The following is a 57,479-nucleotide window of genomic DNA, read 5'->3' as shown; positions in this document are numbered from 1 at the left end:
GTCCTCGCGGCCTCGCGCCCGCTGCCGGTGCTCGGGCTGCGCGCCGCCGCCTCCCAGGCGTACGGCTTCGCGTACTTCGCCGCCAAGGTCCACCCGGACGTCCGCCTGCTCGACGAGGGCGGCACGATGATCCAGGACCGCGTCGACGCCGCCGTCCGCGCGGGCGCCAGCGCCCTGCTGTGCTTCGCGCTGCCCCGGCATCCGCGCGAGGTGGTCGACACCCTCGCCTACGCCAAGGACGTGGGCCTGACCGTCGTCACCGTCGCGGACTCCGCCTTCGCGCCCGTCGCCAAGTACTCGGACCTGCTGCTGCCCGCCGCCGTCGGCACCGGTCTCGCCTTCGACACCGCGTGCGCGCCCATGCTGCTGGGCCGGGTGCTGCTGGAGGCGGTCTGCGACGACCTGCCGGACGCGCAGGCCCGTCTGGAGGAGTTCGACGCGAAGGCCGCCGCGCGGGGTCTCTTCGTGGAGTGAACCCGGTCCTCTCAGGTTCGTCTCACGTTCTCCCGTTAGAGTCCCCGCCGGACAGACACCGCTGGGGACTCGTGACACGGGAGGCTGACGTGGCGCGCGCGGGACGCAGAGAAGACGGCGAACGCGGAGTACGCGGAGTACGCGGAGTACGCGGAGGACACGGACTGGCCCGGGTGGCCGTCGTCGTACGGGCGGGGGCCGCCCCGCTGTGGTGGTTCGGGGTGGTGGCCGCCGGAGTCGGCGCCGTGCCCGAGGGACTGACGGGGCGCCGGATCGGGGTGCTCGCCGGGGTCGCGCTCTTCGTCGTCGGCGCGGCGGTGGTCGCGTCGGCGCGCCGGCGCCGGTACGACGCGCTCGCCCGGGGCGTCGTCCGCGCGGGCAGGCACGACGTGCTCCAGGACCGCGCGGTGACCGTGCGCGCCTGGCGCCGCGGGCACCGCTGGTGGCTCGTGTCGGCCTGGGTCGTCGCGATCGGCTCGGCCTTCGTGGTGCCGGTCGCGGGCGGGCTGCTGCTGGCCGGGTGCGGCGCCGGGCTGTGGTGGAAGGCGGCGTGGCTCGGGCGGCGCGAACGGGCCCTGGAGACCCTGCTCTGGGTGCGCGTCGACTGGCTCGACCGGCGGGGCGGCCGCCCGGCGGGCAAGGCGGTCAGGGGCCTGCGCGGTACGGGTGTCGCGGCCGGCGACGCGGCCCCGGGCGGGGCGCGCCGCCGTACCGCGGCCCTCGTCTGACCGGGCGGTCCTAGACCTCCAGGTCCTCCTCGATCCGCTTCAGCTGGTGGCGGGCCATCGCCAGGTTGGCGCGGGTGGAGTCCAGGACCAGGTAGAGGAACAGGCCGTTGCCGCCGCGCCCCTGGAGGAGGCGGATCAGGTGGTACTGGTCGGAGAGCGTGATGAGGATGTCCTCGATCTCGCTCTTGAGGCCCAGCATCTCCATCGTGCGCATCTTGGCGCGGATCACATCGGTGTTGCCGGCGGCGGCCACGTTCAGGTCGAAGGTCTTGCTGCCGCCCATCGTGCCCAGCGCCATCCCGCTGGTGTAGTCGACGAGCGCGACGCCGGTGGCGCCCTCGATCGAGGTCAGCGCCTCTTTGAGGGCGGTCTCGGTGTTGGCCATGTCGGGTCCTCTCAACTGTCGGTCGTGGTGCGTGCGGTGGTCGTGCGCGGCGTCCGGGTGCTCCGGGCGCGCGCGGGAGCGGAGGTCTGGCGTGCGGAGGCGTCGCGGGCGGCGGCCGCGGCCTCGGCGGCGTCCAGGAGTTCGCCGATCCGGGCGCCGGAGCGGCGGCCCTCCAGATGCAGCCGGCCGACGTTGACCCGGTCCTGCGCGAGCAGGGTCAGTACGGCGCTGCGGCCGGCCGCGTAGGTGGCGACGTAGCCGCGCTCGCCGCGCACCAGCAGTTCGCGCAGGCCGCCGTTGCCGGTGGCGTCGGCGACCCGTACGGCGACGCCGAGCGCGGCCGCGGTCAGCGCCGCGAGCCCCTCGGGGTCGACGCCGGGCGTGTCATGGGCGACGACGAGTCCGTCGACGCCGGCCGTGAGCGCGCCGGTGAGCTGCGGCACCCGGGTGCGCAGCCGGTGCAGCTCCTCCAGGACGGTCCGGAGGTCGTCCTCGGACACCATCAGCTCTCTCCTCTCGGCGGGGCGTGGCCGTTCAAAGCGCCTCCAGCGCATCCCTGAGCCTCTTCAGCAGCGCGATGTCGGGGTCGGTGACCGGGGGCAGGGGCGGGGGAGGGTTCCGGGCCCGTTCCGGTGCGGTCGTGGGGGTCGTGGGTGCGGGCGGCCGCGGGGCCGCGGGCCTCAGGTGCCCGGCCGCGGCCAGCCTGCGGACGTCGACCAGCGTGTGGAACGCCTGCCGGCCCAGCTCCCGGGCGATGTCCGCGGCGGTACGGGTGCCGTCCACGAGGTCCAGGACCGCGCGTTGGCGGGGGGTGACGGAGGTGGGGCGGGCGCGGCGGCCCGTCGCCCGCCCGCCGGGTCCGGGCGCTCGGCCCGCGGCCGGGGCCGGCCGGACCGGCCGGGCGGCGCCCGCGGCCGGGTGGACCGGCGGGGCGGTGCCCGCGGCCGGGTGGACCGGCGGGGCGGTGCCCCGGGCCGGGCCCTGCGGGCCCACCGGAGCCGTTCCCGAGGCCGGGTCACCGTGGGGCGCCGGGGCGGTCGCGGTGGCCGGGTCACCGTGGGGCGCCGGGGCGGTCGCGGTGGCCTGGTCACCGTGGGGCGCCGGGGCGGTCGCGGCGGCCTGGTCACCGTGGGGCGCCGGGGCGGTCGCGGCGGCCGGGTCACCGTGGGGCGGCCGGGCCGCCGCCGCGGCCGGGTGCGCGCGGACCAAGGGGGCGGTGTCCGCGGCCGGGTCGGGCCACAGCCGGTGCAGTTGCAGCCGGCGGCGCAGGGTCTCGCGTTCGAGCGCGACCACCGGGACCGAGGGCAGCGGCCCGGTGCGGGGCGCGCCGTCGTAGTGGAACCGGCCCGGGGTGCTGCTCGGCGCGAGGGCGAAGTACCCGGCGTCGTACAGCGCGTCCAGATGGCACAGCTCCAGGGCGCCCGCCGGTAACAGCCCGGACTCCAGGAGGAGTTCGGCCGCGCGCAACGGACCCTCGCTCGCGGCCGCGGCCCGCTGCCAGGCGGCGGTCGCCAGGGTGCCGTGGGCCGTGAGGAGCACGTCGAGGCCCGGGGCGAGGGGACTCTCGGCGTGCACCACCCGGCCCTCGGCGAGGTACAGGGTGCCGTGCTCGCGGACCAGGACGCCGGTGGCCCGTTCCTCGGCCAGCCGGGTCAGCATCGGGGACAGCGCGCGGGTGGCGGACCTGTCCCGCACCGGCAGCGGCGGCGGCGTACGGACCACGGTCATCCCAGCACCAGGCGGGCGGCCATCTCGCCGAGCCGTATGCGGGCGAGCGCGAGGTTGCCCTCCTCGCGGCCCAGCCACAGGTGCAGGAACACGCTGCTGTCGAAGGACGTGTCCACGAACCGCAGCAGGTGGTAGCTGTCCGCGTTGGTCACGATCACGTCCTCCACCGGCGGGCGGTCCGCCCCCCGGGCCGTGAACGTGCCGTGCTCCGCGGCCAGCCGGGCCAGCTCGGCGGCCTCGGCGGCGGCCGTCTCGTGATCGCCGCCGGGGGCCTCCCCGACCGTGCCGAGCGCGAGGCCGCTCGTCCAGTCCACCAGCGCGGCACCCCGGGCACCGGGCAATCGCATCGCTTCCAGCAGGCACTCGTCGATTCCGGGCACCGCGTGGCTCCCCTCCCGCCTGGGACTCCGGATGAGTGACCCCGACACTACGCAACGTGCGGGAGAGGGGTGAGCTGTTCGGCATTTTCCAGTGGAACATGCTTACGGCGTACTAGTGTTGCCCAACTGGCCTGTGAGCCACCGGAGTTGATCCATTTGTCCGAGTGAACCGGGGGCGCGTCAACGGCTCCCGGGTGTACACAGGGCGGTGAGCGCCGACGCGTGCGCGCCCCCGGACTCCGCCACCACCTCCGCGACCGTCTGGGGCTCCCGTACCGTGGCGAAGGCGACGCCTCCCGCGCCGTCCGGCCCGAAGCCGTGGATCCCGGGGCGGGCGAGGGAGTTGTAGGCGTAGTGGTGCGCGAAGTAGTACGCGCCCGTGTCCAGCGCCGCCGCGTAGTCCCCCTGCTCCAGTGCGGGCAGCGCCCGCCCCTCGGCGAGCAGGTCGCCCGAGAAGCAGGCGGGGCCCGCCACGTCCTGCACCACCTCGGGACCCGGCTTGGGCCGCCCCTCCCCGTCGTACGCGGCGATCCGCAGCGGCCACGCCCCCGGCGCGTACACGGTCCGCGTCGCCACCTGCACCCCCGCGTGCGTCACCGCGATCCGCCGCCCGCCCGAGCGCTTGGCGTACTCCACCCGCGCCACCACCGTGCCGTGCTTCGCCAGCAGCGACCGTCCGAACTCGGTCACCAGCCCGTACCGCCCCGCGCGCAGCCCCGGCACCTGCTCGGCCAGCAGCCGCGCGTACCGCGCGTAGGTCGGCGCCGTCGCCTCCCCCGCGAAGTTCACCGGCAGCCCGCCGCCGATGTCGAGCGTGTCGACCTGCCGCCGCCCCACCCGCGCGTTGATCTCCTCCGCCAGCGCGAACGTCTCCGCCACGCCCCGTGCCAGCAGCGGCAGCGGAATGCCCTGCGAGCCGGTGTGCGCGTGCAGCCGGGTCAGCCACGGCCGCTCCGTGTACGCCCGTACGACCCACTCGCGGGCCCCCTCGTCGCGCAGCGCCACCCCGAACTTCGAGGTCTCGGTCGCCGTCGACGTCGCCCCGATGCTGCCGGCGCCGATCTGCGGGTTGACCCGGATGCCGAGCGGGGACCGGAGGGGCGCGGCGGTCGCGCCCCCCGCGCCGCGGGCGGGGACCAGGGCGTCCAGGCGGTCCAGCTCCTGCGGGTTGTCGGCGTTCACGGCGATGCCCAGTGCCAGCGCCTCGCGCAGCTCCGCCGGGGTCTTGGCGGGCGAGTCCAGCACGGTCCGCGCCGCCGGCACGCCGGCCGCGCGCGCCAGTGCCAGCTCGCCGGGGCTCGCCACCTCGGCGCCGACGCCCTCCTCGTGCAGCAGCCGCAGCACCGGCACCAGCGGGGTCGCCTTCACCGCGAACGCGTGCAGCACCGGGGTGCCGGGCGCGAGCACCGCCTCGAACGCCGTCCGCAGCGCCGCCGCCGACTCCCGGATGCCCCGCACGTCGAGCAGCCCCACCACGGCCGCGTCGGGGCCCAGCAGGCCCTGCTCCACGGCGGCGCGCACCGCCTCGTCCCGGCGCGCGGCGCGCTCCCTCGCCTCGGCCTCGACATCGTGGTCCACAGCGCTTCCCTCCTGTCGGCGGCTGGCTGCTTCCAGCCAAACACCCGGGACGCGCGGACGGGGCCGCCCCGGTGTATTGACTAGTTCTATTCAGGAAGTCAGGATGTGAATAGACGTAGCAACAGCAGGAGGCAGACGATGTCGGGACCCCGCCCCGTACGAGCACCGCGCGGCACGGAACTCAGCGCCCTGGGCTGGCAGCAGGAGGCCGCCCTGCGCATGCTGCAGAACAACCTCGACCCCGAGGTGGCCGAGCACCCCGACAAGCTCGTCGTCTACGGCGGCACCGGCAAGGCCGCCCGTGACTGGCGCTCCTTCGACGCGATGGTGCGCACCCTGCGCACCCTCAAGCAGGACGAGACCATGCTGGTCCAGTCCGGCCGCCCGGTCGGCGTGATGCAGACCCACGAGTGGGCGCCGCGCGTCCTCATCGCCAACTCCAACCTGGTCGGCGACTGGGCCAACTGGGAGGAGTTCCGCCGCCTGGAGGCCCTCGGCCTGACCATGTACGGCCAGATGACCGCCGGTTCCTGGATCTACATCGGCACGCAGGGCATCCTCCAGGGCACCTACGAGACCTTCGCCGCCGTCGCCGCGAAGAAGTTCGGCGGCACCCTGGCCGGAACCATCACCCTCACCGCCGGCCTCGGCGGCATGGGCGGCGCCCAGCCGCTCGCGGTCACCATGAACGACGGCGTCGCCATCTGCATCGACTGCGACCCGCGTGCCATCGACCGCCGCATCGAGCACCGCTACCTGGACGTCAAGGCCGACAACCTCGACCACGCCCTCCAGCTCGCGACCGAGGCCCGCGACGCCCGCCGCCCGCTGTCCGTCGGCGTCCTCGGCAACGCGGCCGAGCTGGTCCCGCAGCTGCTCGCGATGAACGCCCCCATCGACATCGTCACCGACCAGACCTCCGCCCACGACCCCCTGGCCTACCTGCCGGTCGGCGTGGCCTTCGAGGACATGGCCGACGCCGCCGCCAAGGACCCGGCCGGGTTCACCACGCGGGCCCGCGAGTCCATGGCCAGGCACGTCGAGGCCATGGTCGGCTTCCTGGACGCCGGCGCCGAGGTCTTCGACTACGGCAACTCCATCCGCGGTGAGGCCCGACTCGCCGGTTACGACCGGGCCTTCGCCTTCCCCGGCTTCGTCCCCGCCTACATCCGGCCGCTGTTCTGCGAGGGCAAGGGCCCCTTCCGCTGGGCCGCGCTGTCCGGCGAGGCGGCGGACATCGCCAAGACCGACAAGGCGATCCTCGACCTCTTCCCGGAGAACGAGTCCCTCGCGCGCTGGATCAAGATGGCCGGCGAGCGGGTCCACTTCCAGGGCCTGCCCGCGCGCATCTGCTGGCTCGGCTACGGCGAGCGGGACAAGGCCGGCGAGCGGTTCAACGACATGGTGGCCTCCGGCGAGCTGGCGGCACCGCTGGCGATCGGCCGCGACCACCTCGACTGCGGGTCCGTCGCCTCGCCGTACCGCGAGACCGAGGCCATGCTCGACGGCTCCGACGCGATCGCCGACTGGCCGCTGCTGAACGCCATGGTCAACGTGGCCTCGGGCGCGTCCTGGGTGTCCATCCACCACGGCGGCGGTGTGGGCATGGGCCGGTCCATCCACGCCGGTCAGGTCACGGTGGCCGACGGCACGAAGCTCGGCGGCGAGAAGATCCGGCGCGTGCTCACCAACGACCCGGGGACGGGCGTCATCCGGCATGTGGACGCCGGGTACGACATCGCGGAGGACGTCGCCCGTGAGCGGGGCGTCCGGGTGCCGATGCGTGAGGGTGACGGCGCGTGAGTCAGGACCGGGGCGGGCGAACCGCCCTGCGGAACGCCCGCCCGCGGCCGGGCGGCCCCGGCGTCGCGAGCGGTTCCTCCTTCCACGAGATGTGGGCCGAGCTGCTCCCCGTCGGCCGCGACGCCGGCTCCGGTGGGTACCGGCGCTACGCCTGGACCGGGCCCGACGCCGAGTGCCGGGCCTGGTTCAGGCAGCAGGCCGAGGGGCGCGGGCTGGCCTACGAGGTCGACCGGAACGGGAACCAGTGGGCCTGGCTCGGGGACCCGGCCGCCGGGGACGCCGTGGTCACCGGGTCGCACCTGGACTCCGTGCCGGACGGCGGGGCCTTCGACGGGCCCCTCGGGGTGGTGTCCTCCTTCGCCGCGCTCGACGAACTGCTCCGCAAGGGGGCCCGGTTCACCCGGCCCCTCGCCATCGTCAACTTCGGCGACGAGGAAGGGGCCCGGTTCGGGCTCGCCTGCGTCGGCTCGCGGCTGACCTCGGGCGCGCTGACGGTCGAGGACGCGCACCGGCTCACCGACGGGGACGGGATCACCCTGCCCCGGGCCATGGAGGCCGCCGGGTACGACCCCGAGGCCATCGGGCCCGACCCCGAACGGCTGGCCCGGATCGGCGCCTTCGTCGAACTGCACGTCGAACAGGGCCGCGCCCTGGACCTGTCCGGCGACCGGGTCGGCGTCGCCAGCGCCATCTGGCCGCACGGGCGCTGGCGGTTCGACTTCCGGGGCGAGGCCAACCACGCCGGCACCACCCGTCTGGCCGACCGCCACGACCCGATGCTGTCGTACGCGGAGACCGTGCTCGCCGCCCGCCGGGAGGCCGAACTCGCCGGTGCCGTCGCCACCTTCGGCAAGATCGCGGTGGACCCGGGCGGCGTCAACGCGATCCCCTCGCGGGTGCGCGGCTGGCTCGACTCCCGCGCCGCCGACCAGGAGACCCTGGACACGGTGGTCGGCGGCATCGAGAAGGCGGCCCGGGAGTACGCGGACGCGCACGGCGTGGACCTGGACGTCGTACGGGAGTCCTTCACCCCCGTCGTGGAGTTCGACCACGCGCTGCGCGACGAACTCGGCCGCATCCTGGGCCGGGACACCGGCCTGACGGTGCCCGTCCTCGGCACCGGCGCCGGACACGACGCCGGGATCCTCTCGGGGAGCATCCCCACCGCCATGCTGTTCGTGCGCAACCCCACCGGTGTCTCGCACTCCCCGGCCGAGTTCGCGGCCGAGGACGACTGCGTGGCCGGGGTGTGCGCGCTCGCCGACGTACTGGAAGGGCTGGCCTGCAGGTGACCAAGGCGACCTACTGGTTGGAGCACGCCTGGCTCGGCGACCGCGTCGAGCCGGGGGTGCTGGTCGAGACCGGGGACGGGCGGATCGGTGCCGTGCGCACCGGGGCGTCCGTCCCGCCGCCCGGCGCCGAGGTGCTGCGCGGCCTCACCCTGCCCGGACTGGCGAACGCCCACAGCCACGCCTTCCACCGGGCGCTGCGCGGCACCGTCCAGATCGGCTCCGGCACCTTCTGGACCTGGCGCGAGGTGATGTACTCCGTCGCCGACCGGCTGACCCCGGACACGTACCACGCGCTCGCCCGCGCGGTGTACGCCGAGATGGCGCTGGCCGGCATCACCTGTGTGGGCGAGTTCCACTACGTGCACCACGCCCACGGCGGCACCCCCTACGCCGACCCCAACGCCATGGGCGAGGCACTGATCGCGGCCGCCGCCGAGGCCGGCATCCGGATCACCCTCCTCGACACCTGCTACCTCTCGGCCGGTTTCGGGCGGGCCCCCGACACCCACCAGCTCCGCTTCTCCGACGGCAGCGCGGAGGCATGGGCCGAACGCTGCGCGGCGCTCAAGGAACGGGATCACGCGCGGATCGGGGCGGCGATCCACTCCGTACGGGCCGTGCCCGCCGACCAGCTGGCGACCGTGGCCCACTGGGCCGAGGAGCGGCGGGCCCCGCTGCACGTGCACCTGTCGGAGCAGACCGCCGAGAACGACGCCTGCCTCGCCGCGCACGGCCGCACCCCCGCCCGGCTGCTCGCCGACCACGGCGTCCTCGGGCCGCGCACCACCGGGGTGCACAACACCCACCTCACCGACGAGGACATCGCCCTGCTCGGCGGGTCGCGCACCGGCACCTGCATGTGCCCGACCACCGAACGCGACCTCGCCGACGGCATCGGCCCGGCCGCCGCCCTCCAGCGGGCGGGCTCCCCGCTCTCCCTCGGCTCCGACAGCCACGCCGTCATCGACCTGCTCGAAGAGGCGCGCGCGATGGAGCTGAACGAGCGGCTGCGCACCCGCACCCGGGGCCACTGGACGGCCGCCGCCCTGCTGCGGGCCGCCACCGCCGACGGCCACGCCGCCCTCGGCTGGGACGAGGCCGGCCGGATCGAGCCGGGCGCGCTCGCCGACCTGACGACGATCGCCCTGGACTCGGTCAGGACCGCGGGCCCGGAGCCCCGGCTGGGCGCCGAGACGGCCGTGTTCGCGGCGGGGGCGGCCGACGTACGGCATACGGTCGTGGGCGGCCGGCGGATCGTGCGCGACGGCGCGCACACGCTCGTACCGGACGTGCCCCGCGCGCTGGCCGCGGCCGTCGAAGCCCTGCGCTGACCCCGATCGCCCCCACGAGGACACCATGAGCAGCAGCACCGTCATCACCGACATCGCCGCACTGGTCACCAACGACCCCTCTCTCGGCGACGCCTCCCCGCTCGGCCTGATCCGGGACGCGGCCGTCGTCATCGAGGGCGACCGCGTCGCGTGGACCGGTGAGTCGAGCAGGGCACCCGCCACCGACAACCGGGTCGACGCGGGCGGCCGGGCGGTGCTGCCGGGGTTCGTGGACTCCCACTCCCACCTGGTCTTCGCCGGGGACCGCACCCAGGAGTTCAACGCCCGGATGTCCGGCCGCTCCTACTCCGCGGGCGGCATCCGCACCACCGTCGCCGCCACCCGCGCCGCGAGCGACGCGGAACTGGAGGCCAACCTCACCCGCTACCTGGCCGAGGCGCTGCGCCAGGGCACGACCACCTTCGAGACCAAGTCGGGCTACGGCCTGACCGTCGAGGACGAGGCCCGCGCGCTGCGCATCGCGGCCAGGCACACCGACGAGGTGACGTACCTCGGCGCGCACATCGTCTCCCCCGACTACGCCGACGACCCGGCGGCCTACGTCGCCCTGGTCACCGGCGAGATGCTGGACGCCTGCGCCCCGCACGCCCGCTGGATCGACGTGTTCTGCGAGAAGGGCGCCTTCGACGGCGACCAGGCCCGCGCCATCCTCACCGCGGGCAGGGCGAAGGGCCTGCACCCGCGCATCCACGCCAACCAGCTCTCCTACGGCCCCGGCGTGCGGCTGGCCGTGGAGCTGGACGCGGCCAGCGCCGACCACTGCACCCACCTCACGGACGCCGACGTCGACGCCCTGGCCGACGGTGACACGGTCGCCACGCTGCTGCCCGGCGCCGAGTTCTCCACCCGCGCCGAGTGGCCGGACGCCCGCCGGCTGCTGGACGCGGGTGTCACCGTCGCCCTGTCCACGGACTGCAACCCGGGCTCGTCCTTCACGTCCTCCGTGCCCTTCTGCATCGCCCTGGCCGTGCGCGACATGGGCATGACGCCCGACGAGGCCGTCTGGTCCGCCACGGCGGGCGGTGCCGCGGCCCTGCGCCGCACCGACATCGGCCGCCTCGTCCCCGGCGCCCGCGCCGACCTGACCCTCCTCGACGCCCCGAGCCACGTCCACCTCGCCTACCGGCCGGGCGTGCCCCTGGTCCGCGGGGTGTGGCGGAGCGGCGTGCGCGTGGTGTGAGCAGGGCGGCCCGGCAGGGCGCGCACACGCCGAAGCGGCCCGGACGAGGAATCCGGGCCGCTTCCGCGGTGCGTGGGGGGACGGAGGGGGACGGTCGTCCCGGGAGTCATTCCTCCACCGTGAGTCCCTTGCGCAGGCGTACCAGCGTGCGGGACAGCAGGCGGGACACGTGCATCTGGGAGATGCCGAGTTCCTCGCCGATCTCCGACTGGGTCATGTTGGCCACGAAGCGCAGGGAGAGGATCTTCCGGTCGCGCTGGGGCAGCCCGGCGATCAGGGGCTTGAGGGACTCGATGTACTCGATGCCCTCGATCCCGTGGTCCTCGTAGCCGATGCGGTCCGCGAGCGCGCCCTCGGTCTCGTCCTCCTCGGGCTGGGCGTCCAGCGAGGAGGCGGTGTAGGCGTTCGAGGCGGCCATGCCCTCGACGACCTCGTCGTCCGAGATGCCGAGGCGCTCGGCCAGCTCCGTCACCGTCGGCGCGCGGTCCAGCTGCTGGGCCAGCTCGTCCCCGGCCTTGGCCAGGTCCAGGCGCAGCTCCTGCAGCCGGCGCGGTACGCGCACGGACCAGGAGGTGTCACGGAAGAAGCGCTTGATCTCGCCGATGATGGTCGGCATCGCGAAAGTGGGGAACTCGACGCCGCGGGCCAGCTCGAAACGGTCGATCGCCTTGATCAGGCCGATGGTGCCGACCTGGATGATGTCCTCCATCGGCTCGCTGCGCGAGCGGAAGCGGGAGGCGGCGAACTTGACGAGCGCGAGGTTCAGCTCGACGAGGGTGTTGCGCACGTACGCGTAGTCGTGCGTCCCTTCCTCCAGCACCTCGAGGCGCTCGAAGAGGGTCTTGGACAGGGCCCGCGCGTCGACGGGGCCGATCTCGTCGTACGGGGGGATCTCCGGGAGTCCCTCGAAGGGGTCGTGGAGATCGATGGGATGATCCAGTTGTTCCGGTGGGGGTGTCGACGTCGCGGTCGGGGTGGACGAGGCGTCGAGCCGGGGTGACATGGGTGTCCTCCATCGTTCTCGGCATACGGCTGCCGAAGCCATCAGGTGCACTACGGAGTGCGGCGCCTCCAAAGCCGGCGTGTAGAAGTAGGTGTCCCTCCTAGCCCTATCGGCTTTGCCGGAGCGATCGCAAGTGCGTTCTGTTCGCCTATGTCCGATTATGTGCGCTTGTTCGGGTGTCGGAGTGCGTGGGGAAGGCGTAATGTTCGAGGGCATCAGCGGCCACGACCTCGGGAGAGAGACGGCATGGACCACGGGATGGTCGGCAGCGCACAGTCGGGCCGGCTTCTGGTGGAGGTGCGTGAAGAGGGCTCCAGCGCGGTGGTCACACCGGCGGGCGAACTCGACCACCACACCGCCGATCTGTTGCGCGAGCCCCTCGACGATCTCCTGGGCAAGGGCTTCTCGCGGCTCGTGGTGGACTGCTCGCGCCTGGAGTTCTGTGACTCCACGGGGCTGAACGTCCTGCTCGGAGCCCGTTTGAAGGCGGAGGCCGCCGGTGGCGGCGTCCATCTCGCGGGAATGCAGCCCGTGGTCGCCCGCGTGTTCGAGATCACCGGGGCCGAGGCGGTCTTCACCGTCCACGACTCCGTGGCGGACGCCCTGGCGGGGGAGGGTGACGGCACCGGCTGAGCCCGCGATCGGCGCGGCCGGGTGCGGAGCGGCTCCCTCGCTCTTCCCGTCCCGGACCGCGGGGCCGGGCTTCCCGTGGAAGACGGGGGTGTCCCGGCGCCCGGGTCGGGCAGGAGACATGCGGACGACCCTCCGCCGCCGAGGCGGCGTCGCCGGGCCCCGGGTGTGAGCGATCCGAGGGTGTGCGGCGGTCCCGAACGGGCAGGAACCTGCCCGGACGGGCCGACCGCGGACAGGGCGCCGACGGGCGGGTGGACGGGGCGGATGTGCGGACGACGGGACGTGCGGCGGGCGGCGGCGCCGGCGCGGACGGACCGGCCGGTGCCGGAGAGTGCCGGACTTTTCAATCGTGAACTGGTGATTCGGTGAGGTGAAGCGCTGATGAGCACCACCCGGCCCTGCTCGCCGGGCGACCGCGGCCACGAGCCCAGCGGCGCTTCCGGGGCGCCCGGGGCCTCCGCGGTGTCCGATGCCTCGGGAGAGGACGCGCCGGCCGGCGTCGGCGCGGGCGCCGCGGACGCCACGGGGACGGCACGCGGCCGGCAGGTCCGCCGACTCGGCCTCCAGGGGGCCAGCGGCGTCGTCCCGCTCGCCCGCGACTTCACCCGGCAGGCGCTGTACGACTGGGGCTGGCTGCCCGCCGCGACCGCGGACCAGCGGGCCGCCGCCGAGGACGTGCTGCTCGTCGTCTCCGAACTCGTCACCAATGCCTGCCTGCACGCCGAGGGACCCGACGAACTCGCCCTCGCCTGCGACAACAAGGTGATCCGCCTGGAGGTCACCGACCGCGGCACCGGCCAGCCGGCCCCCCGCACCCCCCACCGCGCCGGCCGCCCCGGCGGTCACGGCATGTTCATCGTCCAGCGCCTGTGCCTGGACTGGGGTGTCCTGCGCGCCCCGGACCGCCCCGGCAAGACGGTGTGGGCGGAACTGGGCGCTCCGGCCTGACGACGCCGCGCCGCCCCGGCCCCGGAGCGGCGCGACCGCCACCCGGACCTCCGGCGCGACCCCGGCCTGTACGCGTCTTCCTTCCTCGGGTGCGCGTACCCCGGCGGCCATCCGATGTTCCGTCAGGAAGGCTGTCGGCGAACGAATCGGGGCCGGCCGATCGTGTCGAGGGAGTCCCGGGCGGCGGCTGCGAGATCACGACGTCCTGGCGGAAGGACGTCTCCTCCAGCCCCGTCGACCTGGGCAGGGCGCGACGAGCCCGAGCGCCACGATCGGACCGGGCGGCACCGGCGGCGGCACCCTCCCGGCGGCCCGGCCGCCCGACGTCACCGCGATCCCCGCCGACACCGCGCGTACAGACCCGGCGCCACGGCTCCTCGACCCCCTCCCCGGGCGTCCTGAGGGGCGACGCCCCGGGTACGGCGACCACGCGCCCTCCGACCGGCGCCCACGTCCGGCTCCCCCTCGGCACGAGCGGGCGGGCGGGACGTCGGCCTCCAAAGGCCCGACCGGCGGCGGGCACCGCGATTCTTCCGGGCGGCGCGGTTACACCTCCACGCCGCGACAACGGCGGCGTCGGCCGACCCGTCCGGGCGCGGGGCACCGCGTGACGGCCCCGGCGACCCGCGACCGCCGGACCGCGAACCACCTGGGGCGACCGGGCACACCGGCGGGAAGCACGAGGGCCGCCGCACCCACCCGGGGTACGGCGGCCCTCGTCGGCCACGTCGCGGCGCCTAGCGCACGTCGCCCATCAGCTTGTTGACCTTGCCGCGGTACATCCACACCGCCACACCGGCGACCACCGCGAGGGCGGCCTCCAGCATCACGAAGCCCATCTTGTCGAGGTTGACCCCGCCGATCGCCGGGTTCGACAGCAGCGCGGTGACGGAGTCGCCCGCGGTGACCGCGAGGAACCAGACGCCCATCATCTGCGAGGCGTACTTCTTCGGCGCCATCTTCGTCGTCACGGACAGGCCCACCGGAGACAGCGTCAGCTCACCGACGGTCTGCAGGAAGTAGATGCCGACCAGCCACATCGCCGCGGCCTTGTGACCGTCCTGCGCGATGGACAGCGGCGCGAGGAACACGAAGAAGGAGGCGCCGACCAGCACCAGACCGGACGAGAACTTCACGATCGTGCTCGGCTCCTTGCCGCGCCGGTTCAGCGCGAGCCACAGCCAGGCGAAGACCGGCGCGAGGGCCATGATCATGACCGGGTTGACCGACTGGTACCAGGAGACCGGGAAGTTCCAGCCGAAGATGGTGTTCTTGGCGGAGGCGTCCGCGAACAGCGACAGGGTCGAACCACCCTGGTCGTAGATCATCCAGAACACCGCGGCGGCCACGAAGAACCAGACGTACGCCCGGACCTTCGACCGCTCCTCGCCGTCGAGGTCCTTGTCGCGCAGGATCCGGCCGATGACCAGGATCGGCACGACGAGACCGATGAGGGTCAGCGGGATCAGCGCCCAGTTGAGGGTGAAGTGACCGGTGAAGCCGACGAGGCCGTAGAAGACCGCGGCGATGACCAGCCAGACCAGGCCCTTGCGCAGGGTGGCCGACTTCTCCTGGGCCGTCATCGGCGTCGGGACGACCTTGCTCTGCTCGCTGAGGTGGCGGCCGCCGAGCAGGTACTGGACCAGGCCCAGCGCCATGCCGAGCGCGGCCAGCGCGAAGCCGAAGTGCCAGTTGACGTTCTCACCGATGGTGCCGATGACCAGCGGAGCGACGAACGCGCCCAGGTTGATGCCGATGTAGAAGAGCGTGAAGCCACCGTCGCGGCGCGGGTCCTTCGGGCCGTCGTAGAGGTGGCCGACCATCGTGGAGATGTTGGCCTTGAGCAGGCCGGAACCGATGGCGACCAGACCCAGGCCGACGAAGAAGCTCACGGCCGCCGGCAGGGCCAGGCACAGATGACCCAGCATGATGATCAGACCCGCGACCGCGACCGTCTTGCGGGGGCCGAGGAGCCGGTCGGCGACCCAGCCGCCGGGCAGGGCGAGCAGGTACACGAGCGACAGGTACACGGAGTAGATCGCCGTCGCCGTGCCCGCGCTCATGTGCAGTCCACCCGGGGCCACCAGGTAGAGGGGGAGCAGGGCCCGCATGCCGTAGTAGGAGAACCGCTCCCACATCTCGGTCATGAACAGAGTGGCCAGGCCGCGGGGGTGGCCGAAGAAGGTCTTCTCGGAGCCGGGGGTGCCCGGGTGGACCGAGTCCTTCGTCAGGCTGGACGCCATGGTCGTTCCTTGCTGGTCGGGACGCGCGGTGGAGCGTTGCGCGCCCGGTGGGGGTAGCGGCCGGCACCGGCGGGGTCGTCCGCCCGCCCCCAACGCCCGGGGGGAGTCCGCTCCGGATCGCGAAGCGGTGGACGGCGACCACCGGGATCCACGCTCCGTGACGCGTCAGTGCGTTCGGAGCCCGGCCAGAGGTCATTCCTTTCAAGGCCGGTCAGCCGTGACCGGCCCGCACACAAGAAGGACCTTCAGCGTGATATCCCGCCGAAGGTCCCCGGGTGTACTACAGGCGTTCACGTCACTCTACGTCATGACACCGCCCGGTATGGAAGGACTTGAGACACGGATCACAGGTGTCGGGGGAACCACACAACGGATTTCGAAGGTCCTGTCTACGATCGCATCCCACAGGTGATGGTTCGGACCAGTGGCCACTCCAGGTAAGAATCCCTGCAACCGATCACACCCCAGCACCGCACGCGGGCGGTCTACCATCACCTCATGACCCGTGTACTGCTCGCCGAGGACGACGCGTCCATCTCGGAGCCGCTGGCCCGCGCCCTACGCCGCGAAGGTTACGAGGTCGAGGTGCGCGAGGACGGACCCACCGCGCTCGACGCCGGGATGCAGGGCGGTGTCGATCTGGTCGTGCTCGACCTGGGCCTGCCCGGCATGGACGGCCTGGAGGTCGCCCGCCGGCTGCGCGCCGACGGCCACACCGTGCCGATCCTCATCCTGACCGCGCGCGCCGACGAGGTGGACACCGTCGTCGGCCTGGACGCGGGCGCCGACGACTACGTCACCAAGCCCTTCCGGCTCGCCGAACTGCTCGCCCGGGTACGGGCGCTGCTGCGCCGCGGTGCCGCCGAGCCGCAGCAGCCGCCGGCCACGCACGGCGTACGGATCGACGTCGAGTCGCACCGCGCGTGGATGGGCGACGAGGAACTCCAGCTCACCGCCAAGGAGTTCGACCTGCTGCGGGTGCTGGTGCGCGACGCCGGCCGCGTGGTGACGCGCGACCAGCTGATGCGCGAGGTCTGGGACACCACCTGGTGGTCCTCCACCAAGACCCTCGACATGCACATCTCCTGGCTGCGCAAGAAGCTCGGCGACGACGCGGCCAACCCCCGCTACATCGCCACGGTCCGGGGCGTGGGCTTCCGCTTCGAGAAGAGCTGAGCCCCGCGCCGGGGGCCAGCGATCACCGCAGGTAACGGAACATGCGCCGACGTCTCATCCAGTCCACCCTCGCCGTCGTCCTCGTGGTGATCGCCGTCTTCGGCGTCTCCCTGGTGATCGTCGAGACCCGGACGATCACCAACAGTGCCCAGGAGCGGGTGGAGTCCGAGGCGGTGCGGCTGGCCAGCATCGTGGACAGCCGGATCCTGGCCGCGGAGAACGTCAACGCCGACGCGCTGCGCAACCCGGTCAGCAAAGAGCAGTACGCGGTGATCGAGATGCCCGGCCGGCAGCCGATCGAGATCGGCACCCGGCCCGTGGGCGACGTCATCCACGCCACCCAGCACGGCGAGGAGGGCGAGACGGTCACCGTGCAGGAGCCGCGCTCCGCCGTGACCCGCGAGGTCGGCCGCACCCTGCTGATCATCGGCCTGGTAGCGCTGCTCGCGGTGGTCGCGGCCGTCCTGCTCGCCGTGCGCCAGGCCAACCGGCTCGCCTCCCCGCTGACCGACCTCGCCGAGACCGCCGAGCGGCTGGGCTCCGGCGACCCGCGCCCGCGGCACAAGCGCTACGGCGTCCCCGAGCTGGACCGGGTCGCCGATGTGCTGGACTCCTCCGCCGAGAAGATCGCGCGCATGCTGACCGCCGAGCGGCGGCTCGCCGCCGACGCCTCCCACCAGCTGCGCACCCCGCTCACCGCGCTGTCCATGCGCCTGGAGGAGATCACCCTCACCGACGACCCGGACATCGTGAAGGAGGAGGCGAACGTCGCGCTGACGCAGGTCGAGCGGCTCACCGACGTGGTCGAGCGGCTGCTGACGAACTCCCGCGACCCGCGCACCGGCTCCGCCGTCACCTTCGACCTGGACGAGGTCATCCAGCAGCAGCTCGCCGAGTGGCGGCCCGCCTACCGCGGCGTGGGCCGGGCCATCGTCAGCTCGGGCAAGCGGCACCTCCAGGCCGTGGGCACCCCGGGCGCGGTCGCCCAGGTGCTGGCCGCGCTGATCGAGAACTCGCTGATGCACGGCGGCGGCACCGTCGCCCTGCGCACCCGTGTCACCGGCAACCAGGCCGTGGTCGAGGTCACGGACGAGGGACCCGGGGTGCCGGCCGACCTCGGGGCGCGGATCTTCGAGCGGACGATCAGCGGCCGCAACTCCACGGGCATCGGCCTCGCCGTCGCCCGCGACCTCGCCGAGGCGGACGGCGGCCGCCTGGAACTGCTCCAGGCCCAGCCCCCGGTCTTCGGCCTGTTCCTCTCCCGCACACCGCCGGCCCGCAAGCCGGACGAGGCACTGCCGACGGTCCGCTGAGCGCTACACCCGCTGCGTCTTCGGCGCGGGCTCACTGGGGGAGCGGCGGGACTCCGCCGCCAGGATCGACTCCGCCTCCTGCGCGGGCAGCGCGCGGAACACCCAGGTGCGGTACGACCAGAACCGGAACAGGGTGGCGATGCCGATGCCGAGGAACTTGAAGACGTTGCTCTCCAGCGGGCTGTCCCAGCCGAGGCCGTAGGTGGCCAGGAAGAGCACGCCGTTCTCGATCACCAGGCCGATCGCGCTGAAGAACAGGAAGAGCGTGAGTTCCCTGGTGCGGCCGCTGCGGTCGCGGTCCCGGTACGTCCAGTAACGGAAGCCCACGTAGTTGAAGGCGATGGCGACGACGGTCGCGATGACGCTGGCGCGCACCACCGGCAGGCTGGAGACGTGCCGGACCAGGTTGAAGACGCCGAGATTGACCAGGACTCCGGCGCCGCCGACGGCGCCGAACTTGGCCACCTCGCCCACGAGCCGTTGCAGCCCCGAGGAACGCTGTTCCATGGCGTTGCAGCTCCCGTCGGTAGATTTTCGTCAACTCCGCCATGCTATCGGCGCGAACCACCCGACGCCTGAGGACCAGGCCAGGACCGGGAAACAGGTCGGAAAGAGGCCGGAAAGCGGTGGGTAAGAGTCGGCGACAGGGCGGGAAGCGGGCAGGAACGGACACGCCGGGGGCCGTCGCGGAGGGACGCGATCCGGCCGGTCCGCGGTGGCCGATACGCTAGAGGTGTGACGTTCCCGGTAGTCGGCATGGTCGGCGGGGGCCAGCTCGCGCGTATGACGCACGAAGCGGGCATCCCGTTGGGCATCAGGTTCAAGCTCCTCAGTGACACTCCTCAGGATTCCGCGGCGCAGGTCGTGAGCGAAGTCGTCGTCGGCGACTACCGCGACCTCGACACGCTGCGTGAGTTCGCGCGCGGCTGCGACGTGATCACCTTCGATCACGAGCACGTGCCCACCGAGCACCTCAGAGCCCTGGAGGCGGACGGCATCCCCGTGCGCCCGGGGCCGGACGCGCTCGTGCACGCCCAGGACAAGGGCGTGATGCGGGCGCGGCTCGACGCGATCGGCATCCCGTGCCCACGGCACCGGATCGTCGCCGACCCGGAGGACGTCGTCCGGTTCGCGGCGGAGGGGGACGGGTTCCCCGTCGTCCTGAAGACCGTCCGCGGCGGCTACGACGGCAAGGGCGTGTGGGTCGTGGAGAGCGCCGAGGAGGCCGCCGAGCCGTTCCGGGCGGGCGTGCCGGTCCTCGCGGAGGAGAAGGTCGACTACGTCCGCGAGCTGGCCGCCAACGTCGTACGCTCCCCGCACGGCCAGGCCGTCGCCTACCCGGTGGTGGAGTCCCGGCAGGTCGACGGCGTCTGCGACACGGTCATAGCCCCGGCCCCCGACCTGGACGAGGACCTGGCGCTGCACGCCGAGCAGATGGCCCTCACCATCGCCAAGGAGCTGGGCGTCGTCGGGCACCTCGCCGTCGAGCTGTTCCAGACCCGCGACGGCCGCGTCCTCGTCAACGAGCTGGCGATGCGCCCGCACAACTCCGGCCACTGGACCCAGGACGGCGCGATCACCTCGCAGTTCGCCAACCACGTCCGCGCGGTCCTCGACCTGCCCCTCGGCGACCCGCGCCCGCGCGCGAAGTGGACCGTGATGGTCAACGTCCTGGGCGGCGACTACCCGGACATGTACTCCGCGTACCTGCACTGCATGGCCCGCGACCCGAAGCTCAAGATCCACATGTACGGCAAGGACGTGAAGCCCGGCCGCAAGGTCGGACACGTCAACACCTACGGCGACGACCTGGACGACGTGCTGGAGCGCGCCCGTCACGCAGCCGGCTACCTGAGAGGCACCATCACCGAATGAGCCCTGTTGTTGGCATCGTCATGGGGTCGGACTCCGACTGGCCCGTCATGGAGGCCGCCGCCAAGGCCCTGGACGAGTTCGAGATCGCCTACGAGGTCGACGTCGTCTCCGCGCACCGGATGCCCCGCGAGATGATCACGTACGGTGAGCAGGCGGCCGACCGCGGACTCAAGGTGATCATCGCCGGGGCCGGGGGCGCCGCCCATCTGCCGGGCATGCTCGCCTCCGTCACCCCGCTGCCGGTCATCGGCGTCCCGGTGCCGCTGAAGTACCTCGACGGCATGGACTCCCTGCTGTCGATCGTGCAGATGCCGGCCGGTGTCCCGGTCGCCACGGTCTCCGTGGCCGGTGCCCGCAACGCCGGGCTGCTCGCGGCCCGCATCCTCGCCGCGCACGACGAGGACCTGCTGCACCGCATGCGCGACTTCCAGCACGACCTGAACGACCAGGCCACCGAGAAGGGCAAGCGGCTGCGGGCCAAGGTCGAGGGCGCCGGCGGCTTCGGCTTCGGGAAGTGAGCGCCGTGACGAGCCTGGACGAGGCACGGGCCCTGCTGCGCGAGTTCCCGGTGGTCGACGGGCACAACGACCTGCCCTGGGCGCTGCGCGAGAAGGCGGGCTACGACCTGGACCGCCTGGACATCGCGGGCCACCAGCACGAGCACCTGCACACCGACATCCCTCGGCTGCGCGCCGGCGGCGTCGGCGCGCAGTACTGGTCGGTGTACGTCCCGGCCGAGCAGCCCGACCCGGTCGCCGCGACGCTGGAGCAGATCGACTGCGTACGGCAGCTGCTGGACCGCTACCAGGCGGACCTCGCGCCCGCGCTGACCGCCGCGGACATGGAGGCGGCGCGCGGTGAGGGCCGTATCGCCTCCCTGATGGGCGCCGAGGGCGGCCACTCCATCGCCAACTCCCTGGGCACCCTGCGCGGCCTGTACGCGCTCGGCGTGCGCTACATGACGCTCACCCACAACTCCAACGTGGACTGGGCGGACTCGGCGACCGACGAGCCGAAGGCGAACGGTCTGACCGCGTTCGGCCGCGAGGTGGTCCGCGAGATGAACCGGCTCGGCATGCTGGTCGACCTCTCGCACGTGGCGCCGTCGACCATGCGCGACGCGCTGGACGCGACCTCCGCACCGGTGGTCTTCTCGCACTCCTCGGCCCGCGCGGTCTGCGACCACCCCCGCAACATCCCGGACGACGTCCTGGAGCGGCTGCCCGCCAACGGCGGCATGGCCATGGTCACCTTCGTGCCGAAGTTCGTGCTCCAGGCGGCCGTGGACTGGACGGCCGCGGCCGACGAGAACCTGCGCGCCCACGGTCTGCACCACCTGGACACCACCGCCGAGGCGATGAAGGTCCACCGGGCCTTCGAGGAGCGCACCCCGCGCCCCGTCGCCACGGTGCCGGTCATCGCCGACCACCTGGACCACATGCGCGAGGTCGCCGGCATCGACCACCTCGGCATCGGCGGCGACTACGACGGCACGGCCTTCACCCCGGACGGCCTCAGCGACGTCTCCGGCTACCCGAACCTGCTCGCGGAGCTGCTGGACCGCGGCTGGTCCAAGGCCGACCTCGCCAAGCTCACCTGGCAGAACGCGGTACGGGTGCTGGGCGCGGCGGAGGACGTGGCCCGCGACCTGCGGTCGAGGCGGGGGCCGTCGAACGCGACGATCGAGTCGCTGGACGGCTGACACCGGGCGGACGGAAGGGGGCGGGACGGCCGATCAGGCCGCCCCGCCCCCTTTTCCTGCCTCATGCGGGTGCCGTGCGCACGCGCTTACGCGTGTTCGATCCGGCACAGACAGAACGGATGCCCGGCCGGGTCGGCGTAGACCTGGAAGTCCTTCTTCTCCCGGTCCCCCAGGTCCAGTGGGCGGGCGCCGAGCGCCAGGACCCGCTCATGGGCCGCGTCGATCTCCGCCCAGGTGCTGCCCGCGTCGAAGTCCAGGTGGAGCTGCTGGCCGTCGCGGTCGGCGCGGGGCCACTGCGGCGGGGTGTGGTCCTCGGCCCGCTGGAAGGCCAGCCGGGGGCCGCCGGGGACCTGGAGGGTGACCCAGGTGTCGTCCTCGGGCTCGGGCGTGCCCCCGGCCACCGCCGCGTAGAAGGCGGCCAGGGCGTGCGGGTCGGGGCAGTCGAGCACGACATTGCGCAGACGGGCGACGGATGCCATGTGTCCTCCTCGGGATCGGTTCAGCAGGCGCAGAGGCAGAACGGGTGCCCGGCCGGGTCGGCGTACACCCGCCAGGAGCGGCCGGGTTCCCCGGCGTCCAAGAGCGTCGCCCCCAGCCCGAGCACCTCCTGCTGGGCCGCGTCCAGGTCCGGCACGGTCAGGTCCAGGTGGAACTGCTGGCCGTTGCCGTCGGCGCGCGGCCACTGCGGCGGGGTGTGCCCCTCGGCCCGCTGGAAGGCCAGTGCCTGCCCGCCGGGCACCTTCAGCTCCACCCAGTCGCCGCCCTCGTCGACCTCCACCGTGCCCCCGAGAAGTCCGGCGTAGAAGCCGGCCAGCGCGCCGGGGTCGGGACAGTCCAGGACCACCACACCGAGCTTGGCGAGAGCCATGACGACCTCCTTCTGTTACCCGTAAGGGCGGGTAACCGGTAACGGTGACCTCATACTCCCGGACAAGAGGTAACGTCGCAACCATGAGTGAGAGATCGGCCGCGCCCGGGGGCCTCGCCCTGGTCGAGTCCCTGGTCAACACCGTGGACCTCGCGGACGGCGCCGACTCGCTGGACACGGCGGAGGGCCGCGAGCGCTTCGGGATAGCCGAGGAGGACCTCACCCGGGCGCGGGAGCTGCGGGAGTCGCTGCGCGCCGTGCTGCTGGCCCACGCCGGGCACCCGCCGCACCGGGCGGTCACCCCGCTGGGCGAGCTGCTGGCCCGCGCGCCGCTCTACGTCGCCGTGGACGAGCGGGACGGCTCGGCGACCCTCGCCCCGGCCGCGGACGGGCCGCTGCTGTCCCGGGTCGCCGCCGCCGTCGCCGAGGCGCTGGTGGCCGGCACCTGGAGCCGGCTGAAGGCGTGCGAGGCCGCGACGTGCCACTGGGCGTACTACGACCGCAGCCCGGCGGGGCGCGGCCGCTGGTGCTCGATGCGGGTGTGCGGGGCCCGCGAGAAGATGCGCCGGTACCGGGCCAAGGGAGCGTAAGGCGCGCCGGGTTGGGGCCCTCGGACACAGGGAGCTGGGGCAGAATGCGGGACGGCGCCGGTTCGGCCGACTGAGCCTCGGCCGAACCAGCGCCGTCGCGCCGGACAGTGCGTGTGCGTGTCCTACGCGGTCGGACGCCCCATCGCCCGGTACGTCCATCCGGCCCGCCGCCACAGCTCCGGGTCGAGGGCGTTGCGCCCGTCCAGGATCACCCGGGCCGCCGCCACCGCGCCCAGCTCCGCCGGGTCCAGCTCGCGGAACTCGCCCCACTCGGTCAGGTGCAGCACGACGTCCGCGCCGCGCACCGCGTCGAGGGCCGAGTCGGCGTAGCCCAGCGTCGGGAAGACCTTGCGGGCGTTGTCCATGCCCTTCGGGTCGTACACCGTGACCTGGCCGCCCTGGAGGTGTATCTGGCCCGCCACGTTCAGCGCGGGCGAGTCGCGGACGTCGTCCGAGTCGGGCTTGAAGGTGGCGCCGAGCACCGCCACCCGCTTGCCGAGGAAGGAGCCGCCGCCCAGCGCCTCGCGGGCCATCTCCACCATCTGGCCGCGCCGGCGCATGTTGATGGAGTCGATCTCGCGCAGGAAGGTCAGCGCCTGGTCCGCGCCCAGCTCGCCGGCGCGGGCCATGAACGCCCGGATGTCCTTGGGCAGACAGCCGCCGCCGAAGCCGATCCCGGCGCGCAGGAACTTGCGCCCGATCCGGTCGTCGTGCCCGATCGCCTCCGCCAGCTTGGCCACGTCGCCGCCGCCCGCCTCGCAGACCTCCGCCATCGCGTTGATGAAGGAGATCTTGGTGGCGAGGAAGGAGTTCGCGGCGGTCTTCACCAGTTCCGCGGTGGGGAAGTCGGTGACGATGAGGGGGGCGCCCTCCGCCATCGGCGTCGCGTACACCTCGCGCAGCAGCTTCTCGGCCCGCTCGCTGCGCACACCGGCCACGATCCGGTCCGGGTGCAGGGTGTCCTCGACGGCGAAGCCCTCGCGCAGGAACTCCGGGTTCCAGGCCAGCTCGGCGTCGCCGCCCGCCGGGGCGTGCTCGGCGAGATAGGCCGCCAGCCGGTCGGCCGAGCCCACCGGCACCGTGGACTTGCCGACCACCAGGGCCGGACCATGCAGATGGGGAGCGAGGGAGGCGATCGCGGAGTCGACGTACGACATGTCGCAGGCGTACTCGCCGTGCTTCTGCGGGGTGTTCACGCAGACGAAGTGCACATCGCCGAAGGCGCCGACCTCGGCCCAGTCGGTGGTGAACCTGAGCCGCCCGGTGGAACCCTCGAACCCGGCCACGTGCCGGCGCAGCAGCTCTTCGAGCCCCGGCTCGTACATGGGGGCCTCGGCACGCTCCAGCATGGCGATCTTCTCGGGTACGACATCCAGGCCCAGCACCTCGAACCCCAGCTCGGCCATGGCCGCGGCGTGGGTGGCGCCGAGATACCCGGTGCCGATCACGGTGATCTTCAGGCTCATGGACGCGCTCCAGCTCGGGGATTCTCTCGTGCGGGCCCGAGCATAGCCGGGCCGGTCGGGGGGCAACTTTCCCGCTGTCGCCAACCTCACGTAGGCGCGGTGGGGCGAGGGGCCTAAAATTTGAGTTACTTAACGGTAATTAGCGTTTGTAATGTCCGTGATGCGTCACTATCACTGCGTCTTTGGAGCGTGAGAGACCTTGGCCGGATCGGCTGACTTCGACCTGTACCGCCCGTCCGAGGAGCACGACATGCTCCGCGACGCCGTCCGCTCCCTGGTCGAGGCGAAGATCGCGCCGTACGCCGCCGCGGTGGACGAGGAGGCCCGCTTCCCGCAGGAGGCGCTCGACGCCCTGGTGGCCAACGACATGCACGCCGTGCACGTCCCCGAGGAGTACGGCGGCGCCGGCGCCGACGCGCTCGCCACGGTCATCGTGATCGAGGAGGTGGCCCGCGCCTGCGTGTCCTCCTCCCTGATCCCCGCGGTGAACAAGCTGGGCTCGCTCCCGGTGATCCTCTCCGGCTCCGAGGAGCTGAAGAAGAAGTACCTGGGCCCGCTGGCCAAGGGCGACGCGATGTTCTCGTACTGCCTCTCCGAGCCGGACGCGGGCTCGGACGCGGCCGGCATGAAGACCAAGGCGGTCCGCGACGGCGACCACTGGGTCCTCAACGGCGTCAAGCGCTGGATCACCAACGCGGGCGTCTCCGAGTACTACACGGTCATGGCGGTCACCGACCCGGCCAAGCGCTCCAAGGGCATCTCCGCCTTCGTGGTCGAGAAGTCGGACGAGGGCGTCTCCTTCGGCGCCCCCGAGAAGAAGCTCGGCATCAAGGGCTCCCCGACCCGCGAGGTCTACTTCGACAACGTCCGCATCCCCGCCGACCGCATGATCGGCGAGGAGGGCACGGGCTTCATGACCGCCATGAAGACCCTGGACCACACCCGCATCACCATCGCCGCCCAGGCGCTCGGTGTCGCGCAGGGCGCCCTGGACTACGCCAAGGGCTACGTCCAGGAGCGCAAGCAGTTCGGCAAGGCGATCGCCGACTTCCAGGGCATCCAGTTCATGCTCGCGGACATGTCGATGAAGATCTCCGCCGCCCGCGCCCTGACCTACCAGGCCGCCGCCGCCTCCGAGCGCGGCGACTCGGACCTCACCTACCTGGGCGCCGCCGCCAAGTGCTTCGCCTCGGACGTCGCCATGGAGGTCACCACCGACGCCGTCCAGCTCCTCGGCGGCTACGGCTACACCCGCGACTACCCGGTCGAGCGCATGATGCGCGACGCCAAGATCACCCAGATTTACGAGGGCACGAACCAGGTTCAGCGCATCGTCATGGCGCGCAACCTGCCGTAGACCTCGGGCGGTACCGGAAGGCGTCCTGCGGGGCGCCTTCCGTGCGTGCGGGCGGCCCTTACGACCGGTCGGTCACATGCGGGGCCGGGCGAGGCGACGTAGGACGGAGGCACACGGACCCGATCCGGGTCCCCCGCTCCGAGGAGGAGCCATGGCCCAGCCCGGTACCACGATGCCCGCCATGACCAAGCAGATGCAGGACTGCATCGAGGCGTGCATGCACTGCCACAGCGTCTGCGAGGAGACCATGAGCTCCTGCATGCAGCAGGGCGGACAGGCGCAGATGCAGGTCATGCGCGCGCTGATGGACTGCTCCGAGACGACCCGGATGTGCGCCGACATGATGATGCGCCGCTCGCCCATGTCGGGCGAGATGTGCGCGATGTGCGCCAAGGCGTGCGACATGGCCGCCGAGGCGTGTATGTCGATGCCCGACGACCCGCAGCTGATGCGCTGCGCGGAGGCGTGTCGCCGCTGCGCCGAGATGTGCCGCGCGATGGCGGGCGTCCGCGCCTAGTCCGGACGCCTCCGCGTCACCCGAGGGCACCCCTGCCGGGTGCCCTCGATCTCGCGCCGGGCGGGGGCGGCCCGGGGCACGTGATCGCGTCCGGGCGGACCGCGGCCCCGGCGCCGCCGAGCGGGCCACGGGGGGCGGGGCGGGCTTCGGGCGGCCGCGCCCGGTGCCGCGGCTGCCGGATGCGGCCCGCGTCACCGCCGGGGCCCGGGTGCCGGACGCCGGTACCGGTACGGGTTCCGCCGCCCGCGCGGCACGGGGACGGGGAGCGCGCGTCCGGGCCGTGGACGCCGCCCCGGACATGTGGCCGGGGCCGCCGGCACGGCGTGGCCGCCGAGATCGCCGTACCGCCCGGTCCTCCCTGCCGCTGACGGTGAGTTCGACGCCGTCCCGGCCGACTTCGCGATCAGTCGCGTCGGCGGCCCCGCGCGGCGGGCGAGGCCGGAGCCGTCGGGCTGGTCCTCGGTGCGCGGGACGCGGGTACCGTACGCGTCCAGCGGCGTACGACCGGCCGTGCGCCGGTCCCGCGGCGGACGGCGAAGGGCGGCCGGTCCCGCCGCGTGCGGCGCTGCCCGCCGCTGCGACGGCCCGGCCGCCCCTGTCCCGCCGTCGTCCCGGCTAGTTGCCGGAGACCGTCACCTTCTGGTCGTTGTTCAGCTCGTTCACCAGGGTCTTGACCTTCGCCTTGTCCCAGACGAGGTTGCCGCCGGTGGAGCCGGAGATCGGCATGTTCATGGAGGTGCCGTCGCCGCCGTTGACGCCCTTCATGGCCCAGAACATCGAGGCCAGGTTCCACAGGGACATGTCCTTGTCCACGATCAGCGAGTCCAGGCCCGCCCCCATGGTCGGGTAGAACCTGAACGGGTTGAGGACGGTCGAGGGGGTCGCCACCTCGTGGGCCAGGGCCGCGAGGAACTTCTGCTGGTTCTTGGTCCGCTGGAGGTCGGACGCGGCGAACGCGTGCCGGGTGCGGACGAAGGCGAGCGCCTGCTGGCCGTTCAGGGTCTGCTTGCCGGCCTGGAAGTCGGCGCCGGACCACTTGTCCTTGAAGCCCTTGTCGATGTCGATCTGCACCCCGCCGACCGCGTCCACGATGTTCGCGAAGCCCTGGAAGCCGATCTCCACGTAGTGGTCGATGTGCAACCCGGTGTTGTACTCGATCGTGCGGACCAGCAGCGTCGGGCCGTCCTCGGCGTACGCCGCGTTCAGCTTCTCGCGTCTGCCCGTGGCCGGGTAGACCTTCCCCGACGTCGAGCCCTGGTACGACGGGATCTCCACGTCCGAGTCGCGCGGCAGGGAGATCAGCGTGTCGCCGTTGTCCCCGACGTGCAGGATCATCATCGAGTCCGTGCGCTTGCCCTCGGCGGCGCCGGTGTGCAGCTTCTTCTCGTCCGCCTTGGACATGCCCTCACGGCTGTCCGAGCCGACGATCAGGTAGTTCGTGCCCGACCCCGACTGCGGCCGGTCGATCACCTTGGACAGGTCGACCTCGCGGCGCAGCTTGGAGTCGGCCCAGAAGTAGGTCGCGACCGAGGTGACGATCAGCACGGTCACCAGCGTGAGCGCCGTCCACTTGATCCGCCGCCCCCAGTTCGGCCGGGGTCGCGGGTCGGGACCCGGTGCGCCGCCGGAGCCGGGGCCGCCGGGGCTGCCGTAGACCTGGCCGGTGTTGTAGCCGCTGTCGTACGCGTCGTCGTAGCCGCCGTCCGCGTACGACGGCTGCCGCGGAACGCCGGCCCCGTACTGCGGTGCCGCCGGGCCGCGCCGCACCTGGCGCATCGCGCGGGCGCCTTCGGGCGCGCCGTCACTGCCGCGTCCGTAACGGGGGCCGCGGTTCTCGTCGGACCATGCCTCGGGCCAGTCATTCATGCGGACCAGTGTGCAGGGCTCCGCCGTATGGCTTACAAGGCCTGTCGGAAAATAAGGGCGCCGCTGTTGCGAAGCTGACACAAATTCCGCCTATGTCACTTCGGCATAGGGTAGGGCCCATGACAGACCAGGCCACGGACTCGGAAGCAGCGGAGCCGGATATTCCGGGCAAGCCCACGTCCGCCTCGCGCACGACGCTCAGCCACATCATGACCCACAACGACACCAACCTGCTGGGTACGGTGCACGGCGGGGTGATCATGAAGCTGGTGGACGACGCGGCGGGCGCCGTGGCCGGCCGGCACTCCGGCGGCCCCGCCGTCACCGCGTCCATGGACGAGATGGCCTTCCTGGAACCGGTCCGCGTCGGCGACCTGGTCCATGTGAAGGCGCAGGTCAACTGGACCGGCCGGACCTCCATGGAGGTCGGCGTACGCGTCCTCGCCGAGCGGTGGAACGAGTCGAACCCGCCCACCCAGGTCGGCTCGGCCTATCTGGTCTTCGCGGCCGTGGACGCCGACGGCAAGCCGCGCCAGGTGCCCCCGGTGATACCCGAGACCGACCGCGACCGCCGCCGCTACCAGGAGGCGCAGATCCGCCGCACCCACCGGCTGGCCCGCCGCCGCGCCATCCGCGAGCTGCGCGAGCAGCGGATGGCGGAGGGCTTCCAGGACTGAGGGGCCGCGGGACCGCCCAGGGGAGAGGGGCCGGGAGCGGGCGCTCACGCGTCCCCCGAGCACACCACCTCGTTGCCCCGCACCACGGCGTCGGCACCCTCGGCGGGGTGCCCCGGGTCCTCGAAGCGCACCGCGCGCACGCCCCGGAAGCCGGTTCCCGCGGTCACCTTCAGCAGCGGTCCCTGCCCCGGCACCGCGCGCAGCTCACTGCCCGGCAGGGCCGCGGCCAGGGCGCGGGCGGAGCGGTCCCAGCGGGGGTCGTACGCGATCACGGTGGCCGGCAGCCGGGCGGGCGCGGTCACCGGCTCATGGGTGGTGGCGAAGCCGGTCGCCGCCAGCTCGGTGTCGATCCGCTTGGCCAGCCCGGTCGTGGTGGTGCCGTTCGCCACCTGGACCCGGATGCCGCGCGGGTCCGTGTCGACGGGCGTCGCGGCGGGGGCGGCGGGGTGCGGGCGGCCCGCGGTGAGCGGCTTGTCGTTGCGCAGCGCCTGGAACAGCTGGGCCGAGCGGGCCGGGTCCCACTTCAGGGTCGAGCCGATGCCCTTGACCGGGTAGTCCATCCGTCCGATCGGGACGGTCGTGAACTCCGAGGACGAGGGCGAGAAGTTCCGCATCGCACGGCCGAGGTCGAGCAGTTCGTCGGTGCCGAAGCCCACGTCGGCGCGGACCGAGCCGAGCACCGCCCGGGTCACGTCGCGGAAGCGCATCGGGTTCAGCAGCACCCCGGACGACGTCGCCTTCTCGATCAGCGCGGCCAGGAACCGCTGCTGCCGCTTCATCCGGCCCAGGTCGCTGGCGCCGTCGAGGTGCCGTGAACGCACGTACTGGAGCGCCTGGCCGCCCTGCATGAGGTGCGTGCCGGGCGCCAGGTCGAGCCCGCTGTAGCTGTCCTTCAGCGGCGTCGCCGTACAGATCCGCACCCCGCCGAGGACGTCCACGGTCCTCATGAAGCTGGTGAAGTCGATCTCCAGATAGTGGTCGATCTTCACCCGGGTCATGTTCTCGACCGTGCGCACGGTCAGCTGGGGCCCGCCCTCGGCGTACGCCGCGTTCAGTTTGAGCGGGTGCGGGCCGAGCTGCCGGCCGGTGGTGCGGTCCCGGTGCGCGGGGACCTCGGCGAAGGAGTCGCGCGGCAGGCTCACCACCGTGGCCCGCTCCCGGTCCTCCGAGATGTGCACGATCATCATCGTGTCGGTGCAGTGACAGGGCTGTCCGCCCAGGTGGAAGGCGCGCCGCTGCCGCTCGGTGATCTTGTCCCGGCCGTCGGTGCCGACCAGCAGGATGTTCATGCCGTGGCCCGCCTGCGGCCGGTCCTTCATGTCCTTGAAGGCGTCGACCCGGCTGATGCCGGCGTCCAGGCTGGTGACCACCGCGTGCCCGATGCCGGCGGAGGCCAGCACCACCACCGACAGCGTGGTCATCGCCCGCACGGCCCAGCGCGGCCGTCGCCGTCGGCGCGGGGCGCGCACCGGCCGCTCGGGCGGGGGCGGCAGCCGGCGGGGCGGCTGCGGGCGGCGCTGGGGTCGCGCCGGGGACCGGGGCGGGCTGGCCAAGGGACACCTCCGGACGAGGCCGTACGTGGGATCCGTGAGCACAGTAGGCCGATACGATCTCCATCCCGCGTCGGAGCCCCGGCGGCGCGCACCGGTGTCCCCCGTTCGCGGTAACGTGAGGGCCCTATGAACGCCAAGCCCGACGTGCGGTTCCCCGCTGTATCCGTGATCATGCCCGTCCTCAACGAGGAACGGCATCTGCGCGGGGCCGTCCAAGCGATCCTCGCGCAGGAGTACGGCGGCGACATGGAGGTCGTGATCGCCCTCGGTCCGTCCACGGACCGCACGGACGAGATCGCCGCCGCGCTCGTGGCCGAAGACCCCCGCGTCCACACCGTCCCGAACCCGACCGGCCGCACCCCCGCCGCGCTGAACGCGGCGATCAAGGCCTCCCGGCATCCGATCGTGGTCCGCGTCGACGGCCACGGCATGCTGTCGCCGAACTACATCGAGACCGCCGTACGGCTCCTGGAGGAGACCGGCGCGCAGAACGTCGGCGGCATCATGCACGCCGAGGGCGAGAACGACTGGGAGCACGCGGTCGCCGCCGCGATGACCTCCAGGATCGGCGTCGGCAACGCGGCCTTCCACACCGGCGGCGACGCGGCCCCCGCGGAGACGGTCTACCTCGGTGTCTTCCGCCGCGAGGCGCTGGAGCAGCAGGGCGGCTACAACGAGGAGTTCATCCGCGCCCAGGACTGGGAGCTGAACTTCCGCATCCGCGAGGCGGGCGGCCTGATCTGGTTCTCGCCGGAACTGAAGGTCTCGTACCGGCCCCGCCCGTCGGTGCGGGCGCTGGCCAAGCAGTACAAGGACTACGGCCGCTGGCGCCACGTCGTCGCCCGCTACCACTCCGGTTCCATCAACCTGCGCTACCTCGCCCCGCCGACCGCGGTCTGCGCGATAGCGGCCGGCCTGGTGGTGGGCGTGGCCCTGACCCCCTGGGGCCTGGTGATCCCCGGCGGCTACCTCGCCGCGATCACCGTCGGCTCCCTCCCCGCCGGCAAGGGCCTGCCCCTCAAGGCGCGCCTCCAGATCCCCGTGGCCCTCGCCACCATGCACATGTCCTGGGGCTGGGGCTTCCTGACCAGCCCGAAGTCGCTGGCCAAGCGGGTCATCGCGTCGCGCCGGCCCGCGGTGCACAGCGCCGTGGACGCGAACGCCTGACCCCCGACGCACACGAGCGCCCGTGAACGAGGCGGGGCCCCTCCATCCGGAGGGGCCCCGCCTCGTTCACCGCCGGTACGGCGTTCACCACTGGTACGGCTTGTACACGTCCATGCAGTCGTGGTCCGCGCCGTTGATGGCGTCGGCGTTGGTGGGGATGTCGCCGGCCTTGGGCTTCGGCTGCTTGGGATAGGTGGTGCCGGTGCGCCAGTCGGCGCCGAGCAGGAGGGTGACGCCGGAGACGGCGGTGGACTGCTTCACCGCGGTCGTCGGCAGGCCCAGTGCCTTGGCCACACCCTGCGCGTCGCCTTCGAGGTCGGCGCTGGGGTACTCGACCACCGTCTTGTCCTGGGACGGCGGGGGCACGGTGTCGGCCGTCGCACGGGAGTAGCCCCGGGCCACGAGGGCCTCGGCGATGGTGCGGGCCCGGCGGGGGACCGCCGCCTCGGAGGAGGAGCCCGTGCCGTTCTGGACGAGGACGCCGAGCCGGGCCGGATCGGTGGAGGGCGACTTCGTCGGCTGGGGCTTGCCGCCGGCCTGCTTGGCGCCGGAGGGCCCGCCGTTCTTGTCGAGCGGGATGTCGTCGCGGAGCATCTCCCAGACCCTGCTCGCGCCGGCCGGGTCCGGGACGACGTGGTTCCTGGGGTTCTGCGGGTCCGGGAGGTTGGGCATCGTCACGCTCGTGATGCGGTTCGACGGCACGGACTTCATCTCCATGCCGAGGTCGTACAGCTTCTTGACCGTGCCGATCTCCTCGGAGACCTGGAGGGACTTGGTGGCCGAGTCGGCCAGGTCCATCAGGCGCCCGGTGTCGGTGAACACGTTCTGCGACTTGAGCGTGCGGATCATGGAGTTGAGGTACATGTGCTGGGCGCGGGCCCGCATCAGGTCGCTGCCCCAGGCGTGCCGGGTGCGCAGCCACTGGAGCGCCTGCACGCCCTTGACCTTGTGCGTACCGGCCGTCAGCTTCAGCCCGGAGCCACCGCGCTGGGCGGCGGTCGAACGGTCCCAGACGTTCTGCCGCACACAGACGTCGACGCCGCCGATGGCGTCCGCCATCTTCACCACGCCCGCGAAGTCGATCGTCATCCAGTGGTCGATGTAGACCCCGGTGAGGTTCTCCCAGGTGGCCAGCGTGCAGCCGGCGCCGCCCCGGCCGAGGGTGGTGTTGATGATGTCGTTGGTGGCCGGATAGACCTTGCCGGTTTGCGGGTCCGTGCACTTGGGGATGTCGACGCGGGTGTCCCGGGGGATGCTCACCATCGCGGCGCTCTTGCGGTCGGCGGAGATGTGGATGAGCATCTGCACGTCCCCGAGCGGGGGATCGCCGACGCTGCTCCTGCTGCCGCCCAGCTTCAGGTTCTCGGCCGAGTTACGGCTGTCCGAGCCGATCAGCAGGATGTTCAGCGGGGTCTGTCCGGCCGCGTTCGGGGCGGTCTTCTGCGCCTTGGCGTCACCGCTGCTGCGCTCGCCCTTGCGTATGTTGGCGTTCAGGTGCCGGTAGTAGAGGTAACCGGCGCCGGCCGTGCCGAGTATGACCACCGCGAGGACCGTCGCCGACCAGCGCAGCGCTCGCCGTCGCCGGCGCCGCCGGTCGGTCGTGGCACCCCCCGGACCCTTCGGACCGTCCGATCCCCCCTTGCGCCGCCCGCCGCCGTGCCGCCCGGCCGCGGCCTCCGGGTCCGCCGTCCGCGGTGTGAGCGCCATCGTGTCGTCCACTTCGGCAGCGTCACCCCGCACCTCGCTCTGCGCCAATCTCCTGCCCTCCCCGCCCTTTTGCGCCATGCGACGGGCCCGTCCCGCGTCGAGTGGTTAGACGCACGACGGGCCCGCAGGGTTACCTATGAGGCGCACTTAACCTCGTCGGCCGTTGACTTGTCGACCTTCGGCGCCTTGTCCGGCGCGGCGACCGGCGTGCCCGCGCCCTTGAAGTCCTTGCCCAGGGTCAGCGTCATCGCCGGCAGCCCCTGGGAGTTCAGGACGCTCGAACCCGGCTTGAGCGCCGAGCCGGGAAGCCCCATCAGCGCGGCCAACTCCCGTGCCTGCGCGGCCTGGTCCGGCGCGTACTCCAGCGTGGTCTTCTGGAGCCCCGCCGGGGCGTTGCCCGCGTTCTCCGACTTCAGCACGCCTTGGGAGTTTTGGAGCCACCTGATCGTCTCCTGCGCGCTGCCCTGATCGGCACCGCCGTTGAGGACCCGCACCCGCACGTCGGAGGCCGCGGACCTGGTGCCCTTCAGACGGGCGGCCTGCGCGTCCTTGGCGGCCTTCTGCTTGCGCTTGACGTCGGTGAAGGAGACGTCGTTCTGTATCGCCTGGAAGACCGAGGGTGCCGTCGCCTGGTTGAGGACCACGGTCGCGTGGACCTTCTCGGCGGGGTTGTCCAGCACCGGCACCGTGGTGAAGGTGATGTTCTTCGGCGGCACCTTCTTGAGCTCCATCGCCATGTCCTTCAGCGTGTTGATGCTCTTGATGCCGGTGTCCACGGTCAGCGCCTTGGTGGCCGCCTCCGCGAGGTCCATCATCTTCGAGGGGCTGGAGAGGGTGTCGCTGGAGGACATCTTGCGCATCAGCGAGCCCAGGAACTGCTGCTGGACCTTGATGCGGTCCAGGTCGCCCTGGTTGCCGAAGCTGTGCCGGGTGCGCACGAAGGCGAGGGCCTGCTCGCCCTCCACCACCGACTTGCCCGCCGGGAGCTTGAGATGGGACTGCTTGTCGTCCACGGGGTGCGCCACACAGACCTCGACGCCGCCCACCGCGCTGGTCAGCGTCTTCACCGCGTTGAAGTCCACCATCATGAAATGATCCGGCGCAATGCCGGTGACCTCCTTCACGGTCCGCATGGTGCAGCCCGGGTCCCGCCCGTCCTGTCCGAGACTGGTGTTGAAGCGCACGTTCTCCGTGCCGGGAATGACCTTCTTGCTGCCGTCGGGCTGGATGGTCTCGCAGTCCGGGACGTTCACGATCAGGTCGCGCGGGATGCTCAGCGCGGTCGCGTTGGTCCGGTCCTTCGAGACGTGCAGCAGTATGTTCGTGTCCGCGTGCCCGACGCTGCCCTTGTCGCCGTAGCCCCCGTTGCCCTTGCCGGTCCGCTTGTCGGTGCCGATGATCAGCAGGTTGAAGGCCTCGTCCTTGCTGAAGCCCTTGGAGCCCGCGTCCCCGACATCGGTCGAACTGATGTTGCCCTCAAGGTGCTTGAGGTACAGGTACCCGGCGGTGCCGACCGCGACCAGCGCGAAGGCCGTGCCGCCGGCCGTCCACGCCAGCACCTTCTTCGCCTTCGACTTCTTCTTCACCGGCCGCCGGCCGCGCCGTCCCGGCGCGGTCTCGGGCTCGGCGGTACGACGCCGGGAGGAACGCGGCGGGGGTACGTCCCCGGCGCGCGCCTCGTCCCCGGCGCGGGACCCGTCACGGGTACGGCCGTCCTGCGCACGCGTCCCGTCCTGGGTTCGTGTCCCGCCCGCCTCGCGCCCGCCGTCGGGCGCGGGCACCGTGCTCATCTCGCGGGTCTCACCGGGCGCCATGTCGTTGCGCCGGCGGCGTCGTGAACCGCTGCCGTCCTGCGCGGACGGCTTGCGCGGACCGGGAACCGATTGCGTTCCGGAAGGAGGCAGTCGCAGTTCGTATTCACCGGTGTTCGGATTGAGCACCCACTGGTCTGCGGGATCGATGTTGTCCGCCCGCCCACGGCCTTGCGCGTCCACGGTTGTCCGAATCCTCCGTCGGGGCCACGCGGCGCCTTCCCCCTCAAAGGCGCTCGGGTCTCGGTGAAACAGTGCACGACCCCAGGTCGGACCTCGTGGCCACGTGCACCGGATCGCTCACACTATCCGCCCAGTTCAGCGTCTAGGGACGCCGGTGACAAATTCGTCGTCCCTACAACTGGGCAATCCATCTCATTTTCTGAACGGAAGTCCGCGGCCTTGGTGAACGTCTTACCCGCAGCCGTGCTCGGCGGCGGTGTTCCCGGTGTAGGTGGGCGCGGGAGAGGCGCTGGACTTTGTGCCCTTTTGTGATGCCGGCGGCTTCTGCGGGGCCTGCCCGGCGACCACCAGAGGCTGGTCCAGGCGCAGCCGCTCGAACAGCTTCTCGGCCTCGGGCTCCACGAGTTGGTCACGGTCGGCGTCGTAGACGTACGCCTGCCTCGGCACCGTCAGGAACTGCACCCGTGCGGCGGGGATGTCCCGCACCGTCCGCACCAACCGGTACAGGCCGCCCAGGTCCGCCAGCCCCGGATCGGTGGTCAGCGAGGAGGTCGCCGCGTCCAGCACGGCATACAGCCGTACCGGGTTCAGCAGGACGTCGTCGCCGCGCACCCTCGTGACCAGCGCGCCGAGGAAACGCTGCTGTCGCCGCATCCGCTCGGTGTCGCTGCCGTCGCCCAGCGACTCGCGGGCCCGTACGTAGCCGAGGGCCTGCTCCCCGTCGAGCGTGACCTCGCCCGCGGGCAGCCTGAGCGCGGCCGCCTTGTCGTCGACGGGCTCCTTCAGGCAGACCCGCACCCCGCCGACGGCGTCCACCATGTCCTTGAACCCGCTGAAGTCCACGACCATGTGGTGGTCGACGCGGATGTCCGTCAGCTTCTCGACGGTACGGACCGTGCACGCCGAACCGCCCAGCTCGAAGGCGTGGTTGAACATCGCGAACACCGGCTCGCCCCGGGTGCCGTCGGCCCGCAGGCAGCCGGGGACGTCCACCATCAGGTCCCGCGGGATCGACACGGCGGTGGCGCCGCGCCGGTCCGCCGCCAGGTGCAGCAGGATCGTCGTGTCGGACCGCTGGCTGCCCAGGTCCCGGCCGTAGCGGTCGTTGCCGTTCCCGGCCCGGGTGTCGGACCCGATCAGCAGGATGTTCCGCGCCCCCGGTGCCCGGACCGCGGGCCGCTCGCGCTCGTACCGGCCCAGCTCGGCGGCCGCCGCGTCATCGGCCCGGATGTTGGAGCTGAGCTTGGCGTACACCGTCCAACCGGCCCCGACGGCCGCCGCGACCAGGACCGCCGCCCCGAGTCCCGCCCCCTTCGCCCACCGGCGCCGGCGCCGCCGCGCGATCCCCGTCCCGGACGCGGACGAACCGCCGGAGGGGGGACCGCAGGGGGGAGGGGAGTGGGTCACGGTGCGGGCCCCCTGGGGCGGAGGAGGGGTGGTACTCCTACGACGATGGGGCGGACGGGGCGGGGAAGCATCCCGTACTACTCCGGTGAGGGGGAGAAACCCCGCGTCCGGCCGGAGTCATCGCCGTACCGTCGTCACCTTCTCGCTGTCGATCCGCTTCGCCAGCGCCTCCTCGTCCAGGCGCTCCAGGTTCCGGCAGAGCACCACGGAACCCCCACTGGCCAGCGGCGCGAACAACCCCGCGCTGAGCCCCTCCCAGGTGTCGTACGGCAACCCCGACAGCAGTCGCGAACCCGGCCCCGTCAGCTCCAGTCCGGCCGCGTCGGCGACGGCCTTCTGCACCACCTCGGCCCCGCTGAACTCCGCGCCGGCCACGATCAGGGCCGACTCCCCGTCGTACGGCGACGCGAACCTGTCTCCCTGGCCCGGCACTTCCACGGCGTAGTCGAGGAAGCCCTCCGGCGGCCGCGGGAACCGTCCGCCGAGCGGCCGCAGCGCCAGCGCGACCCGCTCGCCCCGGCACGCCCGCGCCGCCTCCAGCGTGTCCGGCCCGCTGACGACCACGTCGGCCGCCGCCGGGTCCCCGGCGACGTCTGCGACCGCGCCCACCGAGTCGCAGGCCAGCAGCCACACCGCCGTCTGCCAGTGCGCGGGCAGCAGCAGCGCGACCCGGTCGCCGGGTTCCACGCAGAGGTCGCCCTGGAGGAGGTTCGCGGTCTTGGCCACCCAGTTGGCGAAGGTGGCGACGGAGAGTTCGACGCGTTCGCCCGTGGCGTCGTCGTAGAAGGTCACCAGCGGGCGGCCGGGATCCGCGGCGAGGGCGGAAGTCAGCAGGTCGGCGGGGGTGCGATCGGTGGCGTTCACCCGGCACAGGGTACGCGCGCACGGGCACGCGACGGGGCGCGTCTCTCACTGATCTCACACCCCTCTCACGGCAAACCGCGTGGCTGTCACGGCCTCCGTCGCTACGGTCTGCATACACTGACCGGCCGATACGAGTAGAACGAGTCAGTTCGGCCGGTCCCGGCAGGAAGCAGAGACGACAGGTGACAGAAGCGATCCTCCTGGTCGGCGGCAAAGGCACCCGGCTGCGCCCGCTCACCGTGCACACGCCCAAGCCCATGGTCCGGGCCGCGGGCGTGCCGTTCCTCACGCACCAGCTGGCGAGGGCGAGAGCCGCGGGCGTCGAGCACATCGTCCTTGCCACCAGCTATCTGGCCGAGGTGTTCGAGCCGTACTTCGGCGACGGCTCGGCGCTGGGACTCCACCTCGAGTACGTCACCGAGGAGGAGCCGCTGGGCACCGGCGGGGCGATCCGCAACGTCGCCTCGCGGCTGCACTCCGGCCCCGACGAGCCGGTGCTGATCTTCAACGGCGACATCCTGACGGGCCTGGACATCCGGGCCCTCGTCCACACCCACGAGGCGACGGGCGCGGACGTCTCGCTGCATCTGACGAAGGTGAGCGACCCGCGCGCGTACGGCCTGGTGCCGACGGACGGGACGGGCCGGGTGCTGGCGTTCCTGGAGAAGCCGCAGACGCCGGAGGAGATCGTCACCGACCAGATCAACGCGGGGGCCTACGTGTTCCGGCGCTCGGTCATCGACGCGATCCCGGCGGGCCGGCCGGTGTCGGTGGAGCGCGAGACGTTTCCCGAACTGCTCGCGGCCGGGGCGCATCTGCAGGGCATGGTCGACTCGACGTACTGGCTGGACCTCGGCACCCCGGCGGCGTTCGTGCGCGGCTCGGCGGACCTGGTGCTCGGGCGCGCGCCGTCCCCGGCGGTGCCGGGGCGCTGCGGTGACCGGCTGGTGCTGCCGACGGCCCAGGTGGCGCCGGACGCGAAGCTGACCGGGGGCACGGTGGTGGGGGAGGGCGCGTTCGTGGCGGAAGGGGCGCGGGTCTTCGGTTCGACCATCCTGCCCGGCGCGGTCATCGAGCCCGGCGCGGTCATCACCGACTCCCTCATCGGCACCCGCGCCCGCGTCGGCACCCGTTCGGTCCTCACGGGCACGGTCATCGGCGACGGCGCGGTCATCGGCCCCGACAACGAGCTTCGCGAGGGGGCGCGGGTGTGGTGCGACGCGCGTATCCCGGCGGGGGCGGTGCGGTTCTCCTCCGACCAGTAGGGACGGGGCTCGGCCGAGGCGCCCGTCCCCTGCGGGAGGGCCCGGGGGCTCCTCGGCCGGATCGCCGTCCGCGGCCTCGCCGTGGCTTTTCGCGCGGTTCGCCGCGCACCCGGGATGCCGGGGCCCCTGCGGGGAAGGCGCCCGGCCGGCGCCGGTGAACGGACCCGCCCCCGCCCGGTCCCGGCTCAGAGCAGGCCGATGTCCACGCGCGGCATCTTCGGAACCCGCCGGGCCGGGGCGACGCCGCTCAAGAGGATCAGGCGGGCGGCACGGTGCCGCTGACCGGCATACGGCTCCAGCAGACGGAGCATCACGGAGTCGTCCGCGTGCCGGTCACCCGCCAGCGCCCACCCCACGATGCCCGGCAGGTGCAGATCCCCGACCGTCACCTCGTCCGCCGCGCCATGACTGCGCTGGATCACCTCCGCCGACGTCCACACCCCCACCCCCGGTACGACCTCCAACCGCGCCCGAGCCTCCCGCGCCGGCATCCCCGCCGCCTGCTCCAGCCGCGAAGCGACCCGGACGGCCCGCAGGATCGTGGACGCGCGCTTGTCGTCGACCCCGGCCCGATGCCACTCCCAGGAGGGGATCAGCGCCCACGTCCGCGCCGCGGGCATGACGAACATCGGCCGTTCCCCCGCCCCCGCCGGCCCCGGCGCGGGTTCCCCGAACCGCCGCACGAGCAGCCGCCACGCCCGGTACGCCTCGTCCGCCGTGACCTTCTGCTCCAGAACGGAGGGGATCAGCGACTCCAGCACCAGACCGGTGCGCGTCAACCGCAGGCCCGGCCGCCGGTGCCGCGCCAGCGCCACCACCCGGTGCCGGGGGACGAACGCCTCGGGATCGTCGGCCGCGCCGAGCAACGCGGGCAGCCCGTCGAGCAGCCACTGCGCCCCGGGCCCCCACGCCTCCCCGACCACCTCGCCGCCGCACGCCCGCAACCGCAGCGTGCCGGGACCGGCCGGGGTACGGGTCGCCCGCCACACGGACCCGTCCGCCGCGGCCCGGAAGGTCGGATCAGCGGGCCCACGCCGCAACGGCCCGAGCACCAGTCCGAGATCGAGCGGCCCCTCGGGCACCCATCGCCGCACCCGCGCGGGAGCCGCCGCCTGCCGCGGTATCCCGCCCGCACGGCCCGCGTCCGCCCCGCTCCCGGGCACGGCCGTATGCCCGCCGCGCACACTCGTACGCGTGGGCCGCTGAACGAAACGTCCTGCCACGGATCAGATCCTCGAAACGCCGGTGCCGTCGATGCCGTCCTTCGAGACTAGGCCCTCGTCCCGTCCTCACCGCACCTCGACGAACGCTCCCGCGTCCCGGTCCCCCCGAGGCCGCGGTGCCTCTGCCGGATGACCGATCGCCACCGCGCCCATCGGGTCCCACCCCGGAGGCAGCCCGAGCGCCTCGCGCACCACGTCCCGGCAGAACATCGTGGACGACACCCACGCCGAGCCGAGCCGTTCACCGGCCAGCGCGACCAGGAAGTTCTGTACGCCCGCGCCCATGGCGACGACGAACATCTCCCGTTCGGCCGCGTCCCGCCGCTCGTCCCCGTAGTGGTGCGAGCCGTCCATGACGAGGCACGGCACCGCCAGATACGGCGCGTTCCGCAGCACATCGCCGCGCCGCACCCGCTTGGCGATGGACTCCTCGCTCCTGCCGTCCCGGCGCAGGTCGGCGATCCAGGCGTCCCGCATCGCGTCCAGCAGCCGCTGCCGCGACCCGGCCGACTCCAGCAGCACGAACCGCCAGGGCGTCGTGTGGTGCGGCGCCGGCGCGGTCACGGCCGCCGCCACCGCCCGCCGTACCGCACCCGGGTCCACCGGATCCTCGGTGAACGCCCTGACGGTGCGCCTCAGGGTCACGGCCTCGCGGACCGCCTCGGACGTCCCGAGCCGGAACATGTCGTCGGCCGCGCCGCGCACCAGCGCCCGCGCGCCCGCGCCGGCGTCCGCGTCCACCACCTGGGACAGGCCCCGCACCACCGCGACCGGCCGCCCCTCGGCCTTGCCCTTGACCAGGTCACCGGCCGCGGCCAGCTCGTCCGCCGTGGCCACCACGGTGGCGCTGAGCGGATTGCCGTACGCGTCCGTGCCCCCGCGCAGGTCGTCCAGCACCCGCAGCCCGGCGGCGCCGATCGCCACGTCCGTCAGCCCCGCGCGCCAGGGGCGCCCGAAGGTGTCACTGACGATCACCCCGACCTCGACCCCCAGGACGTCCCGGAGGCCGTCCCGGATCGCTCGGGCGGAGGCGTCCGGGTCCTCGGGCAGCAACAGCACGGTCCCGGCGGGGGTGTTGGACGCGTCGACCCCGGCCGCGGCCATGACCAGGCCCTGCCGGTTCTCCACGATCCGCAGGGCGCCCCGCCGGGCCACCACCCGCACCGTCTCCGCGTCGATCGCGGCCTCCCGGTCCGCGGCCCGGAGGATCCGGCCCTCGGCCTTGGACACGATCTTGGACGTGACGACCACCACGTCCCCGTCGGCCAGAGCGGGCTCCGCGGCGGCGATCAGCTTGGCGAGGTCGTCGCCCCGCTGGACCTCGGGGAAACCGGCCGGCGCCCAGACCTGGAACGCGGGAGGCTCCGCGCGGTCCCCGCTCACGCGCCCCGCACCTCCTCGGCCAGCGCCAGCGCCTCCCGCGCCATCTGCGCGGCCGCGGCCACGTCGGTCATCATCAGCGGTACGGCACGGCAGCGGATGCCGTCGGCCTCCACGCGCTCGACCGCCGCCGCGTCCACGGTGTCGACCAGCCAGCCGTCCAGCAGGCCCGAGCCGTAGTGCTCGGCGACCGCGGCGGCCGTGGCCTCCACGCCGACCGCGGCGAGCACCTTGTCGGCCATGCCGCGCACCGGCGCGTCGCCGACGATGGGGGACAGGCCGACCACCGGCACGCCCGCCTCCGCGATGGCCTCCCTGATGCCGGGGACGGCGAGGATCGTGCCGATGGACACGATCGGGTTGGACGGCGGGAAGAGGATGACGTCCGCCTCGGCGATGGCCTCCAGGACGCCCGGGGCCGGCTTGGAGTGCTCGGCGCCGACCGGGACCACGGCCTCGGCGGGCACGGCGGCCCGCATCCGCACCCAGTACTCCTGGAAGTGGACCGCCTTGCGCTCGCCGTCGACCTCGACGGCCACGTGCGTCTCCACGCGGTCGTCGGTCATCGGGATCAGCCTCACACCCGGCTTCCACCGGTCGCACAGCGCCTCGGTGACCGCGCTCAGCGGATAACCGGCGCCGAGCATCTGCGTCCGCACGATGTGCGTGGCGAAGTCCCGGTCGCCGAGCCCGAACCACTCGGGTCCGACGCCGTAGGCCGCCAGTTCCTCCTTGAGGTGGAAGGTCTCGTCGGACCGCCCCCAGCCCTGCTCCTCGTTGATGCCGCCGCCCAGCGTGTACATCACCGTGTCGAGGTCGGGGCAGACCTTGAGCCCGAAGAGGTGGATGTCGTCGCCGGTGTTGCCGATCACCGTGACGTCCGAGTCCGGCGCGGCCTGCTTGAGACCGCGCAGGAAACGGGCACCACCGATGCCGCCTGCCAGAACCACAATGCGCATGGGGACCAGTCTTGCAGGAGGGTCGGACAACGCGTCAGCCAGTCACCGGACGCGCTTCGCAGAACGGGGAGGCGTGCGCCCCGGCGTGCGCCGCGGGGAGCATCGGCATCTCGGTGAGACCCGGGTAATAGATGTGCAGGCTGACCGCCGGCTCCAGCGCGTCGTTGAGGACCTCGTGTGCGTACCCCGGCGCGAACACCCGTTGCGCGCCGGGCGTGAGTGCGCGGCTGCCGCGCCGGGTGTGCTCGGTGAGCGTGCCCGCCAGCACGGTGAGGACGCCGGAGGAACGGCCGTGGTCGTGCCGCCCGCTGCCCTGTCCCGGCACCCAGGACAGCAACCAGACCTCGTAGCCGGGACCGGTGCGCAGCCGGTGGTACCAGCGGGTGGTGGCGTCGTAGCGCACCAGGTCCGCCCACTGGGCGCGGTCGGCGGCGATGGCGCGGGCCAGGCCGGCGAACTCGGCGACCGTGGCCGGGTGCTCGCGCGGCGGCTGGAGCAGGTGCGCGACCTCGAGGAGGTCACCGGCGATCTGGAGGTCGTTGTCGCTGTTCATGGGGTGCGCTGGTTCCTCGGCAGAAGGGTGGAGCCCGGAAGGGGGCCGCGAAGGAGATACGACCGAGTCCGCGCGGTGCGCGGCGTCGGCGGCAGCCGGAGCGGGGGCCCGGAAGAAGGGGGAGAGGCCGGCTCAACAGCTGGAACAGCGACAACAGCTACAGCGGCCCCGGGCAGCACCGTGGGACCCGGCGGTGCGGGTTGAGGTGGAAACCGAGTTCGCGAGCATGCCCCCTAGGACAACGGTTCACACCTGTGCTGTCAACTCGATGACCGTTATGTGGGATGCGTTTCATCCCATCCGGGGCATCTGGCGGAGGGGAGGTTTGCTTCCCGGGACCTGGGGACACATGGGGCACATCCGAGCGTACGGCGGGCCGTGTGCAACGCGATCGAACGTCAGGGCGTCTTCCTTCATGGACTGGACGGGTGTCGGGGTTTATGCCGATTTGAACACTTTCCGCATGGCCTTGGTTCCGCAGAGTGAATAACGGGCCCAATAGCAGATCTCAGCTTGACTCGCCCGGAGCAGCACACTTGTAATTTCACTCGTGTCGTTCAGCCGAAATCGGTAACGGCTACGCACGGGGACGTGAAAGACAGACGAGGGGCGCACATGACCGAGCTGGTGCAGCAACTGCTGGTCGACGACGCGGACGAGGAACTCGGCTGGCAGGAGCGCGCGCTGTGCGCCCAGACCGACCCCGAGTCCTTCTTCCCCGAGAAGGGCGGCTCCACCAGAGAGGCGAAGAAGGTCTGCCTCGCCTGCGAGGTCCGCTCCGAATGCCTCGAGTACGCCCTCGCCAACGACGAGCGCTTCGGCATCTGGGGCGGTCTGTCCGAGCGGGAGCGCCGCCGGCTGAAGAAGGCCGCCGTCTGACCGCGCACCAGCACCGCGGGCACCCGGTACATACCCACGCCATACCCGAGAAAACATCACGAACGGCCCGTCGCCCGTGGGTTGTCCACAGGCGGCGGGCCGTCGTCGTGGGCAGCCGATAGTGTGGTCGCTCGTCCGAGACGCCCCGCTGTCCCCGCGAGCCCATCGAGGCCCAGGGGACACAGGCGTCCACCGCAGTCCAGCGAACCGGGGCCCGTACCTCGATGTCCGTGCACAGCCATACGGCGGCCCAAGACCCGGCCGCCGCAGCAGCGTTCGACCCAGCCCGTCCGGCGGCGCTCGACCCGGCCCGTCCGGCGGTCGACCCGGCCGGCCCCCCCGAGTTTCCGCGCCATGTGGTCACGGCCGTCCTCGTCTCCCACGACGGCGCCCGCTGGCTGCCCGACGCGCTCGCCGGGCTGCTCGGCCAGGAGCGCCCCGTCCAGCAGGCGGTGGCCGCCGACACCGGCAGCGCGGACGACTCCGCCCGGATGCTCGGCGAAGCCCTCGGCGACGCGGGCGTGCTGCACCTCGCCCGCCGCACCGGCTTCGGCCAGGCCGTCGAGGAGGCGAGTCGCACCGCCCCCGTCCTCACCCCGGACGAACTGCCGTACCTCAAGCGCCCCAGCGGCTGGGACCCGGTCACCCGCACCTGGCGCGACGACGCCTACGACCTCCCGGACCTGCCCTACGGCGAACCGGTCCAGTGGCTCTGGCTGCTGCACGACGACTGCGCACCCGAACCCGACGCCCTGGCACAGCTGCTCCGGGTCGTGGAGAACGAACTCGAACTGGGCCGCGACGACGTGGCCGTCGTGGGCCCCAAGCTCCGCGGCTGGTACGACCGCAGGCAGCTGCTGGAGGTCGGCGTCTCCATCGCCAACTCCGGCCGCCGCTGGACCGGCCTGGACCGCCGCGAACAGGACCAGGGCCAGCACGACCACGTCCGTACCGTGCTGTCCGTCTCCACCGCCGGCATGCTGATCCGCCGCGACGTCTTCGAACAGCTCGGCGGCTTCGACCGCCGGCTGCCCCTGATGCGCGACGACGTCGACCTGTGCTGGCGTGCCCATCTCGCGGGCCACCGCGTCCTGATCGCCCCCGACGCGGTCGTGCGACACGCCGAGGCCGCCTCCCGCGAGCGCCGTACCGTCGACTGCGTGGGCCGCACCGCCGCCTCCCCGCACAAGGTCGACAAGGCCGGCGCCGTCCACACCCTGCTCGCCAACACCCGCACCGCGGCGCTGCCCTGGGTGCTGTTGCGGCTCGTCCTCGGCACCCTGCTGCGGACCGTCGCCTACCTCGTCGGCAAGGTCCCCGGCCAGGCCGTGGACGAGATCCGCGGTCTGCTGGGCACCCTGTTGCGGCCCGAGCGGATCATCGCCGCCCGTCGCCGCCGCGGCACCCCGCGGATCGACAAGGACGAACTGCGCCGCCTCTTCCCGCCGCCCGGCGCCACCATCCGCGCCACCGTCGAACAGTTCGCGGGCAACTTCACGGGCGGCTCCGACACCGACACCTCCTCGGCCGGCCGGCACGGCGGCGCCGCGGAGTCCGGGCCCGGCGGCGACGACGCCGACTTCCTGGAGGTCGAGCAGTTCGTCCGGCTCAAGCGCATCGCCCGCAGACCGGGACCGGTCCTCTTCCTCGCACTGCTGGTCATCTCCCTGGTCGCCTGCCGTGCCCTGCTCTCCGGCGGCGCACTCGGCGGCGGCGCCCTGCTGCCCGCCCCGGCGGGCGCGGGCGAACTGTGGTCCCGCTTCGCCGACGCCTGGCACCCGGTCGGCGCCGGCGGCACCCCCGCCGCACCGCCCTACCTCGCGCTCGTCGCCACCCTGGCCACCCTGCTGTTCGGCTCCACCGGACTCGCCGTCACCGTGCTGCTGGTCTGCTCGGTGCCGCTCGCCGGGTTCACCGCCTACTTCGCCTCCCGGCCCCTGGTCGCCTCCCGGTTGCTGCGCGCCTGGGCGGCCATCGCCTACGCCTTCCTGCCCGCCACCACCGGCGCCCTGGCCGGCGGCCGCATCGGCACCGCCGTACTCGCCGTGCTGCTGCCGCTGATCGCCCGCGCGGGCATCGCCGCCGGCGGCCTCACCAGCCGCACCGGCGCCCGCGGCAGCTGGCGCGCCACCTGGGCGTACGCACTGCTGCTGACCCTCACCACCGCCTTCACCCCGATCGTCTGGCCCATCGCGCTGATCCTCGGCCTCGGCGTGCTCGTGCTGCGCCGCGCCGACCTGGTCGCCCACGGCCTGCGCCTGCTCGTCCAGCTCGGCACCCCGCTGCTGCTCCTCGCCCCCTGGTCGCTGACCCTGCTGCCGACCGGCTTCTTCCAGGAAGCGGGCCTGGTGTACGGCGCCTCGTCCGCCTCCGCGCTGGACCTGCTCGGCGCCAGCCCCGGCGGCCCCGGCACCGCGAGCGGCCTCCTGCTCCTCGGCATCGTGCTCGCCGCGCTGGCCGCGCTGCTGCGCTCCGAACGGCAGTTGGGCATCCGCACCGCCTGGGCCGTCGCCCTGATCGGCCTCGTCTTCGCGGTCCTCGCCAACCGGTCCGCCTGGGCCGGACCGGCCACCCTCGTCTACGGCATCGCGCTGCTGTCCGCAGCCGTCCTCGGTGCCGACGGCGCCCGCGCCCGCGTGGCCGAGCAGAGCTTCGGCTGGCGCCAGCCCGTCGCCGCCCTGATCGCGCTCGCCGCGGCCGTGGGCCCGGTGCTGCTCGCCGCCGCCTGGATGGTCCGCGGCGCCGACGGCCCCGTGCAGCGCCGCGACCCGGCCCAGGTACCCGCGTTCGTCGCCGAGGACTCCACCACCGGCGACCGGGCCCGCACCCTCGTCCTGGACAGCGACTCCCCCGCGCACGTGAGCTACACCCTGGTGCGCGGCGCCGGCGCCCGCATGGGCGACGCCGAACTGGCCGCCACCGACGGCGAGAACACACGCCTGGACAAGGTCGTCGCCAACCTGGTCGCCGGCTCCGGCGCCGACCAGGCCGACGAACTCGGCGGCTTCGCCGTGCGCTACGTCCTCGTCCACAAGGGCGCGCCCCGCGACATCACCCGCGTCCTCGACGCCACCCCCGGCCTGGCCCGGCTCAGCCAGCAGAACGGCAACGCGCTGTGGCGCGTCGACCAGGAGGTCTCCCGCGCGGTCATCCTGCCCGCCGGCACCCCGGACTCCGTCGACTCCTCCAGCGCGCAGCCGGTGGCCGCCGGACCGGTGGACATCCACACCACCGTCCCGGCCGGCTCCGACGGCCGCGTCCTGCGCCTCGCCGACAGCGCCGCCCCCGGCTGGACCGCCACCCTCGACGGCAAGCCGCTCACCCGCACCACCGTCGACGGCTGGGCCCAGGGCTTCCGGCTCCCGTCGACCGGCGGCCGGTTGGACGTCACCTACGAGGCACCGATCACCCACACCGCCTGGCTGTGGGTCCAGGGCGCGCTCGCCGTCGTCCTGGTCGTCCTCGCCCTGCCGGGCCGCCGCCGCGACGTGGACGACGACCTCCCCGAGGAGCAGCCGCTGCCCGCCCAGGCCGCCACGGGCGAGGGCCGCCGCGCCCGCCGCCTGCGCGCCCAGGCCGAGGAGGAGGCGGCCGCGGAGACGCCCGCGGGGGAGATGCCCGGAGGGGACACGCGGACAGGGGAGACCCCCGACACGCCGCCGGCCCCGGCCGAGGCCCCGATCCCGCACCAGCAGCCGTACGACCCCGCCTACGACGAGTCGTACGCGACCCCCGACGGGTCGTACGCGACCCCCGACGGGTCGTACGCCACCCCCTACGCGAACAACCCGTACCCGGGCTACGGCACCGACGCCTACCAGACGGGCGGCTACGACCAGCAGACGTACCAGGGCGACCCCTACGCAACGGCCGCGTACGACCCGTACGCCTACAGCGGTGACGCCGAGCAGCGGCCGTACGACCCGGCGGCGTACCAGCAGCATGCCTACGACCCGGCGTACGACCCCGCCCAGCAGGGCTACGACCCCGCCCAGCAGCCCCACGGCACGGGCAGCGAGCGCCCCGACGGGAGCCAGCAGTGAACCGCACCACCCTGTCCCTGATCGCCGGCACCACCGCGCTGGCCGCCGTCACGGCGGTCGCCGCGCTGGCCACCCCCTCCGCCTCCGGCGCCGGCACGTCCGGCGCCGCCGCCCGACTGCCCGTGCAGCGCACCGGTCTGCTGTGCCCGGCGCCCAGCGTCTCGGACATCGCGGACACGACGTACACCTCGTTCACGCCCGTCACCGAGGGCACCCCGAGCAGCGGCAAGGGCCAACTCCAGCCCGCCCCCGAGGAGTCGGCGGACGGCACGGGCGGCACGCAGGAGGGCAAGGGCAAGGGCAAGGGCAAGGGCGGCAAGACGACGGCCGGTCAGCCGGTGCTCACCCCCAAGGCGCCCGGCACCCCGGTCACCGGCGACACCTCCGGCGCCGACGGGCCCGCGCTGATCGGTACCGCGGACGGGAGGTTCGCGCCCGGCTGGACCGTGCAGGAGACCACCTCCATCGCCGCCGGCACGGGCCGCGGTCTCCAGGGCGTCACCTGCACGCCCGCGGACACCGAGTTCTGGTTCCCGGGCGCGAGCACCGCCGACAGCCGTACCGACTACGTCCACCTGACCAACCCGGACGACTCCGCCGCCGTCGTGGACGTCGAGCTGTACGGCAAGAACGGCGCGATCAAGTCGCCGCTGGGGGAGAACCTCACGGTCAAGCCGCACACGAGCGAGCCGATCCTGCTGTCCACGCTCACCGGTGAGCGGCAGGACGACCTGACCGTGCACGTCAGCGTGCGCAGCGGACGGGTCGGCGCGGCCGTGCAGGCGCTGGACGACAAGGCCGGCGGCGACTGGCTGGCCGCGGCCGCCGACCCGGCCGGCAGCCTGGTGCTGCCCGGCATCCCCAAGGACGCCACCGACGTCCGCCTGATCGCCTTCACCCCCGGCGACGCCGACGCCGACCTCAAGATCCGCCTGGCCTCGCCCGACGGCCTGATCACCCCGGCGGGCAACGAGACGCTGCACGTCAAGTCCGGCATGACCACGTCGGCCGACCTCGGCCCGCTCACCCGCGGCGAGGCCGGTTCCCTGGTGCTGACCCCCACGGACCAGTCGGTGCCGGTCGTCGCCGCGCTGCGGGTGGTCCGGGGCAAGGGCGCGGACCAGGAGACCGCGTTCATCCCGGCCACGGCTCCCGTCGGCGCGCGCGCCACCGCGGCGGACAACAGCGCCAAGGGCACGACCCTCGCCCTGACCGCGCCCACGGCCACGGTCACGGTCAAGGTCACCGCCTCGGCGGGCAGCGGGGGCGGTGCGGCGGTCACCAAGACCTACACGATCAAGTCCGGCACCACCCAGGACGTCGACGCCCCGGTCCCCTCGGGCCTCGACGGCACGTACGCCCTGACGGTCGAGCCCCTCTCCGGCTCCCCCGTCTACGCCTCCCGCACCCTCGCCTCCACCGACCCCGTCGGCTTCACCATCCAGACCCTGCCGAGCGACCGCGGCCTGGTCTCGGTCCCGAGGACGGACGAGGACCTGTCGATCCTCCAGAGGTAAGGGGGACCCACCGCGGCTCCGTCGCGGCCGCCCGTACGGTTCCCCGCGCCCCCGTCGGGGCGCGTCGCGCAGGCGGCCGCGCGCGGTCCTGACGCCGAGCGGTCGCAGGCGGGGTGGTCGCGGGCCGCCCCGGTGGGCGCCGACGGGCGAGACCCGCCCCGGCCGCGACACCACAGGGCGGCCGGACAGCGCGGCACAGCCGCACCCCCGGCCGGCCCCGCCCTATTCCTCCCCGTACCGCGGATCCACCGTCTCCGGCGTCAGCCCCAGCAACTCCGCGACCTGCTCCACGACCACCTCGTGGACCAGCGCCGCCCGCTCGTCCCGCCCCTTCGACCGGATCTCCACCGGCCGCCGGTACACCACCACCCGCGCCCGCCGCCCCTCCCGGGCCGGCGCGATCCCCCCGAGCGGCACCGACTCGTCGCCCCACAGGCCGACCGCGTCCAGCCCCTCGACGCGAGGCACCTCCAGCACCAGGAACTCCACATCGGCGAGCTGCGGCCACCGCCGCTCCAGCCGCTCCACGGAGTCCTGTACGAGGTCCGCGAACACCTCCGCCCGGCTCGCCGCCAACGGCACCTGAGGCGGCGCGATCGGCCCCCGCATGCCCCGCCCGTGACGATCACGGCGACGGGGCCCGGGGCCTGCGGCTCGGGGCGGTACACGGTTGTCCATCACTGGTGAAGCGTAGTCCTCGACCGCCCCGCCCGCCCGGCCGTACGCGCCCAACCGGCCACCGACGACTTCCTGTCGCGGGATGACCGTTTCAGCCAAGGTCCGGCTCGTTTCGGCAACCTTCCACGAACCGTCCAAGTCCGCAGAACTCAAGGCAATTGACCGTGTTTGTATCCACTCATGACCGGAAACAGTCCCGCCCAAGTGCTCCCAGAACCCCCTCCGCGCAGGTCAACAGGGCCTGTGCGCAGGGGTGTGTGGGGCGTCTCACAGCACGACACGGTGGAGTGACCTGGTGGAGAGTCGTCGCGGCCCGCTCAAGAGTGCGGTACCGTCCAACGTCGTGAGCCCTGTACGTCGCTGTTCGCGCACCGCCTGCGGCCGACCCGCCGTCGCGACGCTGACGTACGTCTACGCCGACTCGACCGCGGTCCTCGGCCCCCTCGCCACCTACGCCGAACCCCACTGCTACGACCTGTGCGCCGAGCACTCCGAGCGCCTCACCGCACCCCGCGGCTGGGAGGTCGTCCGTCTCCTCGACGGCTCGGCCCCCGCCCGCCCCAGCGGCGACGACCTGGAGGCGCTGGCCAACGCCGTGCGCGAGGCCGCCCGCCCCCAGGAGCGCGCGGCCGGGGCCGGCGGCGGAGCGCGCACCGCGGACCCCATGGAGGTGGCCCGCCGCGGCCATCTGCGGGTCCTGCGCTCCCCGGACAACTGAGGGGCGCCCGCAGGGGTATGACGGACGTTCCCGTAGGGGCGTCCGGAGCACCGGCCGCCCCGCACCACTCCTGACGGTGACGACCGCGCGTCCTCGCGGTGTCCGCACACCTCCCCCTTACCGCGGGCGGGTAGTTTGTGGGGGCCCAGAGAACTTCAGGAGGGTTGGCCGTGACTGCTGATCTGTCGCAGATCGTGAAGGCGTACGACGTACGCGGAGTGGTCCCGGACCAGTGGGACGAAACACTGGCCGGGCTCTTCGGCGCCGCCTTCGCGGAGGTGACGGGTGCGTCGGCGATCGTCGTCGGCCACGACATGCGGCCCTCGTCCCCCGGCCTGTCCCGCGCCTTCGCGCGCGGCGCGGCGGACCGCGGCGTGGACGTGACCCAGATCGGCCTGTGCTCCACGGACCAGCTCTACTACGCCTCGGGCGCGCTGGACCTGCCCGGCGCGATGTTCACCGCCTCGCACAACCCGGCCCGGTACAACGGCATCAAGATGTGCCGCGCCGGCGCCGCCCCGGTGGGACAGGACACCGGCCTCGCGCAGATCCGCGAACTGGTCGAGAAGTGGCTGGAGTCGGGCGCCCCCGCGCCGGCCGCCGAGCCGGGGACCCTCACCTCCCGCGAGACGCTGGGGGATTACGCCGCGCACCTGCGCTCGCTGGTCGACCTGACCACGATCCGCCCGCTGAAGGTCGTGGTCGACGCGGGCAACGGCATGGGCGGTCACACGGTGCCCACGGTCTTCGCCGGCCTGCCCCTGACCCTCGTGCCGATGTACTTCGAGCTGGACGGCACGTTCCCGAACCACGAGGCCAACCCGCTCGACCCGGCCAACCTGGTGGATCTCCAGAAGCGGGTCCCGACGGAGGGGGCCGACCTCGGCATCGCCTTCGACGGCGACGCCGACCGCTGCTTCGTCGTGGACGAGAACGGCGACCCGGTCTCCCCGTCCGCGATCACCGCGCTGGTCGCCGCGCGCGAGCTGGCGCGCAACGGCGGCGAGGGAATGATCATCCACAACCTGATCACCTCCCGTACGGTTGCCGAGGTCGTCCGGGAGAACGGTGGCACCCCGGTCCGCACCCGCGTCGGCCACTCCTTCATCAAGGCCGAGATGGCCCGCACCGGCGCGATCTTCGGCGGTGAGCACTCCGCGCACTACTACTTCAAGGACTTCTGGAACGCCGACACGGGCATGCTGGCCGCCCTGCACGTCCTCGCCGCCCTCGGCGGCCAGCAGGGCCCGCTGTCCGCCCTCGTCGCCCAGTACGACCGCTACACCGGCTCGGGCGAGATCAACTCCACCGTCGCCGACCAGTCCGCCCGCCTCACCGCCGTCCGCGCCGCCTACGAGGGCCGCCCCGACGTCACCCTGGACGACCTCGACGGCCTCACCGTCTCCACCCCCGACTGGTGGTTCAACGTCCGCCCCTCCAACACGGAACCGCTCCTGCGCCTGAACGCGGAGGCGAAGGACGAGGTCACGATGAGAAAGATCCGCGACGAGGCCTTGGCCATCATCAGGTCCTGAACCGACGGACCGGAGCCGCCCCACCACCCGACGGCTCGCCCCGCAGACCGCTCTCGCGGCCCGCGCCCGCCGCGCCTTGGGTCCACACCCGGTCACCGAGCCGCGCCGTCACCTCGCGCAGCCGCTGGTGGCTTGGTCGCGGGGCTTCGCCGCCCGCGGCCGTCGAGCGGCTGTGCGGCCGGTCCGCGCCGTGGCGGCCGAGCCCGAGCCGCCCCCGCCGCGATCCGCGCCCCGGCAACTGAGCCGCGCCGGGCCCTGCCCGCCCCGTCCCACCCCGTTCCCCTCCCGCCGCCCGGCCCCGTCGCCCCGGTCCCGTTCCGGCTTCCCGCTCCCGGGCCGCCCCGGGCCGGCCCCGCCCTCCGCCCCGGCCGGCCCACCGCCATGCCCACCTCCCGGCCGACCGAGCCGGGTGGCCGGGTGGCCGGGTGGGCGGCAAAACCGGCGGCACACCGGGCGGAGCCCCCACGGCGAGCGGAAGCCCCGCCCCACCCGCCCAGCAGAGGTACGCTGACCAGCGGTCCGAGAAACCCCGCCCTCGAAGGGACATCCCATGCCGCTCGAAGCCGGCCTCCTGGAGATCCTCGCCTGCCCGGCCTGCCACGCCCCCCTCGAGGAGCAGGACGCCGAGCTGATCTGCACCGGCCAGGACTGCGGTCTCGCCTACCCCGTCCGCGACGGCATCCCGGTCCTTCTCGTGGACGAGGCCCGCCGTCCCGAGTGACGCGGCCCCGCCCGTCGTAACCTCGGAGACCCACGACCCCGTACGGTCGTGGACGTCGTAGCCACCCCCGGCGACCGGAGGCTGCCGCCATGCTGGACGAATCGCTGCTCGACAGCCCGGAGGGCCTCGCCGAGGCCGACCGCCGGGGCCTGCTGCGCGGTGCCGCCGAGGCCGGCGCCCGCGTCCGTACCGCCGCCCGGCACGCCGCCGAGGCCGGCGTCGGCGACCTCAAACCCGACGGCCGCCCCCGTGCCGTACTGATCGCGGGCCCCGGCGCCGCCGCCACCCACACCGCCGACCTCCTCGGCACCCTGGCGGGTCCCGGCAGCCCCGTGGTCCGGCTCGCCCCCACGGGCGTCGCCCCCGCCGCGGGCGCCCTGCGCTGGGAACTCCCCGGCTGGGCCGGCTCCGTCGACCTCCTCCTGATCACCACCCCGGACGGCACCGAGCCGAGCCTCTCCCTCCTCGCCGACCAGGCCTACCGCCGTGGCGTCGCGGTCGTGGCCGTCGCCCCGCCCGGCACCCCCCTCGCCGAGGCCGCCGGCGGCACGCACGGCCTGTTCGTCCCGATGGCGACGGCACCGTACGACCACGAGGAACCGCTCGCCGCGTCCTCCCCGGGCGTCTTCTGGGCCCTGCTGACCCCGCTGCTCGCCCTCCTGGACCGCATCGGCCTGCTCACCGCCCCGCCCGAGGCGTTGGAGAAGGTCGCCGACCGCCTCGACCAGATCGCCGAACGCTGCGGCCCCGCCATCGCCACCTACAGCAACCCGGCCAAGACCATGGCCGCCGAACTCGCCGACGCGCTCCCCGTGGTGTGGACCGAGGGCACCTCCGCGGGCCCCGCGGGCCGCCGTTTCGCCGCCGCCCTCGCCGAACTCGCCGGCCGCCCCGCCGTGGTCGCCGAACTCCCCGAGGCGCTCGCCGCGCACAGTGCCCTGCTGGCCGGCCCGCTCGCCGCCAGCGCCGATCCGGACGACTTCTTCCGCGACCGCGTGGAGGAGCCGCCCGCCCTGCACGCACGCGTGGTCCTGCTGCGCGACCGTCCCAGCGGCGGCCTCACCGCCGCCCCCGCCGCCCGTGACCTGGCCCTCAGCCACGACACGCCGATCAGCGAACTCGAACCCGAGGAGGGCGGCGAACTGGAGACCCTCGCGGAACTGATCGCCGTCACGGATTTCGCCGCCGTTTACCTGGCGCTCGCTTCCGGGGCCTGACCTGGCTACGGGCCGGTCCGCACCGGCCCCGGCCCGCCCCTTCGCCGCGGCACCGGCTCCGGGCCCGTCCCTTCACGGCCCGGACACCGGCACCGCGCCGTCCGCGAGGCCCGCCGGCCGAGCAGCGCACGCACGGAAGACAGAGAAGACACATGGATCGCCTCGACAACACCGTCCGCCCCTATGCCTGGGGTTCCCCCACCGCCATCCCGGAGCTGCTCGGCGTCGAGCCGACCGGCGAACCCCAGGCGGAGATGTGGATGGGCGCCCACCCCGGCGCCCCGTCGCGCACCGCGCGCGGCACGCTCGCCGAGGTGATCGACGCCGACCCGGAGCGCGAACTGGGCAGGGAGGCGGTCGCCAGGTTCGGCCCCCGCCTGCCCTTCCTGCTGAAGATCCTCGCCGCCGCCGCGCCCCTGTCCCTCCAGGTGCACCCCGACCTGAAGCAGGCCAGGGAGGGCTACGACGACGAGGAGCGCCGCGGCGTCCCGCTCGACGCCCCGCACCGCAACTACAAGGACGCCAACCACAAGCCCGAACTGATCTGCGCCCTCACCGAGTTCGACGGTCTGTGCGGCTTCCGTCACCCGGCCCGCGCCGCCGACCTGCTCGCCGGCCTCGGCGTCGACTCCCTCAAGCCGTACGTCGATCTGCTCCACGCCCACCCGGAGGACGCCGCCCTGCGCGAGGTCCTCACCGCGATCCTCACCGCGGACCCCGACGACATGGCCCGCACGGTCGCCGAGGCCGGCGCCGCCTGCGCCCGCCTGGGCGGCGACTACGCCCCGTACGCCGACCTCGCCCACCACTACCCCGGCGACCCCGGCGTCCTCGCGGCCATGCTGCTCAACCACGTCCGACTGCAGCCCGGCGAGGCCCTGTTCCTCGGCGCCGGCGTTCCGCACGCCTATCTCAGCGGCCTGGGCGTCGAGATCATGGCCAACTCCGACAACGTGCTTCGCTGTGGTCTGACCCCCAAACACGTCGACGTCCCCGAACTCCTGCGCGTCGTCCGCTTCGAGGCGGGCGACCCCGGCGTGCTGCGGCCCGAGGCCGCGCCGGACGGCGAAGAGGTCTACGAGACGCCGATCGACGAGTTCCGGCTCTCCCGGTACGTCCTGTCCGAGGGCGGTGCGGCCCGCGACCTCACCCGGGACACCCCCCAGATCCTGCTCTGCACGGCCGGTACCGTCCGCGTCGGCGAGCACGAACTGGGCCCGGGGCGCTCGGTGTTCGTCCCGGCCGGCGAGAAGGCCGAGGTCTCGGGCGCCGGTACGGTCTTCCGCGCCACCGTGCGCGTTTGACGGATCGTATGACCGGGACTGTGGATACCTGACGCGCCGGGGCCCGGCCGGGCTGCAAGAATGGCCCACCGGCAAAGGCCGGGCAAAGGCGCAAGGACCGAGCAGACACCGAAGGGACAACGCGGACACATGAGCGCGTCAGGCGGTACCAGGGCGATCGTGGCGGCACTCGGCGCCAACCTCGCGATCGCGGCATCGAAGTTCGTGGCGTTCGCCTTCAGCGGCTCCTCCTCGATGCTCGCCGAGGGCGTCCACTCGGTCGCCGACTCGGGAAACCAGTTCCTGCTGCTCGTCGGCGGCAAGAAGGCCCAGCGCGAGGCCACCCCGCAGCACCCCTTCGGCTACGGCCGCGAGCGGTACATCTACGCCTTCCTCGTCTCGATCGTCCTCTTCTCCATCGGCGGCATGTTCGCCATCTACGAGGGCTACGAGAAGATCTCCCACCCGCACGCCCTGAAGAGCTGGTACTGGCCGGTGGGCGTGCTCCTCTTCGCGATCGTCGCCGAGGGCTTCTCCTTCCGCACCGCCATCAAGGAGTCCAAGGAGCTGCGCGGCTCGCTGTCCTGGTCGCAGTTCATCCGCCGCGCCAAGGCCCCTGAGCTGCCCGTCGTCCTGCTGGAGGACTTCGGCGCGCTCATCGGTCTCGTCCTCGCCCTCGGCGGCGTCGGCCTGTCCCTGCTCACCGACGACGGCGTCTGGGACGGCATCGGCACCGTCTGCATCGGCGTCCTCCTCGTGTGCATCGCCCTGGTCCTCGCCGCCGAGACCAAGTCGCTGCTGCTGGGCGAGGCGGCCGGCCTCGACGTGATCAAGAAGATCGAGGAGGCGACCGTCGACGGCGAGTCGGTCACCGGCCTCATCCACATGCGCACCCTCCACCTCGGCCCCGAGGAACTGCTGGTCGCCGCCAAGATCGCGGTACGGCACGACGACACCGCCGTCGAGGTCGCCGCCGCCATCGACGCCGCCGAGGACCGCATCCGCGCCGCCGTCCCGATCGCCCGGGTGATCTACCTCGAACCCGACATCTACAGCGCGGCCGAGGCCGCCAAGGGCCCCGACCCGGCGGCCACCCCCGGCGGCCCGAACCCGCACGCCGGCGGCCACTGACCCGGCACCGCCCACCCGCCCGCGGACGGCCCGGACGCCCGGCGAACGGCTTGAACCATGCGGACGCGGACTGTGGGCGACCGGGCGGTCCGGTGTAGCTTGGGACGGAGCCAGACGTCGCTGCTGATGGCGGTCGGGCGGTCCCACGACGGACCGGCCGAGGGAGAGAGGGCCTCCGACGGACTGCGCTGCGCGCACGTGAGGCATGCCTGTGTCCTCTTCTCGGGCACCCGTATGCCCGCCGTCGCGCAGACCAGCCGTACCCATCCCTCGACCCGATTCCGAGGAGCAGCTCGCAATGACGACTGTCGACAACCGACAGGACTTCAAGGTCGCCGATCTCTCGTTGGCCGAGTTCGGCCGCAAGGAGATCACTCTCGCCGAGCACGAGATGCCCGGCCTGATGGCGATCCGCAGGGAGTATGCCGAGAGCCGGCCGCTGGCCGGTGCCCGCGTCACCGGCTCCCTGCACATGACCGTGCAGACCGCCGTGCTGATCGAGACCCTGGTCGCCCTGGGCGCGCGGGTCCGCTGGGCGTCGTGCAACATCT

General features: G+C 73.1%; 51 protein-coding genes (1 of these 51 running past the window's edge). 29 read left to right on the top strand and 22 right to left on the bottom strand.

Annotated elements, in window-relative coordinates; genetic code table 11:
• Together QSK45_RS36595 and QSK45_RS36590 are read left to right on the top strand one after the other, a co-directional pair.
• On the top strand, positions 1-474 hold the 3' portion of the coding sequence (locus QSK45_RS36595) for a MurR/RpiR family transcriptional regulator (protein ID WP_285563265.1). It extends 369 nt beyond the left edge of the window; the window shows 474 of its 843 coding nt (coding positions 370-843); its start codon lies beyond the left edge, outside the window; it ends in the stop codon at positions 472-474.
• A 173-nt stretch (positions 475-647) separates the two neighbouring features.
• Entirely contained in the window at positions 648-1,202 is a 555-nt protein-coding gene (locus QSK45_RS36590; protein ID WP_285563264.1) for a hypothetical protein, read from the top strand.
• A gap of 10 nt (positions 1,203-1,212) precedes the next feature.
• Here QSK45_RS36590 and QSK45_RS36585 read toward each other — a convergent pair whose 3' ends face one another.
• From QSK45_RS36585 to QSK45_RS36565, 5 genes are all read right to left on the bottom strand, one after another.
• Positions 1,213-1,587, bottom strand: coding sequence for a roadblock/LC7 domain-containing protein (locus QSK45_RS36585; RefSeq protein WP_285563263.1), 375 nt, complete (start codon positions 1,585-1,587; stop codon positions 1,213-1,215).
• A gap of 11 nt (positions 1,588-1,598) precedes the next feature.
• A complete protein-coding gene (locus QSK45_RS36580) occupies positions 1,599-2,090 on the bottom strand; it encodes a roadblock/LC7 domain-containing protein (RefSeq protein WP_285563262.1) in 492 nt (163 codons plus the stop codon).
• Between the two features lie 31 nt (positions 2,091-2,121).
• Positions 2,122-3,315: a hypothetical protein gene (locus tag QSK45_RS36575; protein WP_285563261.1), complete on the bottom strand. Its 1,194-nt coding sequence runs from the start codon at positions 3,313-3,315 to the stop codon at positions 2,122-2,124.
• Entirely contained in the window at positions 3,312-3,695 is a 384-nt protein-coding gene (locus tag QSK45_RS36570; protein WP_285563260.1) for a hypothetical protein, read from the bottom strand. Before QSK45_RS36570 ends, QSK45_RS36575 begins: the two co-directional genes overlap by 4 nt.
• Before the next feature lie 180 nt (positions 3,696-3,875).
• A complete protein-coding gene (locus tag QSK45_RS36565) occupies positions 3,876-5,273 on the bottom strand; it encodes a type III PLP-dependent enzyme domain-containing protein (RefSeq protein ID WP_285563259.1) in 1,398 nt (465 codons plus the stop codon).
• Between the two features lie 138 nt (positions 5,274-5,411).
• Between QSK45_RS36565 and hutU the strand changes: the two genes are divergently transcribed.
• From hutU to hutI, 4 genes are all read left to right on the top strand, one after another.
• A complete protein-coding gene (gene hutU / locus QSK45_RS36560) occupies positions 5,412-7,076 on the top strand; it encodes a urocanate hydratase (RefSeq protein WP_285563258.1) in 1,665 nt (554 codons plus the stop codon).
• Positions 7,077-7,165: 89 nt separating this feature from the next.
• Positions 7,166-8,368 carry an allantoate amidohydrolase gene (locus QSK45_RS36555; RefSeq protein WP_285563312.1) on the top strand — a complete coding sequence of 401 codons (1,203 nt, stop codon included), beginning with the start codon at positions 7,166-7,168 and terminating at the stop codon, positions 8,366-8,368.
• Positions 8,365-9,699 (top strand): formimidoylglutamate deiminase, encoded by a 1,335-nt coding sequence (locus QSK45_RS36550; protein ID WP_285563257.1) that lies wholly within the window; start codon positions 8,365-8,367, stop codon positions 9,697-9,699. Before QSK45_RS36555 ends, QSK45_RS36550 begins: the two co-directional genes overlap by 4 nt.
• 25 nt (positions 9,700-9,724) lie before the next feature.
• Complete coding sequence (gene hutI / locus QSK45_RS36545) at positions 9,725-10,900, top strand: imidazolonepropionase (RefSeq protein ID WP_285563256.1); 1,176 nt, start codon at positions 9,725-9,727, stop codon at positions 10,898-10,900.
• Between the two features lie 106 nt (positions 10,901-11,006).
• Here hutI and QSK45_RS36540 read toward each other — a convergent pair whose 3' ends face one another.
• Positions 11,007-11,903 (bottom strand): RNA polymerase sigma factor SigF, encoded by an 897-nt coding sequence (locus QSK45_RS36540; protein ID WP_285563255.1) that lies wholly within the window; start codon positions 11,901-11,903, stop codon positions 11,007-11,009.
• A gap of 246 nt (positions 11,904-12,149) precedes the next feature.
• Between QSK45_RS36540 and QSK45_RS36535 the strand changes: the two genes are divergently transcribed.
• Positions 12,150-12,536 (top strand): STAS domain-containing protein, encoded by a 387-nt coding sequence (locus QSK45_RS36535; RefSeq protein ID WP_285563254.1) that lies wholly within the window; start codon positions 12,150-12,152, stop codon positions 12,534-12,536.
• A 381-nt stretch (positions 12,537-12,917) separates the two neighbouring features.
• On the top strand, positions 12,918-13,484 hold the full coding sequence (locus QSK45_RS36530) for an ATP-binding protein (RefSeq protein ID WP_285563253.1): 567 nt from the start codon (positions 12,918-12,920) through the stop codon (positions 13,482-13,484).
• A 737-nt stretch (positions 13,485-14,221) separates the two neighbouring features.
• Here the strand turns inward: QSK45_RS36530 and QSK45_RS36525 are convergent.
• Positions 14,222-15,727 carry a peptide MFS transporter gene (locus QSK45_RS36525; protein WP_285563252.1) on the bottom strand — a complete coding sequence of 502 codons (1,506 nt, stop codon included), beginning with the start codon at positions 15,725-15,727 and terminating at the stop codon, positions 14,222-14,224.
• Positions 15,728-16,225: 498 nt separating this feature from the next.
• On the opposite strand from QSK45_RS36525, the gene QSK45_RS36520 reads away from it, so the two are divergent.
• Positions 16,226-16,903: a response regulator transcription factor gene (locus tag QSK45_RS36520; protein WP_020940464.1), complete on the top strand. Its 678-nt coding sequence runs from the start codon at positions 16,226-16,228 to the stop codon at positions 16,901-16,903.
• Positions 16,904-16,944: 41 nt separating this feature from the next.
• Positions 16,945-18,216, top strand: coding sequence for an ATP-binding protein (locus QSK45_RS36515; protein WP_285563251.1), 1,272 nt, complete (start codon positions 16,945-16,947; stop codon positions 18,214-18,216).
• A 3-nt stretch (positions 18,217-18,219) separates the two neighbouring features.
• On the opposite strand, the gene QSK45_RS36510 is transcribed toward QSK45_RS36515, so the two are convergent.
• Entirely contained in the window at positions 18,220-18,723 is a 504-nt protein-coding gene (locus QSK45_RS36510) for a GtrA family protein (protein WP_285563250.1), read from the bottom strand.
• 228 nt (positions 18,724-18,951) lie between these two features.
• Between QSK45_RS36510 and QSK45_RS36505 the strand changes: the two genes are divergently transcribed.
• The 3 genes from QSK45_RS36505 to QSK45_RS36495 are packed head-to-tail and all read left to right on the top strand — an operon-like array spanning position 18,952 to position 21,793.
• Positions 18,952-20,091, top strand: a complete 1,140-nt coding sequence (locus tag QSK45_RS36505) for a 5-(carboxyamino)imidazole ribonucleotide synthase (RefSeq protein ID WP_285563249.1) — start codon at positions 18,952-18,954, stop codon at positions 20,089-20,091.
• Positions 20,088-20,609, top strand: coding sequence for a 5-(carboxyamino)imidazole ribonucleotide mutase (purE, locus tag QSK45_RS36500; protein ID WP_285563248.1), 522 nt, complete (start codon positions 20,088-20,090; stop codon positions 20,607-20,609). The genes QSK45_RS36505 and purE overlap by 4 nt, the downstream gene beginning before the upstream one ends.
• Before the next feature lie 5 nt (positions 20,610-20,614).
• Positions 20,615-21,793: a dipeptidase gene (locus tag QSK45_RS36495; RefSeq protein WP_412827845.1), complete on the top strand. Its 1,179-nt coding sequence runs from the start codon at positions 20,615-20,617 to the stop codon at positions 21,791-21,793.
• An 86-nt stretch (positions 21,794-21,879) separates the two neighbouring features.
• On the opposite strand, the gene QSK45_RS36490 is transcribed toward QSK45_RS36495, so the two are convergent.
• Both QSK45_RS36490 and QSK45_RS36485 read right to left on the bottom strand, forming a co-directional pair.
• A complete protein-coding gene (locus tag QSK45_RS36490; protein WP_285563246.1) occupies positions 21,880-22,272 on the bottom strand; it encodes a VOC family protein in 393 nt (130 codons plus the stop codon).
• 20 nt (positions 22,273-22,292) lie between these two features.
• On the bottom strand, positions 22,293-22,661 hold the full coding sequence (locus QSK45_RS36485; protein WP_285563245.1) for a VOC family protein: 369 nt from the start codon (positions 22,659-22,661) through the stop codon (positions 22,293-22,295).
• Between the two features lie 83 nt (positions 22,662-22,744).
• Here QSK45_RS36485 and QSK45_RS36480 point away from each other — a divergent pair, with 83 nt between their 5' ends.
• Positions 22,745-23,251 (top strand): CGNR zinc finger domain-containing protein, encoded by a 507-nt coding sequence (locus QSK45_RS36480; RefSeq protein WP_285563244.1) that lies wholly within the window; start codon positions 22,745-22,747, stop codon positions 23,249-23,251.
• 122 nt (positions 23,252-23,373) lie between these two features.
• Here QSK45_RS36480 and QSK45_RS36475 read toward each other — a convergent pair whose 3' ends face one another.
• A complete protein-coding gene (locus QSK45_RS36475) occupies positions 23,374-24,717 on the bottom strand; it encodes a UDP-glucose dehydrogenase family protein (RefSeq protein ID WP_285563243.1) in 1,344 nt (447 codons plus the stop codon).
• Between the two features lie 199 nt (positions 24,718-24,916).
• On the opposite strand from QSK45_RS36475, the gene QSK45_RS36470 reads away from it, so the two are divergent.
• Positions 24,917-26,074 carry an acyl-CoA dehydrogenase family protein gene (locus QSK45_RS36470; RefSeq protein ID WP_285563242.1) on the top strand — a complete coding sequence of 386 codons (1,158 nt, stop codon included), beginning with the start codon at positions 24,917-24,919 and terminating at the stop codon, positions 26,072-26,074.
• 151 nt (positions 26,075-26,225) lie between these two features.
• Positions 26,226-26,591 (top strand): four-helix bundle copper-binding protein, encoded by a 366-nt coding sequence (locus QSK45_RS36465; RefSeq protein WP_285563241.1) that lies wholly within the window; start codon positions 26,226-26,228, stop codon positions 26,589-26,591.
• A 615-nt stretch (positions 26,592-27,206) separates the two neighbouring features.
• On the opposite strand, the gene QSK45_RS36460 is transcribed toward QSK45_RS36465, so the two are convergent.
• On the bottom strand, positions 27,207-28,457 hold the full coding sequence (locus tag QSK45_RS36460; protein WP_285563240.1) for an LCP family protein: 1,251 nt from the start codon (positions 28,455-28,457) through the stop codon (positions 27,207-27,209).
• A gap of 119 nt (positions 28,458-28,576) precedes the next feature.
• On the opposite strand from QSK45_RS36460, the gene QSK45_RS36455 reads away from it, so the two are divergent.
• Complete coding sequence (locus tag QSK45_RS36455; RefSeq protein WP_285563239.1) at positions 28,577-29,134, top strand: acyl-CoA thioesterase; 558 nt, start codon at positions 28,577-28,579, stop codon at positions 29,132-29,134.
• A 44-nt stretch (positions 29,135-29,178) separates the two neighbouring features.
• Here the strand turns inward: QSK45_RS36455 and QSK45_RS36450 are convergent, their stop codons facing one another.
• On the bottom strand, positions 29,179-30,687 hold the full coding sequence (locus QSK45_RS36450; protein ID WP_490993668.1) for an LCP family protein: 1,509 nt from the start codon (positions 30,685-30,687) through the stop codon (positions 29,179-29,181).
• A 126-nt stretch (positions 30,688-30,813) separates the two neighbouring features.
• On the opposite strand from QSK45_RS36450, the gene QSK45_RS36445 reads away from it, so the two are divergent.
• The gene (locus QSK45_RS36445; RefSeq protein ID WP_285563238.1) at positions 30,814-31,854 is read left to right on the top strand and encodes a glycosyltransferase family 2 protein; all 1,041 of its coding nucleotides are present in this window, start codon (positions 30,814-30,816) and stop codon (positions 31,852-31,854) included.
• A gap of 84 nt (positions 31,855-31,938) precedes the next feature.
• On the opposite strand, the gene QSK45_RS36440 is transcribed toward QSK45_RS36445, so the two are convergent.
• The 4 genes from QSK45_RS36440 to QSK45_RS36425 all read right to left on the bottom strand — a co-directional run bounded on the left by QSK45_RS36440 (position 31,939) and on the right by QSK45_RS36425 (position 37,826).
• Positions 31,939-33,561 carry an LCP family protein gene (locus QSK45_RS36440; RefSeq protein ID WP_285563310.1) on the bottom strand — a complete coding sequence of 541 codons (1,623 nt, stop codon included), beginning with the start codon at positions 33,559-33,561 and terminating at the stop codon, positions 31,939-31,941.
• Positions 33,562-33,695: 134 nt separating this feature from the next.
• Complete coding sequence (locus QSK45_RS36435; RefSeq protein WP_285563237.1) at positions 33,696-35,555, bottom strand: LCP family protein; 1,860 nt, start codon at positions 35,553-35,555, stop codon at positions 33,696-33,698.
• Positions 35,556-35,786: 231 nt separating this feature from the next.
• Positions 35,787-36,962, bottom strand: coding sequence for an LCP family protein (locus QSK45_RS36430; protein WP_285563236.1), 1,176 nt, complete (start codon positions 36,960-36,962; stop codon positions 35,787-35,789).
• Between the two features lie 117 nt (positions 36,963-37,079).
• On the bottom strand, positions 37,080-37,826 hold the full coding sequence (locus tag QSK45_RS36425; RefSeq protein ID WP_285563235.1) for a TIGR03089 family protein: 747 nt from the start codon (positions 37,824-37,826) through the stop codon (positions 37,080-37,082).
• 182 nt (positions 37,827-38,008) lie between these two features.
• On the opposite strand from QSK45_RS36425, the gene manB reads away from it, so the two are divergent.
• Entirely contained in the window at positions 38,009-39,091 is a 1,083-nt protein-coding gene (gene manB / locus QSK45_RS36420; protein WP_285563234.1) for a mannose-1-phosphate guanylyltransferase, read from the top strand.
• A 185-nt stretch (positions 39,092-39,276) separates the two neighbouring features.
• On the opposite strand, the gene QSK45_RS36415 is transcribed toward manB, so the two are convergent.
• The 4 genes from QSK45_RS36415 to QSK45_RS36400 all read right to left on the bottom strand — a co-directional run bounded on the left by QSK45_RS36415 (position 39,277) and on the right by QSK45_RS36400 (position 43,206).
• Positions 39,277-40,314, bottom strand: coding sequence for a DNA-3-methyladenine glycosylase family protein (locus tag QSK45_RS36415; RefSeq protein ID WP_285563233.1), 1,038 nt, complete (start codon positions 40,312-40,314; stop codon positions 39,277-39,279).
• Between the two features lie 66 nt (positions 40,315-40,380).
• Positions 40,381-41,697, bottom strand: a complete 1,317-nt coding sequence (locus tag QSK45_RS36410; protein WP_285563232.1) for a coenzyme F420-0:L-glutamate ligase — start codon at positions 41,695-41,697, stop codon at positions 40,381-40,383.
• Positions 41,694-42,653, bottom strand: a complete 960-nt coding sequence (cofD, locus tag QSK45_RS36405) for a 2-phospho-L-lactate transferase (protein ID WP_285563231.1) — start codon at positions 42,651-42,653, stop codon at positions 41,694-41,696. The genes QSK45_RS36410 and cofD overlap by 4 nt, the downstream gene beginning before the upstream one ends.
• 34 nt (positions 42,654-42,687) lie before the next feature.
• Complete coding sequence (locus QSK45_RS36400; protein ID WP_285563230.1) at positions 42,688-43,206, bottom strand: cysteine dioxygenase; 519 nt, start codon at positions 43,204-43,206, stop codon at positions 42,688-42,690.
• 615 nt (positions 43,207-43,821) lie between these two features.
• Between QSK45_RS36400 and QSK45_RS36395 the strand changes: the two genes are divergently transcribed.
• The 3 genes from QSK45_RS36395 to QSK45_RS36385 all read left to right on the top strand — a co-directional run bounded on the left by QSK45_RS36395 (position 43,822) and on the right by QSK45_RS36385 (position 49,645).
• Positions 43,822-44,085: a WhiB family transcriptional regulator gene (locus QSK45_RS36395; RefSeq protein WP_003975777.1), complete on the top strand. Its 264-nt coding sequence runs from the start codon at positions 43,822-43,824 to the stop codon at positions 44,083-44,085.
• A gap of 224 nt (positions 44,086-44,309) precedes the next feature.
• Positions 44,310-48,128: a glycosyltransferase family 2 protein gene (locus QSK45_RS36390; protein ID WP_285563229.1), complete on the top strand. Its 3,819-nt coding sequence runs from the start codon at positions 44,310-44,312 to the stop codon at positions 48,126-48,128.
• On the top strand, positions 48,125-49,645 hold the full coding sequence (locus QSK45_RS36385; RefSeq protein ID WP_285563228.1) for a DUF5719 family protein: 1,521 nt from the start codon (positions 48,125-48,127) through the stop codon (positions 49,643-49,645). Before QSK45_RS36390 ends, QSK45_RS36385 begins: the two co-directional genes overlap by 4 nt.
• 222 nt (positions 49,646-49,867) lie before the next feature.
• On the opposite strand, the gene QSK45_RS36380 is transcribed toward QSK45_RS36385, so the two are convergent.
• Entirely contained in the window at positions 49,868-50,323 is a 456-nt protein-coding gene (locus tag QSK45_RS36380; protein ID WP_285563227.1) for a metallopeptidase family protein, read from the bottom strand.
• A gap of 295 nt (positions 50,324-50,618) precedes the next feature.
• Between QSK45_RS36380 and QSK45_RS36375 the strand changes: the two genes are divergently transcribed.
• From QSK45_RS36375 to QSK45_RS36345, 7 genes are all read left to right on the top strand, one after another.
• Complete coding sequence (locus QSK45_RS36375; protein ID WP_079661865.1) at positions 50,619-51,041, top strand: DUF3499 domain-containing protein; 423 nt, start codon at positions 50,619-50,621, stop codon at positions 51,039-51,041.
• Positions 51,042-51,211: 170 nt separating this feature from the next.
• Entirely contained in the window at positions 51,212-52,576 is a 1,365-nt protein-coding gene (locus QSK45_RS36370) for a phosphomannomutase/phosphoglucomutase (protein ID WP_285563226.1), read from the top strand.
• A gap of 550 nt (positions 52,577-53,126) precedes the next feature.
• Positions 53,127-53,297 (top strand): Trm112 family protein, encoded by a 171-nt coding sequence (locus QSK45_RS36365; protein ID WP_061444380.1) that lies wholly within the window; start codon positions 53,127-53,129, stop codon positions 53,295-53,297.
• Positions 53,298-53,386: 89 nt separating this feature from the next.
• Positions 53,387-54,514 (top strand): SIS domain-containing protein, encoded by a 1,128-nt coding sequence (locus tag QSK45_RS36360; protein ID WP_285563225.1) that lies wholly within the window; start codon positions 53,387-53,389, stop codon positions 54,512-54,514.
• A 152-nt stretch (positions 54,515-54,666) separates the two neighbouring features.
• On the top strand, positions 54,667-55,818 hold the full coding sequence (manA, locus tag QSK45_RS36355; protein WP_285563224.1) for a mannose-6-phosphate isomerase, class I: 1,152 nt from the start codon (positions 54,667-54,669) through the stop codon (positions 55,816-55,818).
• A 129-nt stretch (positions 55,819-55,947) separates the two neighbouring features.
• Positions 55,948-56,928 (top strand): cation diffusion facilitator family transporter, encoded by a 981-nt coding sequence (locus QSK45_RS36350; RefSeq protein WP_285563223.1) that lies wholly within the window; start codon positions 55,948-55,950, stop codon positions 56,926-56,928.
• 298 nt (positions 56,929-57,226) lie between these two features.
• A partial coding sequence (locus QSK45_RS36345) for an adenosylhomocysteinase (RefSeq protein WP_285563222.1) occupies positions 57,227-57,479 on the top strand: 253 nt, incomplete at its 3' end.

It is taken from the genome of Streptomyces hygroscopicus subsp. hygroscopicus (genome assembly GCF_030269125.1).
In the GTDB taxonomy this organism is placed as follows: domain Bacteria; phylum Actinomycetota; class Actinomycetes; order Streptomycetales; family Streptomycetaceae; genus Streptomyces; species Streptomyces hygroscopicus_C.
This window is presented reverse-complemented; position numbering and strand designations above follow the sequence as displayed.

Bases quoted from the DNA above. Each gene is read 5' to 3' on its own strand.
- QSK45_RS36585 (WP_285563263.1), bottom strand. From the start codon at position 1,587: ATGGCCAACACCGAGACCGCCCTCAAAGAGGCGCTGACCTCGATCGAG.
- QSK45_RS36580 (WP_285563262.1), bottom strand. From the start codon at position 2,090: ATGGTGTCCGAGGACGACCTCCGGACCGTCCTGGAGGAGCTGCACCGG.
- QSK45_RS36575 (WP_285563261.1), bottom strand. From the start codon at position 3,315: ATGACCGTGGTCCGTACGCCGCCGCCGCTGCCGGTGCGGGACAGGTCC.
- hutU (WP_285563258.1), top strand. From the start codon at position 5,412: ATGTCGGGACCCCGCCCCGTACGAGCACCGCGCGGCACGGAACTCAGC.
- QSK45_RS36555 (WP_285563312.1), top strand. From the start codon at position 7,166: ATGTGGGCCGAGCTGCTCCCCGTCGGCCGCGACGCCGGCTCCGGTGGG.
- hutI (WP_285563256.1), top strand. From the start codon at position 9,725: ATGAGCAGCAGCACCGTCATCACCGACATCGCCGCACTGGTCACCAAC.
- QSK45_RS36540 (WP_285563255.1), bottom strand. From the start codon at position 11,903: ATGTCACCCCGGCTCGACGCCTCGTCCACCCCGACCGCGACGTCGACA.
- QSK45_RS36535 (WP_285563254.1), top strand. From the start codon at position 12,150: ATGGACCACGGGATGGTCGGCAGCGCACAGTCGGGCCGGCTTCTGGTG.
- QSK45_RS36530 (WP_285563253.1), top strand. From the start codon at position 12,918: ATGAGCACCACCCGGCCCTGCTCGCCGGGCGACCGCGGCCACGAGCCC.
- QSK45_RS36525 (WP_285563252.1), bottom strand. From the start codon at position 15,727: ATGGCGTCCAGCCTGACGAAGGACTCGGTCCACCCGGGCACCCCCGGC.
- QSK45_RS36520 (WP_020940464.1), top strand. From the start codon at position 16,226: ATGACCCGTGTACTGCTCGCCGAGGACGACGCGTCCATCTCGGAGCCG.
- QSK45_RS36515 (WP_285563251.1), top strand. From the start codon at position 16,945: ATGCGCCGACGTCTCATCCAGTCCACCCTCGCCGTCGTCCTCGTGGTG.
- QSK45_RS36510 (WP_285563250.1), bottom strand. From the start codon at position 18,723: ATGGAACAGCGTTCCTCGGGGCTGCAACGGCTCGTGGGCGAGGTGGCC.
- purE (WP_285563248.1), top strand. From the start codon at position 20,088: ATGAGCCCTGTTGTTGGCATCGTCATGGGGTCGGACTCCGACTGGCCC.
- QSK45_RS36490 (WP_285563246.1), bottom strand. From the start codon at position 22,272: ATGGCATCCGTCGCCCGTCTGCGCAATGTCGTGCTCGACTGCCCCGAC.
- QSK45_RS36485 (WP_285563245.1), bottom strand. From the start codon at position 22,661: ATGGCTCTCGCCAAGCTCGGTGTGGTGGTCCTGGACTGTCCCGACCCC.
- QSK45_RS36480 (WP_285563244.1), top strand. From the start codon at position 22,745: ATGAGTGAGAGATCGGCCGCGCCCGGGGGCCTCGCCCTGGTCGAGTCC.
- QSK45_RS36475 (WP_285563243.1), bottom strand. From the start codon at position 24,717: ATGAGCCTGAAGATCACCGTGATCGGCACCGGGTATCTCGGCGCCACC.
- QSK45_RS36465 (WP_285563241.1), top strand. From the start codon at position 26,226: ATGGCCCAGCCCGGTACCACGATGCCCGCCATGACCAAGCAGATGCAG.
- QSK45_RS36460 (WP_285563240.1), bottom strand. From the start codon at position 28,457: ATGAATGACTGGCCCGAGGCATGGTCCGACGAGAACCGCGGCCCCCGT.
- QSK45_RS36455 (WP_285563239.1), top strand. From the start codon at position 28,577: ATGACAGACCAGGCCACGGACTCGGAAGCAGCGGAGCCGGATATTCCG.
- QSK45_RS36445 (WP_285563238.1), top strand. From the start codon at position 30,814: ATGAACGCCAAGCCCGACGTGCGGTTCCCCGCTGTATCCGTGATCATG.
- QSK45_RS36440 (WP_285563310.1), bottom strand. From the start codon at position 33,561: ATGGCGCTCACACCGCGGACGGCGGACCCGGAGGCCGCGGCCGGGCGG.
- cofD (WP_285563231.1), bottom strand. From the start codon at position 42,653: ATGCGCATTGTGGTTCTGGCAGGCGGCATCGGTGGTGCCCGTTTCCTG.
- QSK45_RS36400 (WP_285563230.1), bottom strand. From the start codon at position 43,206: ATGAACAGCGACAACGACCTCCAGATCGCCGGTGACCTCCTCGAGGTC.
- QSK45_RS36395 (WP_003975777.1), top strand. From the start codon at position 43,822: ATGACCGAGCTGGTGCAGCAACTGCTGGTCGACGACGCGGACGAGGAA.
- QSK45_RS36390 (WP_285563229.1), top strand. From the start codon at position 44,310: ATGTCCGTGCACAGCCATACGGCGGCCCAAGACCCGGCCGCCGCAGCA.
- QSK45_RS36380 (WP_285563227.1), bottom strand. From the start codon at position 50,323: ATGGACAACCGTGTACCGCCCCGAGCCGCAGGCCCCGGGCCCCGTCGC.
- QSK45_RS36365 (WP_061444380.1), top strand. From the start codon at position 53,127: ATGCCGCTCGAAGCCGGCCTCCTGGAGATCCTCGCCTGCCCGGCCTGC.
- QSK45_RS36360 (WP_285563225.1), top strand. From the start codon at position 53,387: ATGCTGGACGAATCGCTGCTCGACAGCCCGGAGGGCCTCGCCGAGGCC.
- manA (WP_285563224.1), top strand. From the start codon at position 54,667: ATGGATCGCCTCGACAACACCGTCCGCCCCTATGCCTGGGGTTCCCCC.
- QSK45_RS36350 (WP_285563223.1), top strand. From the start codon at position 55,948: ATGAGCGCGTCAGGCGGTACCAGGGCGATCGTGGCGGCACTCGGCGCC.